General features: G+C 68.6%; 50 protein-coding genes, 1 tRNA gene and 1 riboswitch. Of the genes, 26 read left to right on the top strand and 25 right to left on the bottom strand.

The window, feature by feature from the left end; all coding sequences use genetic code 11:
* Positions 1-128 precede the first annotated feature (128 nt).
* The 4 genes from AB0I73_RS19820 to AB0I73_RS19805 form a co-directional block, all read right to left on the bottom strand.
* The gene (locus AB0I73_RS19820; RefSeq protein ID WP_363039033.1) at positions 129-620 is read right to left on the bottom strand and encodes a hypothetical protein; all 492 of its coding nucleotides are present in this window, start codon (positions 618-620) and stop codon (positions 129-131) included.
* A gap of 123 nt (positions 621-743) precedes the next feature.
* Positions 744-2,006, bottom strand: a complete 1,263-nt coding sequence (locus AB0I73_RS19815) for an MFS transporter (RefSeq protein WP_363039031.1) — start codon at positions 2,004-2,006, stop codon at positions 744-746.
* Positions 2,007-2,084: 78 nt separating this feature from the next.
* Positions 2,085-3,167 carry an inositol-3-phosphate synthase gene (locus AB0I73_RS19810; protein WP_109376567.1) on the bottom strand — a complete coding sequence of 361 codons (1,083 nt, stop codon included), beginning with the start codon at positions 3,165-3,167 and terminating at the stop codon, positions 2,085-2,087.
* Positions 3,168-3,210: 43 nt separating this feature from the next.
* Positions 3,211-3,894 (bottom strand): PadR family transcriptional regulator, encoded by a 684-nt coding sequence (locus tag AB0I73_RS19805; protein WP_363039029.1) that lies wholly within the window; start codon positions 3,892-3,894, stop codon positions 3,211-3,213.
* A gap of 398 nt (positions 3,895-4,292) precedes the next feature.
* On the opposite strand from AB0I73_RS19805, the gene AB0I73_RS19800 reads away from it, so the two are divergent.
* Together AB0I73_RS19800 and AB0I73_RS19795 are read left to right on the top strand one after the other, a co-directional pair.
* A complete protein-coding gene (locus AB0I73_RS19800; RefSeq protein ID WP_363039027.1) occupies positions 4,293-6,992 on the top strand; it encodes a transglycosylase domain-containing protein in 2,700 nt (899 codons plus the stop codon).
* A 98-nt stretch (positions 6,993-7,090) separates the two neighbouring features.
* Entirely contained in the window at positions 7,091-8,599 is a 1,509-nt protein-coding gene (locus AB0I73_RS19795; protein ID WP_363039025.1) for a glycosyltransferase 87 family protein, read from the top strand.
* Between the two features lie 150 nt (positions 8,600-8,749).
* On the opposite strand, the gene AB0I73_RS19790 is transcribed toward AB0I73_RS19795, so the two are convergent.
* The 3 genes from AB0I73_RS19790 to AB0I73_RS19780 form a co-directional block, all read right to left on the bottom strand.
* Complete coding sequence (locus AB0I73_RS19790) at positions 8,750-9,781, bottom strand: alanine racemase (protein ID WP_363039023.1); 1,032 nt, start codon at positions 9,779-9,781, stop codon at positions 8,750-8,752.
* A 97-nt stretch (positions 9,782-9,878) separates the two neighbouring features.
* Positions 9,879-11,000: a peptidoglycan bridge formation glycyltransferase FemA/FemB family protein gene (locus tag AB0I73_RS19785; protein WP_363039021.1), complete on the bottom strand. Its 1,122-nt coding sequence runs from the start codon at positions 10,998-11,000 to the stop codon at positions 9,879-9,881.
* A 163-nt stretch (positions 11,001-11,163) separates the two neighbouring features.
* Entirely contained in the window at positions 11,164-11,478 is a 315-nt protein-coding gene (locus tag AB0I73_RS19780) for a hypothetical protein (protein WP_109376679.1), read from the bottom strand.
* A gap of 317 nt (positions 11,479-11,795) precedes the next feature.
* On the opposite strand from AB0I73_RS19780, the gene rpsF reads away from it, so the two are divergent.
* The 4 genes from rpsF (at position 11,796) to rplI (ending at position 13,490) form a co-directional block, all read left to right on the top strand.
* Positions 11,796-12,086, top strand: coding sequence for a 30S ribosomal protein S6 (gene rpsF, locus AB0I73_RS19775; RefSeq protein WP_062188887.1), 291 nt, complete (start codon positions 11,796-11,798; stop codon positions 12,084-12,086).
* A gap of 77 nt (positions 12,087-12,163) precedes the next feature.
* A complete protein-coding gene (locus AB0I73_RS19770; protein ID WP_109376562.1) occupies positions 12,164-12,745 on the top strand; it encodes a single-stranded DNA-binding protein in 582 nt (193 codons plus the stop codon).
* Between the two features lie 43 nt (positions 12,746-12,788).
* Positions 12,789-13,025 (top strand): 30S ribosomal protein S18, encoded by a 237-nt coding sequence (rpsR, locus tag AB0I73_RS19765; protein ID WP_003949403.1) that lies wholly within the window; start codon positions 12,789-12,791, stop codon positions 13,023-13,025.
* A gap of 18 nt (positions 13,026-13,043) precedes the next feature.
* Entirely contained in the window at positions 13,044-13,490 is a 447-nt protein-coding gene (gene rplI / locus AB0I73_RS19760) for a 50S ribosomal protein L9 (RefSeq protein ID WP_109376561.1), read from the top strand.
* Positions 13,491-13,587: 97 nt separating this feature from the next.
* Here rplI and AB0I73_RS19755 read toward each other — a convergent pair whose 3' ends face one another.
* Complete coding sequence (locus AB0I73_RS19755) at positions 13,588-14,925, bottom strand: MATE family efflux transporter (RefSeq protein WP_363039018.1); 1,338 nt, start codon at positions 14,923-14,925, stop codon at positions 13,588-13,590.
* Positions 14,926-15,383: 458 nt separating this feature from the next.
* Here AB0I73_RS19755 and dnaB point away from each other — a divergent pair, with 458 nt between their 5' ends.
* Together dnaB and AB0I73_RS19745 are read left to right on the top strand one after the other, a co-directional pair.
* Positions 15,384-16,862, top strand: coding sequence for a replicative DNA helicase (dnaB, locus tag AB0I73_RS19750; protein WP_363039016.1), 1,479 nt, complete (start codon positions 15,384-15,386; stop codon positions 16,860-16,862).
* 24 nt (positions 16,863-16,886) lie between these two features.
* Positions 16,887-18,272 carry a serine hydrolase domain-containing protein gene (locus tag AB0I73_RS19745; protein ID WP_363039014.1) on the top strand — a complete coding sequence of 462 codons (1,386 nt, stop codon included), beginning with the start codon at positions 16,887-16,889 and terminating at the stop codon, positions 18,270-18,272.
* A gap of 63 nt (positions 18,273-18,335) precedes the next feature.
* Here AB0I73_RS19745 and AB0I73_RS19740 read toward each other — a convergent pair whose 3' ends face one another.
* Both AB0I73_RS19740 and AB0I73_RS19735 read right to left on the bottom strand, forming a co-directional pair.
* Positions 18,336-18,788, bottom strand: a complete 453-nt coding sequence (locus AB0I73_RS19740) for a GNAT family N-acetyltransferase (RefSeq protein ID WP_363039012.1) — start codon at positions 18,786-18,788, stop codon at positions 18,336-18,338.
* A 38-nt stretch (positions 18,789-18,826) separates the two neighbouring features.
* Positions 18,827-19,303, bottom strand: coding sequence for a MarR family transcriptional regulator (locus AB0I73_RS19735; RefSeq protein WP_363039010.1), 477 nt, complete (start codon positions 19,301-19,303; stop codon positions 18,827-18,829).
* A gap of 142 nt (positions 19,304-19,445) precedes the next feature.
* On the opposite strand from AB0I73_RS19735, the gene AB0I73_RS19730 reads away from it, so the two are divergent.
* Both AB0I73_RS19730 and AB0I73_RS19725 read left to right on the top strand, forming a co-directional pair.
* Positions 19,446-20,654: an MFS transporter gene (locus AB0I73_RS19730; RefSeq protein WP_363039008.1), complete on the top strand. Its 1,209-nt coding sequence runs from the start codon at positions 19,446-19,448 to the stop codon at positions 20,652-20,654.
* Between the two features lie 134 nt (positions 20,655-20,788).
* On the top strand, positions 20,789-21,211 hold the full coding sequence (locus AB0I73_RS19725; protein ID WP_363039006.1) for a heme-binding protein: 423 nt from the start codon (positions 20,789-20,791) through the stop codon (positions 21,209-21,211).
* A gap of 68 nt (positions 21,212-21,279) precedes the next feature.
* Here the strand turns inward: AB0I73_RS19725 and AB0I73_RS19720 are convergent, their stop codons facing one another.
* The 6 genes from AB0I73_RS19720 to AB0I73_RS19695 form a co-directional block, all read right to left on the bottom strand.
* Positions 21,280-22,149 (bottom strand): GNAT family N-acetyltransferase, encoded by an 870-nt coding sequence (locus tag AB0I73_RS19720; protein ID WP_363039004.1) that lies wholly within the window; start codon positions 22,147-22,149, stop codon positions 21,280-21,282.
* Positions 22,150-22,244: 95 nt separating this feature from the next.
* Positions 22,245-22,727 carry an NUDIX hydrolase gene (locus AB0I73_RS19715; protein WP_109376553.1) on the bottom strand — a complete coding sequence of 161 codons (483 nt, stop codon included), beginning with the start codon at positions 22,725-22,727 and terminating at the stop codon, positions 22,245-22,247.
* Between the two features lie 87 nt (positions 22,728-22,814).
* Positions 22,815-23,720: a LysR family transcriptional regulator gene (locus tag AB0I73_RS19710; protein WP_363039002.1), complete on the bottom strand. Its 906-nt coding sequence runs from the start codon at positions 23,718-23,720 to the stop codon at positions 22,815-22,817.
* A gap of 223 nt (positions 23,721-23,943) precedes the next feature.
* Positions 23,944-25,116 carry a cystathionine gamma-lyase gene (locus AB0I73_RS19705; RefSeq protein WP_363039000.1) on the bottom strand — a complete coding sequence of 391 codons (1,173 nt, stop codon included), beginning with the start codon at positions 25,114-25,116 and terminating at the stop codon, positions 23,944-23,946.
* A complete protein-coding gene (locus tag AB0I73_RS19700) occupies positions 25,113-25,604 on the bottom strand; it encodes a low molecular weight protein-tyrosine-phosphatase (protein ID WP_363038998.1) in 492 nt (163 codons plus the stop codon). Before AB0I73_RS19700 ends, AB0I73_RS19705 begins: the two co-directional genes overlap by 4 nt.
* A gap of 5 nt (positions 25,605-25,609) precedes the next feature.
* The gene (locus AB0I73_RS19695) at positions 25,610-25,987 is read right to left on the bottom strand and encodes a phage holin family protein (protein WP_363038996.1); all 378 of its coding nucleotides are present in this window, start codon (positions 25,985-25,987) and stop codon (positions 25,610-25,612) included.
* Between the two features lie 58 nt (positions 25,988-26,045).
* Here AB0I73_RS19695 and AB0I73_RS19690 point away from each other — a divergent pair, with 58 nt between their 5' ends.
* From AB0I73_RS19690 to AB0I73_RS19675, 4 genes are all read left to right on the top strand, one after another.
* Entirely contained in the window at positions 26,046-26,363 is a 318-nt protein-coding gene (locus AB0I73_RS19690; RefSeq protein WP_363038994.1) for a cupin domain-containing protein, read from the top strand.
* Positions 26,364-26,512: 149 nt separating this feature from the next.
* Positions 26,513-26,725: a DUF5326 family protein gene (locus tag AB0I73_RS19685; protein WP_363038992.1), complete on the top strand. Its 213-nt coding sequence runs from the start codon at positions 26,513-26,515 to the stop codon at positions 26,723-26,725.
* 302 nt (positions 26,726-27,027) lie between these two features.
* Positions 27,028-27,753 (top strand): IclR family transcriptional regulator C-terminal domain-containing protein, encoded by a 726-nt coding sequence (locus AB0I73_RS19680; protein WP_363039041.1) that lies wholly within the window; start codon positions 27,028-27,030, stop codon positions 27,751-27,753.
* 98 nt (positions 27,754-27,851) lie between these two features.
* Positions 27,852-28,286: an SsgA family sporulation/cell division regulator gene (locus AB0I73_RS19675; protein ID WP_363038990.1), complete on the top strand. Its 435-nt coding sequence runs from the start codon at positions 27,852-27,854 to the stop codon at positions 28,284-28,286.
* Between the two features lie 175 nt (positions 28,287-28,461).
* Here the strand turns inward: AB0I73_RS19675 and AB0I73_RS19670 are convergent, their stop codons facing one another.
* Positions 28,462-30,138, bottom strand: a complete 1,677-nt coding sequence (locus AB0I73_RS19670; RefSeq protein WP_363038989.1) for a YibE/F family protein — start codon at positions 30,136-30,138, stop codon at positions 28,462-28,464.
* Between the two features lie 72 nt (positions 30,139-30,210).
* Positions 30,211-30,401, top strand: a riboswitch (TPP riboswitch).
* Here AB0I73_RS19670 and thiC point away from each other — a divergent pair.
* Together thiC and AB0I73_RS19660 are read left to right on the top strand one after the other, a co-directional pair.
* Positions 30,394-32,208: a phosphomethylpyrimidine synthase ThiC gene (gene thiC / locus AB0I73_RS19665; protein ID WP_363038987.1), complete on the top strand. Its 1,815-nt coding sequence runs from the start codon at positions 30,394-30,396 to the stop codon at positions 32,206-32,208. (Overlaps the previous riboswitch by 8 nt.)
* Positions 32,209-32,346: 138 nt before the next feature.
* Positions 32,347-33,762: a VWA domain-containing protein gene (locus AB0I73_RS19660; RefSeq protein WP_363038985.1), complete on the top strand. Its 1,416-nt coding sequence runs from the start codon at positions 32,347-32,349 to the stop codon at positions 33,760-33,762.
* Positions 33,763-33,937: 175 nt separating this feature from the next.
* Here AB0I73_RS19660 and AB0I73_RS19655 read toward each other — a convergent pair whose 3' ends face one another.
* The 3 genes from AB0I73_RS19655 to AB0I73_RS19645 all read right to left on the bottom strand — a co-directional run bounded on the left by AB0I73_RS19655 (position 33,938) and on the right by AB0I73_RS19645 (position 37,525).
* On the bottom strand, positions 33,938-34,807 hold the full coding sequence (locus AB0I73_RS19655; RefSeq protein WP_363038983.1) for a hypothetical protein: 870 nt from the start codon (positions 34,805-34,807) through the stop codon (positions 33,938-33,940).
* A gap of 183 nt (positions 34,808-34,990) precedes the next feature.
* Positions 34,991-36,085, bottom strand: coding sequence for a metallophosphoesterase (locus tag AB0I73_RS19650; protein ID WP_363039039.1), 1,095 nt, complete (start codon positions 36,083-36,085; stop codon positions 34,991-34,993).
* A 333-nt stretch (positions 36,086-36,418) separates the two neighbouring features.
* Entirely contained in the window at positions 36,419-37,525 is a 1,107-nt protein-coding gene (locus AB0I73_RS19645; RefSeq protein ID WP_363038981.1) for a LacI family DNA-binding transcriptional regulator, read from the bottom strand.
* Between the two features lie 477 nt (positions 37,526-38,002).
* On the opposite strand from AB0I73_RS19645, the gene hisC reads away from it, so the two are divergent.
* The 5 genes from hisC to AB0I73_RS19620 all read left to right on the top strand — a co-directional run bounded on the left by hisC (position 38,003) and on the right by AB0I73_RS19620 (position 46,735).
* Positions 38,003-39,082 carry a histidinol-phosphate transaminase gene (gene hisC / locus AB0I73_RS19640; RefSeq protein ID WP_363038979.1) on the top strand — a complete coding sequence of 360 codons (1,080 nt, stop codon included), beginning with the start codon at positions 38,003-38,005 and terminating at the stop codon, positions 39,080-39,082.
* A 331-nt stretch (positions 39,083-39,413) separates the two neighbouring features.
* Positions 39,414-40,919: a cytochrome ubiquinol oxidase subunit I gene (locus AB0I73_RS19635; protein ID WP_363038978.1), complete on the top strand. Its 1,506-nt coding sequence runs from the start codon at positions 39,414-39,416 to the stop codon at positions 40,917-40,919.
* A gap of 18 nt (positions 40,920-40,937) precedes the next feature.
* A complete protein-coding gene (cydB, locus tag AB0I73_RS19630) occupies positions 40,938-41,942 on the top strand; it encodes a cytochrome d ubiquinol oxidase subunit II (RefSeq protein ID WP_363038976.1) in 1,005 nt (334 codons plus the stop codon).
* Positions 41,943-41,954: 12 nt separating this feature from the next.
* Positions 41,955-45,497: a thiol reductant ABC exporter subunit CydD gene (gene cydD, locus AB0I73_RS19625; protein WP_363038974.1), complete on the top strand. Its 3,543-nt coding sequence runs from the start codon at positions 41,955-41,957 to the stop codon at positions 45,495-45,497.
* A 179-nt stretch (positions 45,498-45,676) separates the two neighbouring features.
* The gene (locus tag AB0I73_RS19620) at positions 45,677-46,735 is read left to right on the top strand and encodes a peptidoglycan DD-metalloendopeptidase family protein (RefSeq protein WP_363038972.1); all 1,059 of its coding nucleotides are present in this window, start codon (positions 45,677-45,679) and stop codon (positions 46,733-46,735) included.
* Between the two features lie 15 nt (positions 46,736-46,750).
* Here the strand turns inward: AB0I73_RS19620 and AB0I73_RS19615 are convergent, their stop codons facing one another.
* From AB0I73_RS19615 to AB0I73_RS19595, 5 genes are all read right to left on the bottom strand, one after another.
* On the bottom strand, positions 46,751-47,677 hold the full coding sequence (locus AB0I73_RS19615; RefSeq protein WP_363039037.1) for an HAD family hydrolase: 927 nt from the start codon (positions 47,675-47,677) through the stop codon (positions 46,751-46,753).
* 126 nt (positions 47,678-47,803) lie between these two features.
* Positions 47,804-48,700 carry an LLM class flavin-dependent oxidoreductase gene (locus tag AB0I73_RS19610; protein WP_363038970.1) on the bottom strand — a complete coding sequence of 299 codons (897 nt, stop codon included), beginning with the start codon at positions 48,698-48,700 and terminating at the stop codon, positions 47,804-47,806.
* 10 nt (positions 48,701-48,710) lie between these two features.
* Positions 48,711-49,583, bottom strand: a complete 873-nt coding sequence (locus AB0I73_RS19605; protein WP_363038968.1) for a DUF72 domain-containing protein — start codon at positions 49,581-49,583, stop codon at positions 48,711-48,713.
* Positions 49,584-49,824: 241 nt separating this feature from the next.
* Positions 49,825-50,283 carry a hypothetical protein gene (locus AB0I73_RS19600; protein ID WP_363038966.1) on the bottom strand — a complete coding sequence of 153 codons (459 nt, stop codon included), beginning with the start codon at positions 50,281-50,283 and terminating at the stop codon, positions 49,825-49,827.
* A gap of 82 nt (positions 50,284-50,365) precedes the next feature.
* Entirely contained in the window at positions 50,366-50,914 is a 549-nt protein-coding gene (locus tag AB0I73_RS19595; protein WP_363038964.1) for an RNA 2'-phosphotransferase, read from the bottom strand.
* Positions 50,915-51,214: 300 nt separating this feature from the next.
* Between AB0I73_RS19595 and AB0I73_RS19590 the strand changes: the two genes are divergently transcribed.
* From AB0I73_RS19590 to AB0I73_RS19570, 5 genes are all read left to right on the top strand, one after another.
* On the top strand, positions 51,215-52,210 hold the full coding sequence (locus AB0I73_RS19590; protein ID WP_109376530.1) for an ABC transporter ATP-binding protein: 996 nt from the start codon (positions 51,215-51,217) through the stop codon (positions 52,208-52,210).
* Positions 52,200-53,117, top strand: coding sequence for an ABC transporter permease (locus tag AB0I73_RS19585; RefSeq protein WP_363038962.1), 918 nt, complete (start codon positions 52,200-52,202; stop codon positions 53,115-53,117). Before AB0I73_RS19590 ends, AB0I73_RS19585 begins: the two co-directional genes overlap by 11 nt.
* Entirely contained in the window at positions 53,114-54,025 is a 912-nt protein-coding gene (locus AB0I73_RS19580; RefSeq protein WP_279335041.1) for an ABC transporter ATP-binding protein, read from the top strand. Before AB0I73_RS19585 ends, AB0I73_RS19580 begins: the two co-directional genes overlap by 4 nt.
* A gap of 13 nt (positions 54,026-54,038) precedes the next feature.
* A complete protein-coding gene (locus AB0I73_RS19575) occupies positions 54,039-54,758 on the top strand; it encodes an ABC transporter permease subunit (protein ID WP_363038960.1) in 720 nt (239 codons plus the stop codon).
* A 304-nt stretch (positions 54,759-55,062) separates the two neighbouring features.
* Positions 55,063-55,152 (top strand) — tRNA-OTHER (locus tag AB0I73_RS19570).
* Position 55,153: the final 1 nt, after the last annotated feature.

The following is a 55,153-nucleotide window of genomic DNA, read 5'->3' as shown; positions in this document are numbered from 1 at the left end:
GTACGACAACCCCGTCTATGTGGCCATGCATCTGGAAGTCAAGATGGAACCTGAGGACTTCCTGAAGTCCACGCGCTTGATGGCAACGAAGTAAACACCGCCCCCCCCACGTGGCTTGAGTGGAGGTGTTACTTCACTTCCTTGAGGCAGAGGACCACGTTGTGGCTGCTGCTGCCCGTCTGGTAGTACGAGATCGTCGCTTCTTCGACGGCCTCGCACTTGCTGTCGTCACTGGTGTTGTCGAACTTTTCGACGACCTTGTACTGAGCATCGCTTGAAGAGCAGTCGACCGTCTTGAGGTCCGGACTTACCTGTGTGCCCTCGTTGTGCATGCAGCTGCCCACGGACGTGGTCTCTGCGTCCGTCTGTCCGAAGAACCACTTGCCCACGGCTATGAGGACCGCGATGACGATGAAGCCGACGATGCGCAGCAGCTTCTTGCTGAAACGTCCGGCAGGAGCCGGCGGAGGAACCGGGACGCCCTGCGTGGGGAAGCCGGGCTGACCGGCCTGCTGGGGGAAACCACCCTGGGGCGGGTGCGGAGCCTGGTCCTGGGGCTGGCCGTGGGGCTGCTGCTGACCCTGGGCGAACGGGTTGCCCTGAGGCGGCGGAGTGGTCACTTGGAGGTCCCCCTGGAACGTGAGTGCGTGGCGTGAAAAGCGCGTTGATAAGACGCACGTAAGGTATCGGGTGCCACTGACAACGCCATGCCGTGCTGGAGCTCTGTGGCATTGATGTGACACTTACCGGCGCTCAAAACGACTGATAGCCACAGCTACTGCTCCGTAGATAACGGCGATCGTTACCACCAGTGGGACCGACCGGCCGTCCGGTGGCAGCATCAGGGCGGCCACCGCGGCGGCACCGACGAAAGCCACGTTGAACAGGACGTCGTAGAGGGCAAAGATCCGGCCTCGGAAACCGTCCTCGACGGAGGCCTGGACGATGGTGTCCGTGGCGATCTTCGCGCCCTGGGTGGTCAGCCCCAGGACGAACGCCCCGATCAGCAGGGGGCCGGTGGCGAAGGGTAGTCCGAGCGCGGGCTCCAGGACCGCCGCGGCTGCCGAGCACAGCATGATCCATCGGCCGGGTCCGAACCGCCCTGCGGCCCAAGGGGTCACGACGGCCGCAACGAAGAAGCCGGCGCCGGACACACCCAACGCCAGTCCCAGAAGGGCGAGTCCCTCGGCCGTGGTCTCGGTCAGGGCGTACCGGCACAGCATCAGCAGCATGACGAGCATGGCGCCGTAGCAGAACCGCATCAGGGACATCGCGGTGAGCGCCCAGGCCGCCTCCCTGCGGGGGGATGCGGCAAGGTGGCGCAGACCTGCCATCAGATCGCGAGCGGTGCCGGTGAGCGCCGTGGCGAGCCGTGGATGGACCAGCGCCCGGTCAGGACCGAGCAGTTCCCTCGCGATGCGCAGCGATGCCAGGGCCGCGCACAGGTACAGCGCCGCGCCCACGAGCACCACGGCGGCGTCGGAGTCGGCGACGACCAGGCGTACGACGAAGGCCAGACCGGCGCCCGCGGTCGCGGCGAGCGTGCCGACCGTCGGCGAGAGGGAATTGGCGACGATCAGCCGTTCGGAGTCCACCACGCGCGGCAGGGCGGCGGACAGGCCGGCGAGGACGAAGCGGTTGACGGCGGTGACACACAGGGCTGAGACGTAGAGAAGCCAGTCCGGGACCTGGCCGAGGATCAGGACGGCGGTCACCGAGGCCATCAGCGCGCGCAGCAGGTTGCCGTACAGGAAGACTTGACGGCGGCGCCAGCGGTCCAGCAGGACACCGGCGAAAGGGCCGACCAGGGAGTAGGGGAGCAGCAGGACCGCCATCGCGGAGGCGACGGCCACGGCGGACGTCTGTTTCTCCGGCGAGAAGACCACGTAGGCGGCGAGGGCGACCTGGTAGACACCGTCGGCGCCCTGAGAGAGCAGCCGGACGGCGAGCAGGCGTCTGAAGCCCTGGAAACGCAGCAGGACGCGCAGGTCACGGACGACGGCCATGAGCCACAGCCTCACATACGGGGAGGATCCCCGGGTCACACGACCCGGGGATCCTCAACTGCCCACAGTGGGGAGGTTCTAGCGCTCGACCTCGCCCTGGATGAACTTCTCGACCTTGGCGCGGGCGTCGTCGTCGAAGTACTGCACCGGAGGGGACTTCATGAAGTACGACGAAGCCGACAGGATCGGGCCACCGATGCCGCGGTCCTTGGCGATCTTCGCGGCGCGCAGGGCGTCGATGATGACACCCGCGGAGTTCGGGGAGTCCCAGACCTCGAGCTTGTACTCCAGGTTCAGCGGGACATCGCCGAAGGCACGGCCCTCGAGGCGCACGTAGGCCCACTTGCGGTCGTCCAGCCAGGCGACGTAGTCGGACGGGCCGATGTGCACGTTGTTCTCGCCGAGGTCCCGGTCGGGGATCTGGGAGGTGACGGCCTGCGTCTTGGAGATCTTCTTGGACTCCAGGCGCTCGCGCTCGAGCATGTTCTTGAAGTCCATGTTGCCGCCGACGTTCAGCTGCATCGTGCGGTCCAGGACGACGCCGCGGTCCTCGAACAGCTTGGCCATGACGCGGTGCGTGATGGTGGCGCCGACCTGGGACTTGATGTCGTCACCGACGATCGGCACGCCGGCCTCGGTGAACTTGTCCGCCCACTCCTTGGTGCCGGCGATGAACACCGGGAGGGCGTTGACGAAGGCGACCTTGGCGTCGATGGCGCACTGGGCGTAGAACTTCGCCGCGTCCTCGGAGCCGACGGGCAGGTAGCAGACCAGGACGTCGACCTGCTTGTCCTTGAGGACCTGGACGACGTCGACCGGCTCCTCCGCGGACTCCTCGATGGTGGCCTGGTAGTACTTGCCGAGACCGTCGAGGGTGTGACCGCGCTGGACCGTCACGCCGGTGCTGGGGACGTCGCAGATCTTGATGGTGTTGTTCTCGGAGGCGCCGATGGCGTCAGCGAGGTCGAGGCCGACCTTCTTGGCGTCCACGTCGAAAGCGGCGACGAACTCGACGTCGCGGACGTGGTAGTCGCCGAACTGGACGTGCATCAGGCCCGGCACCTTGGACGCCGGGTCGGCGTCCTTGTAGTACTCGACTCCCTGCACCAGCGATGCGGCACAGTTGCCCACGCCGACGACGGCTACGCGAACCGAACCCATTCCGGTTGCTCCCTGTGTATACGAGTGAGGCCCTGAGGGGGACTCACGTGACGGTGTCGTCGGGCGAATCCGGCCGGGGGTGGTCCCCGGACCGGGGCAGGTCGCCCGACGTTCCAGATGTGGTGTCCTGTCGAGGGGTCGCCCCGGAGGCGGGACCCTTGAGGTCTCGCCCGGCCCGCTCGCTCTCGATGAGCTCGTTCAGCCAGCGCACTTCCCGTTCCACGGACTCCATTCCGTGACGCTGGAGCTCGAGCGTGTAGTCGTCGAGACGCTCCCGGGTCCGGGCCAGTGAGACCCGCATTTTCTCCAGGCGCTCCTCCAGCCGGCTGCGGCGGCCTTCCAGCACACGCATGCGTACGTCGCGTGACGTCTGCCCGAAGAAGGCGAACCGCGCGGCGAAGGTCTCGTCCTCGTACGCGTCGGGGCCCGTCTGGGAGAGCAGCTGTTCGAAGTGCTCCTTACCATCGGCCGTCAACCGGTAGACGATCTTGGCGCGACGACCCGTGAGGGGAGCGGCGAGGGCGTCCTCTGTGGTGTTCCCCGGTTCCTCGATCAACCAGCCGTTGGCGACCAGCGTCTTGAGGCAGGGGTAGAGCGTCCCGTAGCTGAAGGCACGGAACACACCCAGTGACGTATTGAGTCGTTTGCGCAGCTCATAGCCGTGCATCGGGGACTCGCGGAGCAGTCCGAGTACGGCGAACTCGAGGATCCCGGAACGCCGGCTCATCGTCGCCTCCTCTCTGCCGCGGTCGTGCCGTGACGGCCTCGTGTCTGGCTCATCGCCGTCTTTATGCCGAGCTGATGTATCGACTCGATACATCACGACGATAGAACGGTGGTCCGGCTGGGGCAAGGGGGAGGGTGGTGAACGGGATCACATCCCCGATTCGATCCGAGCAAGTTGCCTGATTTGAGCCGAACTTCTGCGCTCGGCAGGTTTTGACGATGCGTAGTCTGTGCGCCATGCACAACACACCGGGAACCGAGTGACGCCTGGGGGCGTCCTCGTCCCCGGTGCAGTACGGGATGAATGCGGAACCCACCGCATCCGTACTTCGGGGGGACCGGAAACCAGCTGCCGTTTCCAGGCGCGTGAGACGCGCCTGCCCGAGGAGTAGTCGTTCGATGAGCGAGCACCGTCGCAAACCACCGCAGCCGCAGGGTGGCGGACGTGCCGCGGCCCGACGCGGCCAGTCAGGCTCGTCCTCCGGCCGCCGCGCGGCGCCGCGCGGCGCCACCGGGTCTCCGTCCGATTCCTATGGGTCGGACTCCCGCGACTCGGGTGGTGAGGGACCCAGTTATGGAAGCCGCGCCGAAGCACGACGTGCGGCACAGAGAGGCGGGGGCCGCCGGGCCGGTTCCACCGGGCCCGGCCGGGGCCGGGCGGCGCCTCCCGACAAGAAGCGGATCGTCGACTATCCGCGCCACGACAAGTACGGCTGGCGCCGCTGGATGCCGTCCTGGAGGCTCGTCACCGGTCTGTGCATCGCGTTCTTCGGCAGCATGGTGGCTGCCGCGGGGATCGGGTACGCGATGGTGGACGTACCCGACATCGCCAAGACCGCCACGGCGCAGAACAACGTCTACTACTGGGCCGACGGCTCACAGATGGTCGCCACGGGTGGTGAGCGCAACCGCCAGATCATCAATCTCGAAGAGATCCCCATGGCGATGCAGGACGCGGTCATCTCCCAGGAGAACAAGACGTTCTACGAGGACAGCGGCATCGACCCCAAGGGCATCGCCCGAGCTGTGCTCAACATGGCCAGTGGTGGCAACACGCAGGGTGGATCCACGATCACCCAGCAGTACGTCAAGAACGCCAGGCTGGACGACCCGTCGCAGACGTTCTCCCGCAAGTTCAAGGAAATCTTCATCTCGATCAAGGTGGGTGCCACCGAGGAGAAGCGCGACATTCTCGCGGGCTACCTGAACTCCGCGTACTACGGACGGGGGGCCTACGGGATCCAGGCTGCGGCCCAAGCCTACTTCGACAAGAAGGCGGTGGATCTCAACGAGGGCGAGTGCGCCTTCCTGTCGGCGGTCCTCAAGGGGGCCACCTATTACGACCCGGCCGGCGCGACCTCCATCGATCCGGTCAACGCCACTCGCCAGAAGAACGAGAAGCGCGCCCGGCTTCAGATGCAGGACACGCTGGACAAGATGGTCGAGTACAAGCGTCTGGATCCCGAGGTCAGGGCCAAGTACACCAAGCTGCCCGAGGTGCAGAACCCCCGGTCGAACACCGCGCTGAGCGGGCAGATCGGTTACCTCGTGGACCTCGCCAAGGCGTACATCGTCAACAACAGCGAGGAAACCGGCATCACCGCCGACATGCTGGAGCAGGGCGGCTACTCGATCTACACGACCTTCGACAAGAAGAAGGTCAAGGCACTCGAGGAGTCGGTCCAGAAGGTCTACAAGAAGAACATCAAGCCCGAGGAGCGCCCGGAGACGGACACCCACGTCCAGTTCGGCGGGGCCACGGTGGACCCGGCGACCGGCGCGATCGTGGCCATCTACGGCGGTACCGACGCGACCAAGCACTTCACCAACAACGCCGACTCGACCGGTGCCCAGGTCGGCTCGACGTTCAAGCCGTACGTGCTGGCCGCCGCCATGAAGTGGGGCGTCCGGGACCCCGACGGGGACCCGGTACAGGCCCAGGACGAGCGGACGCAGGTGTCCGAGAAGAGCCTGTACAGCGGCAAGAACAGGCTCAAGATCAAGGAGTACGACGGGGCGATCTGGCAGAACGAGAAGGGCGAGCAGTGGGAGCAGGTCAATGACGGCGACCGGACGTACGGCACCGCGCCCGACTACAAGATCGATCTCCGTGAGGCGATGCGGGAGTCGGTGAACTCCTCCTTCGTCCAGCTCGGCGTGGATGTCGGCCTGGACAAGGTGAAGGAATCCGCTGTGGAATCCGGGCTTCTGGAGAGCAGCCTTGCCGGAACGAACTATCCGTCGTTCTCCCTCGGTACCTCCAACCCCAGCGCGATCCGAATGGCGGGTTCGTACGCCACCTTCGCGGCCAGTGGCGAGCAGCGTGAGCCGTTCTCCGTCAAGAAGGTGACGAGCAAGGACGGCACGGTCTACACCCACAAGACCGAGACCAAGCGGGCGTTCACCGCTTTGGTCGCGGACAACGTCACGGACGTCCTGAAGACCGTCGTCGAGGAGGGAACCGGCACCAACGCCCAGCTCGAGGGCCGCGAGGTGGCCGGCAAGACCGGTACCACGGACGGCAACAAGTCCGCCTGGTTCGTCGGCTACACCCCGCAGTTGTCCACCGCGATCAGCATGTTCCGGTACCCCGACGACGAGACCGTCAAGAACCGCCAGTTCCTGGAGATGTTCGGCACGGGCGACCAGAAGAAGATCCACGGTGCCTCGTTCCCGTCCGAGATCTGGGCGGACTACATGGAGGACGCGCTGAAGGGCCAGAAGTCGGTGCCTTTCCCGACGCCGGAGCCCATCGGTGAGATCGTCAACGACACTCCGTCGCCGACTCCCACTCCCTCGCCCAGCGAGTCCGAGGAGGAGACTCCGTCACCGTCTCCGTCGACTTCGGAGCCGGAGCCGGAGCCCAGCACCCCCACGCCGAGTGAGACCAATACCTGTGGGCCGTTCGGCTTCCGTTGCAATGAGGAGGACGACACGGGTGGTACCGGCCCGGGTGGCGCGGACGCCGGTGGGACGGACGGTGGGGTGACCAGCTCACCGTCGGCCTCGGAATCGGAAGAGGAAGGCAACAACCGCGGCAATAGCAACGGAAACGGCAACGGAAACAACGGTGGTCTCTTCGGAGGCCCGGCCGGGTAACCGTCCGCTTGCCCGACTTGGGTGTTTCACGTGAAACGAGGGCCGCCGTACCCCACGGGTACGGCGGCCCTCGGCGTAGTACCGGCACGTACGGCAGGATGTGCGGCATGCCCAGTGGAGAATCGACGCAAGCGAGCGTCCACGAGCCGGAGCCGGTGGTACCGACCCGGGAGGACAAGGTCGCCGAGGCCGGCAGTGAGCTGATCGGTGGTCCGCTCGGGCGGCATGCTCTCCTCGGGGCGTCCTGGTGGAGTCCGGTCCGGGTGATCGTGCTCGTGGCGATCGGTTTGTTCACCCTCGGTCTGGTACAGAAGGCGCCCTGCTACAACGGCGCGTGGTTCTTCGGCGCCGGTTCCCAGTACACGCACGCGTGCTACTCGGACATCCCGCACCTCTACCAGGGGCGGGGCTTCGCCGACGGCCTCGTGCCGTACTTCGACCAGCTCCCCGGCGACATGCAGTACCTCGAGTACCCGGTGTTGACCGGTGTGTTCATGGAGGTCGCCTCCTGGCTCACACCCGGCAGCGGCAGCATCCAGGACCAGGAGCAGTGGTACTGGATGGTCAACGCCGGGATGCTCATGGTGTGTGCGGCCGTCATCGCCGTCTGTGTGACCCGCACGCACACCCGGCGGCCTTGGGACGGTCTCCTGGTCGCTCTGGCGCCCGCCTTCGCCCTGACCGCGACGATCAACTGGGACCTGCTGGCGGTCGCCCTGACGGCCGCAGCGATGCTCATGTGGTCGCGTGGCCGTCCCCTTGCCTTCGGGGTCCTCCTGGGGCTTGCCACGGCCGCCAAGCTCTACCCCGTGCTCCTCCTGGGGCCGCTGCTGGTGCTGTGCTGGCGCGCCGGCCGCTGGAGGGAGTACGGAACCGCCCTGGGCGGTGCGGTTGTCGCCTGGGCCGTGGTGAACGGGCCAGTGATGTTCTTCGCCTTTGACGGCTGGTCGAAGTTCTACACGTTCAGCCAGGAGCGGGGCGTCGACTTCGGCTCCTTCTGGCTGATCATCGCCCACAACTCGTCCGACCCGCTGAGCACGGACACCGTGAACACACTCGCCACAGCGCTGATGATGCTGTGCTGCGTGGGTATTGCCGCACTCGCCCTCATGGCTCCCCGCCGACCGCGCTTCGCGCAGCTCGCCTTCCTGGTCGTCGCGGCGTTCATCCTCACCAACAAGGTCTACTCACCCCAGTACGTCCTGTGGTTGGTGCCCTTGGCCGCCCTGGCCAGGCCGAAGTGGCGGGACTTCCTGATCTGGCAGGCCTGCGAGGTGGCCTACTTCCTCGGCATCTGGATGTACCTCGCGTACACGACCAGCGGGGACGACCACAAGGGACTGCCCGCCGACGGTTATCACTGGGCCATCGGCCTGCATCTGCTCGGGACGCTCTACCTGTGCGTCATGATCGTGCGTGACATCCTGCTGCCCGAGCGGGACCCGGTGCGCCGCTCCGGTGACGACGATCCTTCAGGAGGGGTGCTCGACCGAGCCGAGGACGTCTTCGTGCTCGGCCCCGCCGCCCGACCCGTACGGCATGTCGCACACTTCGAGGGGCCACGGGTCAAGTGGGGCGGGGCAGGCGCCACCAGCGGTTCACTCTGAGCGAACGGCTGGTGGGCGGTCGCCCTGGAGGCGGGCGAGAGGCACGAGAAAGGCCGTGTACGGGATTACCGTGCACGGCCTTCCTCGCTGTTTGGGCGCCTGCTCAGACGCCTCTCCCGCGTTCTGCGCTCCTCGTCCCCACGCCGCCGCTCAGCGGTCGAGCATTCGGTCGAACTGAGTGGTGGTGTGCCGCAGATGGGCCACCAGTTCCTCGCCGACCTGAGGTTCCGGTGCCTCCGCGGGCACGAACAGGATCGACACCTGCATGTGCGGCGGCTCGGCGAACCAGCGCTGCTTGCCGCCCCAGACGAACGGAGAGAGGTTCCGGTTCACCGTGGCGAGTCCGGCGCGGGCAACGCCCTTGGCGCGCGGCATGACACCGTGCAGAGCCTTGGGGGCCTCCAGACCCACCCCGTGCGACGTACCGCCCGCCACGACCACCAGGAAGCCGTCGGACGCGGCCTTCTGCTGGCGGTAGCCGAACCTCTCCCCCTTGGCGATGCGCGTGACGTCCAGGACGGCACCGCGGTACTCGGTGGCCTCGTGGTCCCCCAGCCACAGCCGTGTACCGATACGGGCGCGGAAACGGGTCTGCGGGAACTGCTGCTGCAGCCGGACCAGTTCCTCGGCCTTGAGATGACTGACGAACATCGTGTGCAGGGGGAGACGGGCGGCCCGCAGACGGTCCATCCAGCCGATGACCTCCTCGACGGCGTCCGATCCGTCGGTGCGGTCCAGCGGCAGGTGGATGGCGAAGCCTTCCAGCCGGACGTTCTCTATGGCGGAGTGCAGCTGGGGCAGATCCTGCTCGCTGACGCCGTGCCGCTTCATCGAGGACATCACTTCGATGACCACCCGGGCGCCGACCAGACCGTACACACCGTCGACCGACGAAACCGAGCGGATCACCCGGTCGGGCAGCGGGACGGGTTCCTCGCCGCGCCGGTACGGCGTCAGCACCAGCAGGTCGCCGCCGAACCAGTCCTTGATCCGGGCGGCCTCGTACGTCGTGCCGACGGCGAGGACGTCCGAGCCCAGCCGGGTGGCCTCCTCGGCCAGCCGCTCGTGACCGAAGCCATAGCCGTTGCCCTTGCAGACCGGGACGAGCCCCGGGAACTGCTGCTGCACGTGCTTGTGGTGCGCCCGCCAGCGCGCGGTGTCGACGTAGAGCGTGAGCGCCATGGCCGGACCTGGAACCTTTCTGGTGACTGCGGTGTATCAGAGGCAGGGGATCAGAGACAGGGGAACTGATGGGTCGAACAGTGCGACGGGTGCGGGATCAGCGGCGCGACATGTACATATCGAGAGCCTTGTGGAGCAGCTTGTTCAGCGGGAAGTCCCACTCGCCGAGGTACTCGGCGGCCTGACCGCCCGTTCCCACCTTGAACTGGATCAGGCCGAAGAGGTGATCCGTCTCGTCCAGCGAGTCGGAGATGCCGCGCAGGTCGTAGACGGTGGCGCCGAGCGCGTAGGCGTCGCGCAGCATCCGCCACTGCATCGCGTTCGAGGGCCGGACCTCACGGCCGATGTTGTCGGAGGCGCCGTAGGAGTACCAGACGTGGCCACCGACGATCAACATCGTGGCCGCCGACAGGTTCACGCCGTTGTGCCGGGCGAAGTACAGCCGCATGCGGTTGGGGTCCTCGGCGTTGAGGGCGGTCCACATGCGCTGGAAGTACGACAGCGGGCGCGGCCGGAAGCGGTCGCGCACGGCGGTGATCTCGTACAGCCGCTGCCACTCGGGCAGGTCGTCGTAGCCGCCCTGGACGACTTCGACGCCGGCCTTCTCGGCCTTCTTGATGTTGCGGCGCCACAACTGGTTGAAGTTCTTGTGGACCTCTTCCAGGGACCGGTTCGCCAGCGGCACCTGGTAGACGTAGCGGGGCTGGACGTCGCCGAAGCCGGCCCCGCCGTCCTCGCCCTGCTGCCATCCCATGCGGCGCAGCTTGTCGGCTACCTCGAAGGCACGGGGCTCGATGAAGTCGGCTTCCAGGTCACGCAGACGCTTCACGTCCGGGTCCTGGATACCCTTCTTGATGGTCGCCGCCTCCCAGCGCCGGATGACCACCGGCGGGCCCATCTTCACCGAGAACGCGCCCTGCTGCTTCAGGTGCGCGAGCATCGGCTCGATCCACTCCTGAAGATTTGGCGCGAACCAGTTGATGACCGGGCCCTCGGGCAGATAGGCCAGGTAGCGCTTGATCTTGGGCAGTTGCCGGTAGAGGACGAGGCCGGCGCCGACCATCTCACCGGTCCGGTCGTCGAACCAGCCGAGGTTCTCCGCGCGCCACTCCGCCTTGACGTCCGACCAGGCCGGGACCTGCATGTGACTCGCCGACGGCAGGCTCTGGATGTACGCCAGATGCTGCTCTCGGCTGATGGTCCTCAGGGTCAGGGTCATTCGGGGCGCTCCTCGGGCTGGTGTGTCCCCATGGGATCAGGGGCTCCGGCTCTCGCGCGAAGCCTACTGCGCCTTGGGGCCGACCCGGTTGGGCGCACGGGCCTTCGCCCCGGCCGGTCGTCGGCCGGGGCGCTCCACGGTGTTCAGGAGGGGGTGCCCGGAGTCAGTCGAGGAGCCCGCCGAAGAGGCCGCCGTGGGCCATGCCCAGGAAGAAGCCGACGGCCGATGCGCCCAGGCCCACGATGAGACCGAAGCGCGCCCGTGTCGTCTGCGAGACCCACTGGCCGTACGCACCGGTGAGGATTCCCACCAGGCCGGTCCAGGAGCTGAGCAGGTGCAGCTGCTGGAACATCGCTGTGACGAAGGATGTGATGCCCAGCACCAGGGTCACCGCGAGCAGGGTGTCCTGGAGTGGGTGGGGCTTTCCGTCCGTGGCGAAAAGGCCTCCGGCGGTGTTGGGTCGCAATGCCTGTGCCATGGGCACCTCCTGCGGAAGGCGGCGCATCGTAGCGCCGTACACACCCGATGTGTACAGACTGACGGGCTTCCGGGCCGGATTTCAACCGGAAGCCACTGTGCAGGTACTGTGTACCGTCTGCACCGGTGTCTGTCCGGACAGATCCAGTCAGGATCAGGGCAGGACCACGGTCCGCCCCGGTCGGCCTGGGGAAACCGTCGCCCGACATCGATTGTCAGTGGCGGCTGTTCTACTGACGGGCATCGTTGCGCAACGCATCACGACCCTCCTGCCACGGAACGACCGTGGCCGCTGAGTCCAAAGGAGGTGGGTTCCACATGCGTCACTACGAGGTGATGGTCATCCTCGACCCCGATCTCGAGGAGCGTGCTGTCTCCCCGCTGATCGAGAACTTCCTTTCCGTCGTCCGTGACGGCGGCGGAAAGGTCGAGAAGGTCGACACCTGGGGCCGTCGTCGTCTCTCGTACGAGATCAAGAAGAAGCCCGAGGGCATCTACTCGGTCATCGACCTGCAGGCCGAGCCTGCGGTCGTCAAGGAGCTCGACCGCCAGATGAACCTGAACGAGTCGGTCCTCCGGACCAAGGTCCTCCGTCCCGAGAACCACTGAGCGTTTCCGCTCAGCCGATCTCGGGATCCGAGTAGCAGTAACAGCAGCCAGCAGCAAACCCGCCGAGAGGTTCCCCCATGGCAGGCGAGACCGTCATCACGGTCGTCGGCAACCTTGTCGATGACCCCGAGCTGCGCTTCACCCCGTCCGGTGCGGCCGTCGCGAAGTTCCGTGTCGCGTCGACTCCCCGCACCTTCGACCGCCAGACGAACGAGTGGAAGGACGGCGAGAGCCTGTTCCTGACCTGCTCGGTCTGGCGTCAGGCGGCGGAGAACGTCGCCGAGTCGCTCCAGCGAGGCATGCGCGTCGTCGTGCAGGGCCGACTGAAGCAGCGGTCCTACGAGGACCGTGAGGGCGTCAAGCGCACGGTCTACGAACTGGACGTCGAGGAAGTCGGCGCCAGCCTGCGCAACGCCACGGCCAAGATCACCAAGACCACCGGCCGTGGTGGGCAGGGTGGTTACGGCGGAGGCGGCCAGCAGGGCGGTGGCTGGGGCGGAGGCCCCGGCGGCGGCCAGCAGGGCGGCAACGCCCCGGCCGACGATCCCTGGGCGACCGGCGCTCCCGCCGGTGGCAACCAGGGCGGTGGCCAGGGTGGCGGTGGCTGGGGCGGAGGCTCCGGCGGCGGTGGCGGCTACTCGGACGAGCCCCCCTTCTAGGCGGGGCCGCACCCACACTTCTTGATCACACAGGAGATACATCATGGCGAAGCCGCCTGTGCGCAAGCCGAAGAAGAAGGTCTGCGCATTCTGCAAGGACAAGGTCACGTACGTGGACTACAAGGACACGAACATGCTGCGGAAGTTCATTTCCGACCGCGGCAAGATCCGTGCCCGCCGCGTGACCGGCAACTGCACGCAGCACCAGCGTGACGTCGCCACGGCCGTCAAGAACAGCCGTGAGATGGCGCTGCTGCCCTACACCTCCACCGCGCGATAAGGGAAGGGTGACCGACTCATGAAGATCATCCTCACCCACGAGGTCTCCGGCCTCGGTGCCGCGGGCGACGTCGTCGACGTCAAGGACGGTTACGCTCGCAACTACCTGGTTCCGCGGAAGCTCGCGATCCGCTGGACCAAGGGTGGCGAGAAGGACGTCGAGCAGATCCGTCGTGCTCGCAAGATCCACGAGATCCAGACCATCGAGCAGGCCAACCAGGTGAAGGCCCAGCTCGAGGGCGTCAAGGTCCGCCTCGCGGTCCGCTCCGGCAACGCCGGTCGTCTCTTCGGTTCCGTCACCCCGGCCGACATCGCTTCCGCGATCAAGGCTGCCGGCGGTCCCCAGGTCGACAAGCGCCGCATCGAGCTGGGCACGGCGATCAAGACCCTGGGCGCCCACGAGACGTACGTGCGTCTGCACCCCGAGGTCGCCGCCAAGGTCGACATCGAGGTCGTCTCGGAGTAAGTACTGCTCACTGGAGCAGTGAGGTGGGGGCCGCACCCTTCGGGGTGCGGCCCCCACCGCCGTTTCCCGTGAAACATGGCGTTCCGCGGGAAACGTGTCAGCGCGTGGCGCCGGTGACGACCCATTGGCCCGAACGGGTACGGACCCACAAGGTCAGCAACCGAATGGTCATCATGAGCGTCATCGCGCCCCAGAGCGCGGTGAGACCACCCCCGAACACGGGGACCAGCAGGGCGACCGGGGTGAAGACCGCCAGGGTGATGAGCATCGCCCAGGCCAGGTACGGCCCGTCGCCCGCGCCCATCAGTACTCCGTCCAGAACGAAGACGATGCCGGAGATCGGCTGGGACAGGGCGACGATCGCCAGAGCGGGCAGTGCCGCTTCGGTGACCGTGGGATCGCCGGTGAACAGGGGCAGGAAAATCGGCCGGGAGAGCATCACGAGCACGCCGAGAACGGCTCCGACGCCGATGCCCCACTCCACCATGCGACGGCATACCTCACGGGCGCCCTGCGCGTCGCCGGCTCCCAGACAGCGGCCGATGATGGCCTGTCCGGCGATCGCGATGGCATCCAGTGCGAAGGCGAGCAGACTCCACAGGGAGAGGATGATCTGGTGAGCCGCGATGTCGGAGTCGCCGAGTCGGGCGGCGACGGCGGTCGTGATCATGAGGATGGCCCTGAGTGAGAGAGTGCGCACCAGCAGTGGTGCGCCGGCCTGGGCAGAGGCCCTGATCCCCGCGATGTCCGGGCGCAGTGAGGCGCCGTGTCGGCGTGCCCCTCTGAGCACCACGATCAGATAGACGGCGGCCATGCCGCACTGGGCGATGACCGTGCCCCAGGCGGAGCCCGCGATACCGAGGCCGGCGCCGTAGACCAGCCCGACGTTGAGGATGCCGTTGGCGACGAAGCCGGCGACGGCGACGTAGAGAGGCGTCTTCGTGTCCTGCAGTCCGCGCAGGACACCGGTCGCGGCGAGCACGATCAGCATGGCCGGTATGCCGAGGGCGGAGATGCGCAGATAGGTGATCGCGTAGGGGGCCGCTGTGTCCGAGGCGCCGAAGAGGTTGATCAGGGCCGGTGCCGTGGGCAGGACGACAGCGATGACGGCGACACCGAGGAACAGGGCGAGCCAGATCCCGTCCATGCCCTGACGGATGGCGGCAGGAAGATCGCCGGCGCCGACGCGCCGGGCGACGGCGGCGGTGGTGGCGTAGGCCAGGAAGACAAAGACGCTCACGGCGGTCACCAGAAGGGCCGACGCGATGCCGAGACCGGCGAGCTGTGCGGTGCCGAGATGGCCGACGATGGCGCTGTCGGCCAGGACGAAAAGGGGCTCGGCGACAAGTGCGCCGAAAGCCGGGACGGCCAGCATGACGATCTCACGGTCGTGCTGCCGTCGGACGGCGCGGGGGCGCGCGGGGGCCTGTGTCATGCGCACCAATCTAATCGTCCACAGGTAAGAGATGCAAAGCTCTATAGACCCTTACTTGATGGCGCGGGGTGTGTGCATGTGCACAGCGATCGAAGGGATCTTGGCCCGTCTGGGAAAGTTTTTCTTCTACACAGGCAGTGGACTATGAAACCCCAGCTCAGGGTGCTTGTTGCAGTGCCAGGGGTTCCTTGTTCACAGGGCTGTCCACCGGGTCGTGCACAGGTTTGGCGGACTTCTCCACAGCATTGACCCAGTTATCCACAGGGCCTGTGGATAACCAGATTGGCTGACGGTGCAGACGGGCCTACGGTGGTCCGGCGCCCGCTCCGTCCGCCGGTTTTCGAATGGCTGCAAATCCGGCGCGCGACAACCGGAGTCGGGCGTCCTATTTGTTGGCGCCGTGCCGTAGAAAGAGGGCCACGGCTAGGTCCGCTCGGCGGACGGGAGGAGGTGGCTCGGTGAGCATTTCCGAGCCCTTGGACGACCCGTGGGCCGACAGCGGCCCCAGTGATCGTCTGCCTGCCTCCCGCCGCCGTGACGACGGAGGCAGGGGCCGCGAGGGTCAGCACGACCGCGGCCGGGACTCCGGAACGTGGGACGGCGGAAGCGCCGCGTTCGAACGGGTGCCACCGCAGGACCTGGAGGCCGAGCAGTCCGTTCTGGGCGGCATGCTGCTGTCCAAGGACGCCATCGCGGATGTCGTCGAGATCCTCAAGGGCCACGATTTCTACAAACCGGCTCACGAAACCGTCTACACGGCCATCCTCGACGTATATGCGAAGGGGGAGCCGGCCGACCCCATCACGATTGCCGCTGAGCTGACCAAGCGCGGGGAGATCAACAAGGTCGGCGGGGCCTCGTACCTGCACACCCTCGTCCAGACGGTGCCCACGGCGGCCAACGCGGCGTACTACGCGGAGATCGTGCACGAGCGCGCCGTGCTGCGCCGCCTGGTCGAAGCCGGCACCCGCATCACTCAGATGGGATACGCGGCCGACGACGACGTCGACGAGATCGTCAACCGTGCGCAGGCCGAGATCTACGCCGTCACCGAGCAGCGCACGAGTGAGGACTACCTGCCGCTCGGCGACATCATGGAGGGCGCGCTCGACGAGATCGAGGCGATCGGCTCGCGCAGCGGTGAGATGACCGGTGTGCCCACGGGGTTCACGGACTTCGACTCGCTCACCAATGGGCTGCACCCCGGGCAGATGATCGTCATTGCCGCGCGTCCCGCGATGGGCAAGTCGACGCTCGCGCTGGACTTCGCCCGCGCGGCGTCGATCAGGCACAACCTGCCGAGTGTCGTCTTCTCACTCGAGATGGGGCGCAACGAGATCGCGATGCGCCTGCTGTCCGCCGAGGCCAGGGTCGCCCTGCACCACATGCGGTCCGGCACGATGACCGATGAGGACTGGACCCGCCTGGCGCGCCGGATGCCGGACGTATCCGCGGCGCCGCTCTACATCGACGACTCCCCGAACTTGTCGATGATGGAGATCCGTGCCAAGTGCCGTCGGCTGAAGCAGCGCAACGACCTGAGACTGGTCGTCATCGACTACCTTCAGCTGATGCAGTCCGGTGGCTCCAAGCGAGCGGAGAGCCGTCAGCAGGAGGTATCGGACATGTCCCGTAACCTCAAGCTGCTCGCCAAGGAACTGGAACTACCGGTCATCGCACTCTCCCAGCTCAACCGTGGTCCCGAGCAGCGCACCGACAAGAAGCCGATGGTCTCCGACCTGCGAGAGTCCGGTTCCATCGAGCAGGACGCCGACATGGTCATCCTGTTGCACCGTGAGGACGCGTACGAGAAGGAGTCCCCGCGTGCGGGCGAGGCCGACCTGATCGTGGCCAAGCACCGAAACGGCCCGACGGCGACGATCACGGTCGCCTTCCAGGGGCATTACTCGCGCTTCGTGGACATGGCGCAGACCTGATCGGATTCCTGCTGAACTGAGGGCATGACGACACCTCAGGAAGAACTGCTGGCCGGCACGCGTCGGGCGTTGTTGCGCCGGATCGCCGTCGCCCAGGCCGAAGAGCGGGCCCCGTCTCTCGTCGCGACCGTGGTGCGGGACGGAGAAGCGGTGTGGACGGGCGCGCGGACGTCGTTGGAGGGGCACGCGCCGGACGGGGACACGCAGTACCGGATCGGTTCCCTCACCAAGACCTTCACCGCCGTTCTGGTGCTCCGGCTGCGTGACGAGGGGGCGATCGACCTCGACGAGCCGTTGGAGAAGTACCTGCCGGGTACGGGCGTGGGGGAGGCGACCATTGCCGAACTGCTCGCGCACACCGGCGGTCTGGCGGCTGAGACGCCGGGCCCCTGGTGGGAGCGCACTCCTGGCTCCCTGCGGCCCGACCTCGCCGACGTACTGGGCGAGCACCCCCTGGTCCACCCGGTCGGTAGGCGGTTCCACTACTCGAACCCCGGATACGCGCTGCTCGGCGCGCTCGTGGAGAAGGTGCGCGGTGCTTCATGGGAGGCCGTTCTCCGACGTGAAGTCCTCGAACCCCTGAGCCTGCATCGGACGGGTGTGCGTCCGCAGGTGCCGTACGCGGACGGCTGGGCAGTGCATCCGTGGGCCGACGTGGTGCAGCGTGAGCCCGCCGAGGACCTCGGACGGATGGCGCCCGCCGGGCAACTCTGGTCCACCACGAACGACTTGGCGCGCTTTGCCGCGTTTCTGGCCCATGGCGACGAACGGGTGCTGGATATCGGGTCGTTGCGAGAGATGAGGAGGCCGGCGGCGCCGGCGGAGGCGGCGGACGTGGCGAGTGGCTATGCGTACGGCCTGGGAATGGAGGTGCGTCACCGGGACGGGCAGGCCCTCATCGGGCACACCGGATCACTGCCCGGTTTCCTCGCCTGTCTTGTGATGAGCGTGGAGGACGACGTGGCCGCAGTGGTCCTGGCCAACTGCACGTCCGGACCCCTGCTGTTCCCGGTCGCCGCCGATCTCGTTCGGATCGTTGCCGAGGCGGAACCCCGTATCCCCGCGCCTTGGAGGCCGTTGCGGGAGGCGGACTCCGCTGTGCTGGAGTTGGTGGGGCAGTGGTACTGGGGGACGCTCGGCTTTGCCCTGCGGCTGTCTGCCGACGGACTGGTCTCGCTGGAGCCGCTGTCCGGCAAGGGCCGTAGCTCGAGTTTCCGATCGAACGGCGACGGCACCTGGACAGGACTGGAGGGTTACTACGCCGGAGAGCTCCTGAAGCCCGTACGACGGCCGGACGGATCGGTGAGCCATCTGGACCTCGGGTCCTTCGTGTTCAGCCGTCGACCGTATGACGAGGAAGCTTTCGTGCCGGGCGGAGTGGATCCCGAGGGATGGCGGGGGGTCGGATAGGGCCCGATGGCACGGCAACTTGCCCAGGGGGCTGTTTCACGTGAAACAGCCCCCTGCCTGCCTTCACAGTGCGAGCTTGAAACCCACGTGGGAAGCCGAGAAGCCGAGCCGCTCGTAGAAGCGGTGGGCGTCGGTGCGGGTGTTGTCGGAGGTCAGCTGGACCAACTGACAGCCCTGGCGGCGGGACTCGTCGATGGCCCACTCGATGAGCCGGGTCCCGAGGCCGCTGCCGCGCTCGTCGCTGTGGATGCGGACGCCTTCGATGATCGACCTCGTGGAACCGCGCCGGGACAGCCCGGGGACGATCGTGAGTTGGAGCGTGCCGACGACACGGTCCTGGCGGACCGCGACGACCAGATGCTGGTTCGGATCGGCGCTGAGCCGCTCCAGAGCGGCCAGGTACGGGCGGTGGTCGTCCGGCGACTCACGCTGTGCGCCCAAGGGGTCGTCCGCAAGCATGTCGACGATCGCCGGGATGTCGTCGGTGGCCACGGGGCGTATCTCAAGATCTCCCATGGCCGCACCCTACGCAGACATGTGCCGAGGAGGTTGCCTCATGCAGGTACCGATACCGACACCGATGTCTTCAGTGTCTCCACTGCGCGGACCAGCGGGGCCAGATCGGGGTTCTTCGCCGCCGCGTCGAGAGCCTCGCGCAGCGCGGAGTCATTGGTGGGCCGTGCCTCCTCCAGAAGCAGGAGACCGGCCTGCGTGACATTGGTGTAGATGCCGCGCCGGTCCGTGGGGCACAGGTAGCGCTCCAGCAGGCCGCGGTTCTCGAGCCGGGTGACCAGGCGGGTGGTGGCGCTCTGGCTGAGTACGACCGCCTCGGCCACCTGCTTCATCTGGAGATGCCCCCCGACGCCGTCGTGCTGTCGGCTCAGGACGTCCAGCAGGGAGTACTCCCGCACGCTCAGATCGTGCTGAGCCTGGAGGGCCCGCTCGATATGGGCCTCGATTCTCCCGTGCAGCAGCGAGAGCGCGCACCAGCCCTGAGTGAGGGCGGTCAGTGCGGGGTCCGTGGCGGTCATGGACGTTCCCTCCGTTCAGGTGCTGCTGAGGCCAGGGTAAAGCAAGGGCGAAATAGACCGCGTTTGCAACTATACCGCGCATGCAACTATTGTCCTTGCCTGTAAAGCGCATGCGCAACTAGTTGAAAGGTCTGTTTCCCTCATGCCTCTCGCGCTCCTCGCCCTCGCGATCGGGGCCTTCGGGATCGGAACGACGGAGTTCGTGATCATGGGTTTGCTGCCCGAGGTCGCAGGTGACTTCGGCGTCTCCATTCCCACCGCCGGCCATCTGGTGACCGGCTACGCCCTGGGTGTCATGTTCGGTGCCCCGCTGATGACCGTGCTCGGCACCAAGGTCTCCCGCAAGCGGATGCTGATGCTGCTGATGGGCCTGTTCATCGCCGGGAACCTGCTCTCGGCTCTGGCCCCCGTCTTCGGCGCCATGCTGCTCGGGCGGGTGATCGCCTCGCTGGCCCACGGTGCCTTCTTCGGTATCGGCTCCGTGGTCGCGGCCGACCTGGTCGCCCCCGACAAGAAGGCCGGAGCCATCGCCATGATGTTCACCGGACTGACCGTCGCCAATGTCGTCGGTGTTCCCCTGGGCACTCTCGTCGGCCAGTCCGCCGGCTGGCGCGTCACGTTCGGGATCGTCGCCGCGCTCGGTGCCGTCGGTCTGGTCGGCATAGCCAAGCTCGTTCCCGACCTTCCCCGGCCAGAGGGCGTACGGCTGCGTGACGAACTGGCCGCGTTCAAGAACGTACAGGTCCTGCTGGCCATGGCGATGACCGTCCTGGGCTTCGGCGGTGTCTTCGCGGCCATCACCTACATCGCGCCGATGATGACGCACGTCGCCGGCTTCGCCGACGGATCCGTCACCTGGCTGCTGGTCCTCTTCGGCCTCGGCATGGTCGGGGGCAACCTCATCGGCGGCAAGTACGCGGATCGCGCTCTGATGCCCATGTTGTACGTGTCCCTGGGCGCTCTCGCCGTCGTCCTGGCACTCTTCACACTGACCGCGCACCACAAGATCCTGGCGGCCGTCACGATCGTCCTGATCGGCGGTCTGGGATTCGCCACCGTCCCGCCCCTGCAGAAACGGGTTCTCGACCAGGCTCACGGCGCCCCCACCCTGGCCTCGGCCATGAACATCGGCGCCTTCAACCTCGGCAACGCCCTGGCCGCATGGCTCGGCGGTCTCGTGATCGCGGCAGGGCTCGGTTACACCGCTCCCAACTGGGTCGGCGCCGTCCTTGCGGCGGGTGCCCTGGTGCTGGCCTTCGTGTCCGCCGCCCTCGGCCACCGGGACAAGGCCTCCAGCGCCCGGGTCGCAGGCTCGGCGCCCACCACACAGCGGACCTCGGTCCCCCATTGATCTGAACGCCGGTGAGAGCGAGCCCGGGGCCGTCCTCACCCCGTCTTCGGCCGCCACCGGCCGACTTCTTCATCACGACCACCGACGTCACCGCTATCACCCGGCATCGCCCGTACACCAAGGAGTACTTGCTCATGAGCACCACCACCGCTGTCGCCCCGCTCACCACCGCCGACGCCGAAGCCCTGGTCACGGCCGCACACCAGGCTGCCGAGGCCGCCGGGGTCACGGTCAGCGTGACCGTCCTGGACGCAGGAGGGCATCTGCTCGCTTTCCGGCGGGACGACCGCGCCGTGCTGATCTCCGGTGAGACCAGCACCCGCAAGGCGTACACCGCACTTCAGCTGGACGCGCCCACCGCGGACCTCGTCGAGACCGTGCGACCGGGAGGGCTCTTCCATACCCTGCCCACCGCGCTGGACCGACCGCTGCTGTTCATCGCCGGTGGTGTGCCCGTCCGGCGCGGTGGCCGTCTGATCGGTGCGGTCGGCGTCGGCGGTGGTGCACCGGAGCAGGACCACTCCTTCGCCACGGCTGCCGTGGACGCCCTCGCCTGACGGACGGTCCCCACAAAGCACGCCGGTTCCCGAAACCTCCGGGAACCGGCGTCGTCGTGTCCGGAGCCTCAGCCGGCCGCGACCGTCACGGGGGCGAACCTTCGGGTCCAGTCCCCGGGCATCTCCGTGATCCCGTACGTCATGACCGCGTTGAAGGCGATGGACGCCAGACCACGGCCCTTCGCCCAGGCCAGCAGCTCTCCATGCCGTACATCGATGTCCGTCCGCAGCGGTCGGTCGGTGTGAGCGGCGAGGGAAGCGAGGAGTGTCATGGCTGTAGGGGTGTCGCGGGCGATCAGCGGGCCCACGACATGGGTGTCCATGTTGGGCCACGCAGCCGCGTAACCGATGATCCGGCCGTCCTCCTCGGCCACGCGCACCTGGTCGGCGAATGAGGGCAGTCGGGTGACGATGTGCGTACGGTCCGCCCCGAACACCTCCTCGTCGAGCCGGAGGAGGGCGGGCAGGTCCGCGGCGGTGGCGGTGCGGGTGAAGGCCCCTGGAACCTCTGCCCCGCTCGGGACGAAGTGCCCGCGGAGCATCTCCGCCCGGCCGACGACCTGGAAGCCGAGCTCCTCGTAGAGGGGGAGGCCGTTCGGTGTCGCGTGCAGTGTCAGGGGCGTGGCGCTCATCGCCGCCATGACGTGGCGCATCAGGCGGCGTCCGATGCCCTGGCGGGCATGCCGTTCGGCGACCAGAACCATACCGATGGCTCCGAGCGCGGGACGCTCCTGAGGGCCGTACTCGGTGACGACACAGGCGGCGCCCAGACCGCCCTCGGGATCGTCGATCCCATAGCCCTTCCCCGCGGAGAGAAGGAGCCCCCACTTGTGTTCTTCACGCGGCCACCCGCGATCCTCGGACAGGTCGGCGCAGGCCGAGAGATCGCGGGGGGTGAGGCGACGGATGGGCAGAGAAGCAAGGAAGAGGGTCGGCACGCAGGTCAGGCTGTCCGACGGAGGCTGCTGGTGTCCACCTGTTTCCGAGATCTCCGGGAAGCCCACGAGCCGGTGTCCTTCGCGTGATGCCCTCGTCATCCCAGGTCGGGAGCGTGCATGGCGCGTACGCCCTCGATGTTGCCGTCCAGGTAGTGCCGTAGTGACAACGGGACGAGATGGACGGAGGCGATGCCCACGCGGGTGAACGGCACGCGGACGATCTGGTACTCGCCGGTGGGCTCGTCGACCTCCGGGCCGTGTCGCAACGACGGATCCATGGACTCCAGACGGCACACGAAGAAATGCTGCACCTTCACACCGGTGGCGCCACCGTCCTCGCCGATGTGCTCCACCGTGTCGACGAAGCAGGGCACCACGTCGGTGATCTTGGCGCCGAGTTCCTCGTACACCTCTCGGTGCAGAGCGTCGACGACGGTCGGGTCCTCCGGCTCGACTCCTCCACCGGGGGTGACCCAGTAGGGATCCACGCCGGGCTTGGTTCGCTTGATCAGGATCAAGTGGTCACCGTCCAGCAGGACGGCACGGGCGGTGCGCTTGACCACGGGGCGGACGGTCATGGAGGAAATGTGGCCCAGCTTGTTCCACGTGAAACATCGCGACACGCCACCGGCCGGTTTTCCCGGATGAGCCGCGCGGCCGAAGGATCAGCACCAGTCGGCGGCTGTCTGCTGCAACCACTCATGAGCGCGCGCGACATGCGGCATCGCCAGCGTGCCGTTTCGGACCACCAGGAAGTACGTGCGCAGCGGTGGCACGGCGGGCTCGTGCAACGCGATCACCTCTCCGCGTTCGAGTGCGGCCGTGCACAGGTACCGGGGCAGTACGGCCAGCCCGGCACCCGCGGCGACGCAGGCCAGCACCGCGCGTAGATCCGGAACGATGACGGTACCCGGGGTACCAGGGCGGGAATCGAAGACAGAGGCCCAGTAGCGGGAGACGAGGGGCAGTGACTCGTGCACCTCGATCACCGGGATCTGTCCCAGCGCGGATCCCCCGGTGTGGTGGAGCCTGTCGGAGTCGGCTTGCCGAGCCCAGCGGGGCGCGGCGACCAGGACGTGCTCCTCGTCGCAGAGCGCGGTCGCCGAGAGTAGCGTGCCACGCGGCCGGACCGTGCTGATGGCCAGATCATGTCGCCCCGCGGCCAGCCCTTCCAACGTCTCCTCGGCGGTCCCGAAGGAGGTGCGTAAGGCGAAGCTGTGGCCGTTCTCGCGAGCCAGCGCGGTGAGCGCGGGCACCGCCCGCTCAGCAGTGAATTCGAGAGGCCCTGCCAGGTGCAGTGTCCGCGAGGAGGAGTCCTCCTCGAGTCCGGTCTCGGTGATCTCCACCAGAGCGTCGAGATGCGGCGCTGCCTTGTGGGCGAGTTCGTCCCCGATGGTCGTCGGTGTCACACCGCGGGCCTGCCGCAGGAACAGGGGCCGACCCAGCTGTCGTTCCAGGGTCCGTATCTGTGAGGTCACGGCCGGCTGGGAGAGGCCGAGCAGGGCGGCGGCCCGGGTGAAGGAGCCGGCTCGGTGCACGGTCACGAAGGTCCGCAACAAGGCCAGGTCCACAGCACGCCCTCCTCTTCGTCAGCCCCGTTGCCACCTTGGCTCAACTATAAATATGTCGATAGGTCGCTGTCGCTACGGTGATTGGACACTGACACTGAGTCAACTAGCCTTGGTCGCGCGGTTCTTCGCGCGCAGAACCGAGGGCGGTCCGAGCCACGAGGGGGGAGGCTCGGACCGCCCGTCGTCCCCAGCAGGACGCCTGTCACCTGCCCGGACGGCTCGGTCAGGCGGCTGCTTCGTCCAGTGCGTGCAGCACGTCCGCCACCAGGTCGGCCGGATCCTCGGCTCCGACGGAGAAACGGACGAAGCCCTCCGGAACCGCGTCCCCGCCCCAGCGACCGCGTCGCTCGGCCGTGGACCGCACGCCGCCGAAGCTGGTCGCGGCGTCCACGAGCCGCAGCGCCTCGAGGAAACGGTCCGCACGCGCGCGTGTGGGCAGCGCGAAGGACACCACGCACCCGAAGCGCCGCATCTGCTGCGAGGCGATCCGGTGCGAGGGGTCGTCCGGCAGCCCCGGATAGCGCAGCCCCGTCACCTCGGGCCGTTCCCGCAGGGCCCGGGCGAGCGTCAGGGCGGTGGCGTTCTGCCGGTCGACCCGCAACTGGAGTGTGGCGATCGAGCGGTGCGCGAGCCATGCCTCCATGGGGCCGGGGATGGCGCCGACGATCTTGCGCCAGCGGCGCACGGCGGCCATCGCCTCGGCGTCGCGGCCGACGACGTACCCCAGGAGGATGTCCCCGTGGCCGGTGAGCTGTTTGGTTCCGCTGGCCACGGAGAAGTCGGCACCGAGCTCCAGCGGACGCTGGCCGAGCGGTGTCGCGAGGGTGTTGTCGACGGCGACCAGCGCGCCGTGCGCGCGTGCTGCTTCCGCGAGTCGCCGCACGTCGCACACGTCGAGCCCAGGGTTCGACGGCGTCTCGATCCACAGCAGCCGCGCGCCGTCGAGGACATCGAGCTGGGCGTCGCCGCCGGTCGGTGCGGTACGCACCTCGACGCCGTACGCCTCCAGCTGGGTGCGCACCAGGGGCAGTACCTGATAGCCGTCGTCCGGCAGGACGACCGTGTCCCCGGTGCGCAGCTGCGAGAAGAGCACCGAGGAGATCGCGGCCATGCCCGAGGCGAACACCAGGGTCTCGGTGCCGTCCTGCCCCGGTGCCTCCAGATCCCCGATGGCCTGCTCCAGCAGCGTCCAGGTGGGGTTCTCGTCCCGGCCGTAGGTGTAGGGGCCGGAGGGGTCGCCGGGCAGGTGGAAATGGGCGGCGAAGACGGGGCCGGGCAGGGTCGGTTCGTGCTTGACCGGCTCGGGCAGTCCGGCCCGCACCGCGCGTGTGCCCTCACCGGGGAAGGGCCTCTTCGGGCCCGTCCCGTGGCCGCCGTCCGTCGTGGAATCGCTCATGCCGCTCGTCCTTCCGTCTGCTCGCGTACCGCGGTGAGCAGCCCGGTACTCGCTGCCTCCACCATCTCAAGACATGCGACGAAGCCGTCCGCACCTCCGTAGTACGGGTCCGGTACGTCGAGATCGTCGCCCGCCCCGGGGTCGTACGAGCGCAGCAGGCGAACCTTGTCCGCGTCCTGTGGGGTGGGTGCCAGGCGGCGCAGTGCTTCGAGGTGGCCCGTGTCGAGCGCGACGACGAGATCGAGACGGGCGAACCACGACGGGGCGAACCGCCGGGCCGTGTGGCCCGCGGCGTAGCCGTTCTCCTCCAGGACGGCCACCGCGCGGGGATCGGCGCCGTCGCCCTCGTGCCAGCCGTGGGTGCCGGCGCTGTCCACCTCGACCGTGCCGTCGAGGCCGGCCTCCACGACACGCGCGCGGAAGACGGACTCGGCCATCGGGGAACGGCAGATATTGCCGGTGCAGACGAAACAGACGCGGTACGTCATGGTGCTCAGTCCCCGTCGGGCAGAACGACGTTGAGGGCCCAGGAGACGACCGAGATGATCAGACCGCCCAGTACGGCCGTCCAGAAGCCCTCCACATGGAAGCTCAGGTCGAACTGGCCGGCCAGCCAGGAGGTGAGCAGCAGCATCAGCGCGTTCACCACCAGTGTGAACAACCCGAGCGTCAGGATGAGCAACGGGAGGCTCAGGAGCTGCACGATCGGCTTGACCAGGAAGTTCACCACGCCGAAGATCAACGCGACGAGTATGAGGGTGCCGATCTCCTTGCCCGTGCTGTCACCTGTGAGGGTGATCTTGTCGATCAGCCACACCGCCACCGCGAGGGCGGCGGCGTTGGCGATCGTCTTGACTACGAAATTCTTCATGTGTCTGATCGTGGCAGACAGGACCGGACATGAGCAGTGAGGCAGGGGCGGACAGGATATGAAGGCATTCCGGCTGGACGAACTGGAGGCCGAACGCGCCGCCAACGAGGGCGCGTACCTTCAGTTCCTGCGGGAGCGGAACATGTCGGTCGGTCTGTACGCCCTGGACGCGGGCGGGCAGGATCCGCAGCAGCCGCACAACCAGGACGAGGTGTACTTCGTCGTCAGCGGCAGGGCGGCGATCACTGTCGGCATGGAGACCACGCAGGTGGCACGCGGCAGCGTGGTGTACGTGCCGGCGGGGGTCGCGCACAAGTTCCACCACATCAGTGAGGACCTGCGGGTCCTGGTGGTGTTCTCTCCCCCCGAGAGCTGAGCCGCGGTCTCGGGGTTCCCTAGGGGATCGGTCAGGGGAGGACAAGGGATCCGAGGCCCCCGGTGGGGCTCCCGGCGACCTAGCATCGAGTGCAGGACATCATTCACGCGACCCGGCACAAGGCGGGCGGAGAGGTAAGGACGAAGGCGATGCGAGAGATCTTCACGGGACTGCCGTGGTGGGTGAAGTGGATCGCGGTGCCGGTCATCGCCCTGGTCGTGTTCGGGGGGTTGATAGCGAGCGTGGTCGGCTTCGTGATCGCCCTGCTCTTCAAGGTGCTGGTCTTCGCTGCACTGGTCGGCGGAGTCATCTACGTCGTACGGAAGTTCACGTCGAGTTCGTCGTCGCGCGGCGACTGGTGAGCCCCACGGGGAGCCGGTGAAGCGGTAACGGGCGACACCGGTTCCCTCGGGCGGGGGAAGTTTCCCGGACGGACCGTCCGCGTGCGGTGACAGACGGTTAGAGTCCGGAACGCCATGCGGGGACAATCCCCGCGAGCGGCGTACACCCCCACCCGTGTTCCCCCGCACGGGCTGCCCCCTCGCTTCGGGAGTGACCCTTGGCCACGGCCGACACCGTCACCGCACATCTGCCTGCTGTTCCCTGCCAGCCCCGTGCGCGGGCGGTCTCCGAACCGGCGCCCACCGCCACCCTCATCGGCTCCGTGCAGCGCGCGATGCGTCTGCTGGAATCCGTCGCCGGGCATGAGTACGGAGCCCCGGCCAAACAGTTGGCCCGCGAGACCGGACTGGCCCTTCCCACGACGTACCACCTGCTGCGCACCCTTGTGCACGAGGGCTATCTGCGCCGTGACAAAGGGCTGTTCTTCCTCGGCGACGCAGCCGAGAGGCTGAGCAGCAGCGGGGCCCCGCAGAAACGTCGCAGCACGGTCGTCGACGCGCTCGCGCGGTGGCGTGACGCGATCAGGGCTCCCGTGTACTACGCGGTGTACCGCGAGGGCGAGATCGACCTCGTGTGCGTCTCCGACACTCCCGGCAATCCCGCGGTCCAGGAATGGGCGGACTTCCGGGCGACCGGCCACGCGCACGCCATCGGGCAGTGCCTGCTGTCCCAGCTCGACGAGGCCGCCCGCCGCGACCACCTCGACCGCTTCCCCGTGCAACCCGTCACGCCGTACACCGTGCGCGACGCACACGGTCTTCTCCGGCGCCTGGAGCGGACCCGGCGCATGGAACCGGTGATCGAGCGCCAGGAATACGCCCTGGGCACGGTGTGCGCGGCCGTCCCGATCACGGCCGGCACCACGGCTGCGACGATCGCCGTCTCCCTGCCCGCGCATCAGGCCCACCGGTTGCTCCCCGCCGCGCAACAACTGCAGACGGAAGCGGGCCGTCTGCTCGGGCCGTTGGGGCTCTCTATCACCATCTGAAAACTCACTCCTTGTGATTCACCGTGTACGTTGAGCAAGATTCCCCCAGTGTCAGGGGTCCATTCCCGGCTGGTCCGCGGCTAATGACGGGGTAGGCGATGCGCGAGTCCGTACAGGCAGAGGTCATGATGAGCTTTCTCGTGTCGGAGGAGTTGTCCTTCCGCATCCCGGTGGAGCTTCGCTATGACACCTGTGATCCCTACGCCGTGCGGCTGACCTTCCATCTTCCCGGGGACGCGCCTGTGACCTGGGCGTTCGGCAGAGAGCTGCTGATCGACGGCGTCGGTAGACCATGCGGCGAGGGTGACGTGCGGGTGTCACCGGTCGAGCCCGGCGTCCTGGGCGAGGTGCTGATCCGGCTTCAGGTCGGTGGCGACCACGCGCTGTTCCGTTCGTCGACGGCGCCGCTCGTGGCCTTTCTCGACCGCACCGACAAGCTGGTGCCGCTGGGCCAGGAGGGAGCGCTCGCCGATTTCGACGCCCATCTCGACGACGCACTGGACCGCATCCTGGCGGAGCAGGGCGCCGGGTAAAGGGTTCCGCCACTCGGACAGCCGGTGGCGGAACCGTTCATCGTGTTCCGTCACATCGGTGCAGGAACGCTTTTGCGCCGATGGACGAGCCACTCCGGTGGGCCGGTCGTTCGGAGGCGGGCCGCAGCCGGTCATGTGTCGGCAGCAGGCTCTCCGGCGCCGCGCCGTAACGGGGTCACCGCTTCCGGCGCCTGCCCCTCCCGCCCCGCGCCGGAACCGCCCGGACGCTCTCCCCGGGTGTCTGCGCCGCCGTACGGTCGGCCGAGACCACCAGGGCGGCCAGAGCCGTGGTGACCGGCACCGCGGCCACCAGACCGATCGAGCCGACCAGCGTACGCACGATCTCCTCCGCGACCAGCTCGCTGTTGGCGACCGTCCCCACACTGCTCTGCGCGATGGAGAACAGCAGCAGCAACGGCAACGCGGCGCCCGCGTAGGCGAGAACGAGAGTGTTGACCACGGACGCGATGTGATCGCGGCCGATACGGATGCCCGCGCGGTACAGTCCCCGCCAGCCCATCGACGGGTTGGCCTCGTGCAGTTCCCAGACGGCCGATGTCTGGGTGACCGTCACATCGTCGAGCACACCGAGCGACCCGATGATGACGCCGGCCAGCAACAGACCGCTCATGTCGATCTCGGGGTACAGGCCGTGGATCAGTCCGGTGTTGTCGTCGGTGTTGCCGGTCAGCACGGCCCAGTCGATGAAGACCGAGCCCAGAACGCCGATCAGCAGCAGCGAGACCAGAGTGCCCAGCACCGCCACGGATGTGCGCGCCGACAGTCCGTGACAGAGATACAGGGCCTGCAGCATGATGGCGCTCGCCCCCACCACCGCCACGACCAGCGGGTTCGATCCCTGCAGAATGGCGGGCAGGATGAAGAAGTTCAGCACCAGGAAGCTGACCGTCAGCGCGATCAGTGCCATCACACCGCGCAGCCGCCCGACGGCCACGACGGCGACCGCGAAGATGCCGGCGAGCAGGGCCAAGGGGAGACGCCGGTTCACGTCGGCGACCGAGTACTGCAGGTCCTTCGGAGCAGAAGGTTCGTAGGCGACCACGACCTCCTGACCCTCGCTCAGCTGACGGGACTGGTCCGGCTGCACGATCTCGGTGAACGTGCGGCCCTGGTCCTTGCCGCTGTCGACCCGGATCGTCGCCCTCTTGCACGTGCCGTTCGCCTGCTGCTGCGCGGAGGAGCCCTCGGCCGTCGAGGTGTCGCCGGTCGGGACGCCTCCGGAAGCGTTGACGGAGGAACAGCTCACCTCGACCACCTTGGTGACCGTGGCCTCCTGCGTCTGCCGGTCGAAACCGACGCCGGTGCGCTCATGTCCCGGTGCGCCGCCCGGCCACAGCACGACGAGGCCGACCAGCACCGCCGCGGTGAACGGGATGAGGACCGCCGCGATGACCTTGCGCAGGTGCTTCGAGACGGGGGCCGCGGGGCCGTGACTGTGACTGTGCCCGTGCGAGTGGCCGTGTCCGCCGCCGGAGTCCGGATCGTGCCCGTGTCCGTCGTCGACCGGAGGGGGGCCACCGTGGCCGCCGCTGTGGCCGTCCCCGCCCGGGCCACGGTCGTGGTGGCCGCCGCCCGGCTCCGGGCCCCGGCCGTGACCTTGAACCCGCGCTTGTCCCGCCCCCTGCCCCCGCGGCCCCTGCTCCTGGCTCGGGTGGCCGGCTCCGGGCCCGCGCCCGAACCAGTCTCCGGAACCGGAGCCGTCTCCCTGGCTGTCCTCACGGCCCGTGCTGTTGCCGGCCGTGGGCCCTCTGCCACGGCCGCCGCCGTTTCGGGCGCCGGAGCCGGGGGGTGGTTCGGGCGGTGGGTACGGGGGATGTTGCGTCGAGGTCACCGCCCGATCATCGCAAGAACAACGAGGGCCCTCTGTTCACCGCGCCACAATTGACGCTAGCGTGGGGGCACCTTTTGTACACGCGGGAGCTCGGAGCACCGGGCTGAGAGGACGCTGACCTCCGTCCCAGCGACGTTTCACATGAAACATCACTGCTGTCCGAGTGGTGTTCCCCACGGAACGCCGACCGACGGAAACCGCTGCGTCGACCGCTGAACCTGTTACCGGGTAATGCCGGCGTAGGGAGTAGGTCTCATGACCAACAAGGACGCACGCACGCCTGCCTCCACGCAGAACCCGACGGAGACGTCGGAGCAGGAGGAGGCCGGGAAGTCCATCGGATGGCACAAGGCGTACATCGAGGGCACGCGCCCCGGTCTGCGGGTGCCGGTCCGTCAGGTGCACCTCACCAACGGCCAGTCGGTCACGCTGTACGACACCTCGGGCCCGTACACCGACCCCCTGGTCGATACCGATGTACGCAGGGGGCTGGCGCCGCTGCGGGGGAACTGGATCACCGCGCGCGGCGACACCGAGGAGTACGCGGGCCGTCCCGTCCGTCCCGAGGACGACGGGATCAAGCACACCTCGCCGCGCGGCGGCCTGCGCAACCTCGACGCGGTGTTCCCGGGTCGGCCCCGTCAGCCGCGCCGCGGCCGCGCGGGCGGGGCGGTCACGCAGCTGGCGTACGCACGTCGCGGCGAGATCACACCCGAGATGGAGTACGTGGCCATCCGAGAGAACGTGTCGCCGCAGGTCGTGCGTGAGGAGATCGCGGCGGGCCGCGCGGTGCTGCCCGCCAACGTCAACCATCCGGAGACCGAGCCGATGATCATCGGCAAGCGGTTCCTGGTGAAGGTCAACGCCAACATCGGGAACTCCGCGGTGACCTCCTCCATCGAGGAGGAGGTGGAGAAGATGACCTGGGCGACCCGCTGGGGCGCCGACACGGTCATGGACCTGTCCACCGGCCGCAATATCCACACCACCCGGGAGTGGGTGCTGCGCAATTCCCCCGTCCCCATCGGCACCGTGCCGCTCTACCAGGCGCTGGAGAAGGTCGACGGCAGGGCCGAGGAGCTGACCTGGGAGATCTACAAGGACACGGTCGTCGAGCAGGCCGAGCAGGGCGTGGACTACATGACGGTTCATGCCGGCGTACGGCTGGCGTACGTGCCGCTGACCGCCAACCGCAAGACGGGCATCGTCTCGCGCGGTGGCTCGATCATGGCGGCGTGGTGTCTGGCGCACCACAAGGAGTCGTTCCTGTACGAGAACTTCGAGGAACTCTGCGAGATCCTCGCGACCTACGACGTCACGTACTCGCTCGGCGACGGACTCCGGCCGGGGTCGATCGCGGACGCCAACGACCAGGCCCAGTTCGCCGAGTTGCGCACACTCGGGGAACTCAACCGGATCGCGAAGCGTTTGAATGTGCAGACCATGATCGAGGGGCCGGGACACGTCCCGATGCACAAGATCAAGGAGAACATCGACCTTCAGCAGGAGATCTGCGATGAAGCCCCGTTCTATACGCTCGGCCCGCTGACGACGGACGTCGCGCCCGCGTACGACCACATCACCTCCGGTATCGGTGCCGCAATGATCGCCTGGTGGGGTACCGCCATGCTCTGTTACGTCACACCCAAGGAGCATCTCGGCCTGCCCAACCGTGATGACGTCAAGACCGGCGTCATCACCTACAAGATCGCCGCCCATGCCGCCGACCTGGCCAAGGGACATCCGAGCGCGCAGGAGTGGGACGACGCGCTGTCCGACGCGCGCTTCGAGTTCCGTTGGGAGGACCAGTTCAACCTCGCCCTCGACCCGGACACGGCACGGGAGTTCCACGACGAGACCCTTCCGGCAGAGCCCGCCAAGACCGCGCACTTCTGCTCGATGTGCGGGCCGAAGTTCTGTTCCATGAAGATCAGCCAGAGCATCACGGAGCGGTTCGGCGGTGCCTCGCCGGAGGGCGCCTCGGCCGAGGAGATCGCCGAGGGGATGCTGCAGAAGTCGAAGGAGTTCGCGGAGGCGGGCAACCGCGTGTACCTGCCGCTGACTGACTGACTGACTGACTGACTGAACTGACTGAACTGACTGAACTGACTGAACTGACTGAATCGAACTGGGTGAACGGGAGAGGGGCGGGTCGTTCGGGCCCGCCCCTCTCGCCGCTCACGGGGACGGATCGGCAGACTGTATGCCATGACAGCGCAATCAATGAGCAAGGGGTCCAACCTTCCCGTCGATGCCCCGGTGGTGCGCGTCGAGCTTGCTTGGACCGCCGGGGCCGGTGTGCCCGACATCGACGCTTCGGCTCTCCTGCTCGCGGCGGCCGGACGGGTGCGGGACGACGGCGATTTCGTCTTCTACAACCAGCCGCGGCACGCCTCCAACGCTGTGACACATCGGGGGAAGCGGAGCACCGCCGGTGCCACGACCGACACGGTCGAGGTCGACCTGCGCCTGCTGGAACCGGCCGTCGAGCGGATCGCGCTGTGCGCGTCGTCCGACGGCGGGACCTTCGGCCAGGTCCCGGGGCTGGTGCTCAGGCTGCTCGACGCCGGGGCGGAGACCGAAATCGCCCGGTTCGACATGGTGGCCGACACGGAGACCGCGTTCATCGGCGGCGAGCTGTACCGGCGCCAGGGGAAGTGGAAGTTCCGCGCGGTGGGCCAGGGGTACGCCTCCGGGCTCGCGGGGCTGGCCACTGACTTCGGTATCACCGTGGACGACGCTCCTCCGGCGGCCCCCGCCGCCGTGCCTCCGGTCGTCGCGTCCCCCGTCACGCCTGTCGTCTCCGCTCCGATGCCTCCTGCTCCGGTGCCTCCGGTCCCGGCCGTTCCCCCGGCCGCTCCGCGCCTCACCAAGGGAGAGGAGCGGCTGCCCGTGGACATGCGCAAGCGGCTGTCGCTGCGCAAGGAGCAGGTGGCCGTCAGCCTGCGCAAGCACGGGGCCGCCGAGGTCACCGCGCGCGTCATCCTCGTACTGGACGCCTCCGGATCCATGGCACCCCAGTACTCCAAGGGAGTCGTGGCGGACGTCGTCGAACGCATGGCCGCGGTCGCCGCGCAGTTGGACGACGACGGCGAGATGCAGGCCTGGACGTTCGCCTCGCATCCGGCACGGCTGCCGGACCTGCGGCTGGGCGAACTGCCCGACTGGCTCCGGCTGCACGTGCGGGTGGGGGAGATGAGCCTCTTCCGGCGCGGGCGGAAGAAGGGGCTGGACCCGAGCCAGGTCGACATGCGGGAGGTCGGCATCCAGAACGAGGAACAGAAGGTCATCGCCGAGGTCCGCTCGTTCGTCGGGAGCAATCCCGCGGCGGCCCCGACGCTCGTGCTGTTCTTCTCCGACGGCGGGGTCTACCGGAACACCGAGATCGAGCGTGAGCTCCGCGAAGCGGTGGAGGAACCCGTCTTCTGGCAGTTTGTGGGGCTCGGACGGTCGAACTACGGCGTGTTGGAACGATTCGACACGTTGCCCGGACGCCGCGTCGACAACGTCGGGTTCTTCGCCGTCGACGACATCAGCACCGTGCCGGACCCGGAGTTGTACGACCGTCTGCTGTCCGAGTTCCCGCTGTGGATCACAGCTGCGAGCCGGGCGGGCATTCTATGACCAGGGGCACGATCTGACCTGAGCATGACCTGACCTGGGCATGGACTGACCCAGACATGACGTGACCCGTGCACCCGGCACACGCCCCCCGTCGCGGAGCCTCTCGAGAGGGCTCCGCCGGTGAGGGAGCGCCGGCCGACGACTACGGAATCGGGCCGGTACTTCGGCCGTTCGCCTACTCAGGCTGGTGTTCCGGCCCCCCGAAGTCCGGGCTGCTGTAGTCCGGACTCGAGTAGCTCGGCCGCGGGCCACGGCTCGGGCCTTCCCCGGGGCTGGTGAATCCCGGCCGGTGGTAGCCGAGGTTCGGGATACGGCCGGTCGGTTCGGACGGTGCCGCGTAGCGCAGTGCGGCTGCCGTGCCGGGATCGGTGAGAGCGTCTCGCAGGAACGGCATGATCCCCCGCTCCAGCAGTGCCTCGTGCCAGGCATCCCTGGCCAGGGCCAACTCCTTGTCGACTTCCACGTACGGCCCGCTCCGGGCCGAGGGCTTGTTGCGCAGCGCGGTGAGGAGCAGGCCCACGGCGGCGACCAGGATGGCGACCGCGGTCACGGCGCCGAACGTCCAGCCCGTGGTGAGCATGGTCCGGGTGAAGGCCGCGCTGAGGTCGAGCATGCGCAGGATGTAGCCGACGAGCAGGAAGAGCACGGCCGCCGTTCCGGCCAGGACGGGTGCCAGAACGGCGATGACGGCGACCGCACCCGCGCCGGCGGTCTCGGTGACCTCCCCCACGGCGGCGGCGAGCCCCGCTGTGCCGGGTTCCGGCTCGGAGGAGCCCGACTCGCGCACGGCCGGGGCGGCCGACGCCGGTGGCCGGCGCAGTTCCTCGCGGACCTTGATGTAGTGCTGGTACTCGGTCGCCGCGGCCGCCGTGATGATCGCGGTGGCATTGAGCGCCATGGTGCGCAGTTGTTCGGAGTTGAGCCGCTGACCGACGGCGGTCAGTTCCGGGCGGTGTGGTGCGGAGCGCAGCACCTCATCGAGGATCCGCTCGTATTCCTGGCGGTCCTCGGTCAACAGGTGCTGCGGAACGCTGTTCATGTGCATCCCCCGATGCTCCGTAGGGCTTGTGGCTCGGCATGCTGACGAGCCGCTGGGCAGAAACGGAGGGGAGCCTGCTACGGATAAGCCGATGGTAGAGCGCTGACGGTGCGCCGTGACAGGGGGTTTACCGAAATTGGCCGTTGTCCGGTGCGGTCCCGGGCCGGTGGCGCCTGGCCCGGGACCCGCTCACTTGGCGAGTGGCAGCTTCTGGACCAGCAGTTTTCCGGCCATCGTCACGCCGCCGTCCATCGCGATGGCCAGTCCCTCGGCGTAGACGTGCGGACCCTCGACGACGGGACCGCTGTCGTCCCCGCCGTCCTCGGAGCCGACTTCGCCCAGCAGGTACGGAATGGGGCTGTGGCCGTGAACGACCCGGGTGCCACCGTACGTATTCAGCAGGGAGCGCACCGCTTCGGCGCCGCCCTCGTCGCGGAAGGAGAACCGTTTGGTGAACTTGCGGAACAGGTCCCAGACCTCGTCGGCGTCGTTGCGGGTGATCGTCTCGCGGACGGTGTCGTTGACCTCTTCGATGGAGTGGCCGTAGTCGAGGTAGGCGGTGGTGTCGGAATGCAGCAGGAGGTGGTCGTCGACGGCCTCGACGGCGTCCAGGCGGGCCATCCACTGCAGGTGGTGGTCCTGGAGCCGGTCCATGTCGGTTTTCTGCCCGCCGTTGAGGAGCCAGGCCGCCTGGAAGGTGGCGGTGCCCGCGCCGGATTTGACGGGGGTGTCGCCGAACCGCTTGGCGCCGAGCAGCAGCAGTTCGTGATTGCCCATCAGGGCCTTGCAGTAGCCGCCGGCCGCGGCGGCCTCGGCGGACAGCCGCATCACGAGGTCGATGACGCCGATGCCGTCCGGTCCCCGGTCGGTGAAGTCGCCGAGGAACCACAGCCGTGCGGGGCCGGCGCACCACTGGCCCGCGGAGTCGATGAGACCCTGCTCCTGGAGGGCGGCGACCAATTCGTCGAGGTACCCGTGGACGTCACCGACCACGTACAGCGGGCCGGGCCCGGTGGGGGGCGGCGGGGCGGAGACGGACGCGGGGTCGACGATCACCTGCACAGTGTCACCCCGATTGATGACCGGAAGGTCCCGACGCGTGGGTGTGTATCCATCCGGGAGGCTCTCCGGGGGCGGCGGGGCCGCCGCATCGCCGGGGTGCATGCTGTGGGCGTACGGACCGGTCTCGTGGATGTACGCGGGCACCCGGAAGTCGCGCACCGTCGGTGTGCGCTCCGCCCCGGGTCCCTGACCGGCCCCCTGAGTCATCGACCCCTCCACCATCAAGCCGCAACTGCACCGCGTCGGACTGCCTGGTCGCAGCGGCCCGCGGTGTCGTGGGCCCATCATAGGAACGCGGATCGTGCCATGTGATGACCCAGGGGTGGTGAATCGGAGCAAGACTCCAGCTCGCCGCGGTTTTCGCCCCATTTGGTCAGGGCTTCGCCCGCAGCGCGGCCACCCGGCCGCGTCGGCTCCTCCCGGGATCGCGCACGTCCGTCTCAGGGCAGCCGGCCCACTTCCGTAAGCAGCGGCTCCCGGAGGGGGAGCCGTCCCTTCCCCCTCCGGGAGCCGGGCCCGGTCGCTCTTTCCGGGGGCCTGTGGTTTTTCTGCCGGTCAGGCCGGCGACCGCGGCGGGCTGACCGTCGTGCGTGGTGGTCGGCGCTGCGACGAGGTGCGCACGATCAGCTCGGTGGGTATCACCTGCGCCACCGTGTGTTCCGGGTCGACCCCTTCGATGGCGTCGATGAGCAGCTGGACCACAGCCGTGCCGATGCGTCGTGGTTTGAGCGAGAGTGTGGTGACGGGCGGCTCGGTGTTGGCGTAGACGGTGGACTCGCTGCAGCAGACGAGCAGCAGGTCCTCCGGGACGCGCAGACCGTAGCGGCGCGCGGCGGCGAGCAGATCGGTGCCGTTGGGGTCGAACAGGCCGTAGACGGCGTCGGGACGGTCGGGGCGGGCGAGCAGCCGGTCGGCGGCGACGGCGCCGGCGCACGGATCGTGTGCCGGGTAGGACTCGTACACCGGGTCCTGGCCGACGCGCTCGCACCAGTGCAGATACGCGGTGGTCGACAGGTGGGTGTAGGTGTCGGTCGTGGTCCCGGTCAGCAGGCCGATGCGGCGGGCGCCCGCGGCGGCCAGGTGGTCGAGGATGCCGAGGACCGCGGCCTCGTGGTCGTTGTCCACCCAGGCCGTGACCGGGAGCGAACCGGCCGGACGGCCGTCGGAGACGACCGGTAAACCCTGCCGGACCAGTTCACTGACGACCGGATCCTGGTCCGAGGGATCGATGACGACCGTGCCGTCCAGGGCGACGTTGGACCACACGTCGTGTCGGGAGGTCGCGGGAAGGATCACGAGGGCGTAGCCGCGGGCGAGCGCGGCGGAGGTGGCGGCGCGCGCCATCTCGGCGAAGTACGCGAACTCGGTGAAGGTGAAAGGTTCTTCCCCGTACGTCGTCACGGTCAGGCCGATGAGTCCCGACTTGCCGGTACGGAGCGTACGGGCGGCGGCCGAGGGCCGGTAGCCCAGTCTGTCGGCGACCTCGCGGACGTGGCGCCGGGTGGCGTCCGGGAGCCTGCCCTTGCCGTTGAGGGCATCGGAGACGGTCGTGATGGAGACTCCGGCGGCGGCGGCCACGTCCCTGATGCCCGCTCGACCCGGTTTGCTGCCTCGGCGTGAGGTTTCCGCGCGGCTCACCTGGTGCTTCCCTGCTGCTGTCATGGCGAGCCGATAGTAGGGCTCATGCGGTGAGGTAGGGCGGACGCATATGCATGCGTTGACAGGCACGTTTCTGCATGATCATTAAAGGGTAAGTTCCTTGGAAAACAAGGATGTTGAATGTTCCAATGCCAAGACCTGGCGTGTCGGCCCATGCGGGCCTGCCGAGGGGGTGAGGTTGCGAAGAGGTCTCAACTCACCTGCACGGGGGACGCGCGCCACGGCGCGAGCCACCGGCGCGTAGATATATGTGCGGCGCGCCCCCGGCTCGGACGCCCTTTGTGCGCCTTCACGCAGCGATGCCCCTGTTGCTGAGGGGACGGATGGCGCGGAGGCGGCTTCCGTTGCCGCTGCGCGTGCCCACGCGGCAGCGCCCCTCCGCAGCGGCTTCTCTACTCTGCCGCGTCGAATCCTCATAAGGTGAGCAGTATTGGATGTCGGCGGCGGTCATGGGCCGCCGGTCTTCGGAGGAGGACTGCGGTGAGCGAGACCAGCCCCAAGCTGCGCGCCGAGCTGGAGGGTATTCCTACCTACAAACCGGGCAAACCGGCGGCGACCGATGGTCCGGTGGCCTACAAGTTGTCCTCCAACGAGAACCCTTATCCACCGCTGCCGGGGGTGATGGAGGCCATCGCCTCCGCGGCGTCCTCCTTCAACCGCTACCCCGACATGGCCTGCACGGCCCTGATGGCGGAGCTGGCCGAGCGCTTCGCCGTCCCGGTCTCCCACCTGGCCACCGGCACCGGCTCGGTCGGCATCGCCCAGCAGCTGCTGCAGGCCACCTCGGGCCCCGGCGACGAGGTGATCTATGGCTGGCGCTCGTTCGAGGCGTACCCGATCATCACCAGGATCAGCGGTGCCACCCCTGTGCAGGTGCCCCTGACCCCGGGCGATGTGCACGATCTCGACGCGATGGCCGAGGCGGTCACCGATCGGACCCGGCTCATCTTCGTCTGCAACCCCAACAACCCGACCGGCACGGTGGTCCGGCGGGCCGAACTGGAGCGCTTCCTCGACCGGGTGCCCCGCGATGTCCTGGTGGTGCTCGACGAGGCCTACCGTGAGTTCATCCGTGACCCCGAGGTGCCGGACGGCGTGGAGATCTACCGGGAGCGGTCCAATGTCTGTGTGCTGCGGACCTTCTCCAAGGCCTACGGGCTGGCCGGGCTGCGCGTGGGTTTCGCGATCGCCCATGAGCCGGTGGCCGCGGCGCTGCGCAAGACGGCGGTGCCGTTCGGTGTGAGCCAGGTCGCGCAGGACGCGGCGATCGCCTCGCTGCGTGCCGAGGACGAGCTCATCGGCCGGGTCGGTTCGCTGGTGTGTGAGCGCAACCGGGTCATGGACGCGCTGCGTGCTCAGGGCTGGAAGGTCCCCGAGAGCCAGGCCAACTTCGTGTGGCTGCGGCTGGGGGAGCGCACGGCGGCGTTCGCGCAGGCGTGCGAGCAGGCGGGCGTGGTGGTCAGGCCGTTCCCTGGGGAGGGGGCGCGAGTGACGGTCGGCGAGACCGAGGCCAACGACATCTTCCTGAAGGTGACGGAGGCCTTCCGCAGGGAGCTGTAGCCGCCCGGGGCCTCGGACCGCCCCAGTCCCGCAACCGGAGCAGCCGGCCGACGGTTCAGCCGTCGGTCGGCTGTTGACGTTCCTCCCTCTGGCAGCGTGTCGCTTTCATGTCGTCCTTGTCACCCCTGCCGCCCCTGTCGTCCCTGTCACCCCGAAGCGATCCCCAAGGGGTTGACGTCACAGGGGACCCCCCTTCCGGATGCGAAAAGCAGTAGGTCATAATTGCTTGTGAATGTGAACGCGTTCACAAGCGCGTCCTGTTTCTTCCGGGATGTGGGGGACGAACGGGATCAAGCGGCCGCTGTGACGCAGCGATGTAAGGAGCGACGACGTGGACCTGGCTCTGGCGCCGGAGACCCTGGCGCGATGGCAGTTCGGTATCACCACCGTCTACCACTTCCTCTTCGTTCCCCTGACGATCTCGCTGGCCGCCCTCACCGCGGGGCTGCAGACCGCCTGGGTGCGCACCGGGAGGGAGAAGTACCTCAAGGCGACGAAGTTCTGGGGCAAGCTCTTCCTGATCAACATCGCGATGGGTGTGGTCACCGGCATCGTGCAGGAGTTCCAGTTCGGCATGAACTGGTCCGACTACTCGAGGTTCGTCGGTGACGTCTTCGGCGCCCCGCTCGCCTTCGAGGCCCTGCTCGCCTTCTTCTTCGAGTCCACCTTCATCGGCTTGTGGATCTTCGGTTGGGACAAGTTGCCCAAGAAGATCCACCTGGCCTGCATCTGGATGGTCTCGCTCGGCACCCTGCTGTCAGCCTGGTTCATCCTCGCGGCCAACTCCTGGATGCAGCACCCGGTCGGCTACCGGATCAACGAGGAGAAGGGCCGCGCCGAGCTCACCGACTTCTGGCTGGTGCTCACCCAGAACACCACGCTCAACCAGGTCTTCCACAGTTTCTCGGCAGCCTTCCTGACGGGCGGCGCCTTCGTGGTGGGCATCGCGGCCTTCCACCTGATGCGCAAGAAGCACATACCCGTGATGCGGACGTCGCTCCGGCTCGGCCTGGTCACCATGGCGGTCGGCGGGCTGCTCACCGCGGTCAGCGGGGACACCCTCGGCAAGGTCATGTACGAGCAGCAGCCGATGAAGATGGCCGCCGCGGAGGCGCTGTGGGACGGCGAGGGCCCGGCACCGTTCTCCGTGTTCGCGTACGGAGACGTCGACAAGGGACACAACAAGGTCGCGCTGGAGATCCCCGGGCTGCTGTCCTTCCTCGCCCACGGTGACTTCGAGTCGCACGTGCCCGGAATCAACGACACCAACGAGGCCATGCAGGAGGAGTTCGGGCCCGGTGACTACCGGCCCATCGTCCCCGTCGCCTACTGGAGCTTCCGATGGATGATCGGCTTCGGCATGGCGTCCCTGTCGCTCGCCCTGCTGGGACTCTGGCTCACGCGGAAGAGGTTCCTGCTGCCGGCCGCCCTGCGCACCGGGGAGGACGAGGTCCCGCATCTGGTGCTGCTGAAGAAGCCGCTCGGGGCACGGCTCACCCGGCTGTACTGGCGCCTGGCGCTCTGGACGATGGCGTTCCCGCTGATCGCCAACGCCTGGGGATGGATCTTCACAGAGATGGGCCGGCAGCCCTGGGTCGTCTACGGCCTGATGCAGACCCGCCACGCGGTCTCCCCCGGTGTGTCCCAGGCCGAGGTCATCACCTCGATGAGTGTCTTCACCCTGCTCTACGCCGTCCTGGCCGTCATCGAGGTCAAGCTGCTCGCCAAGTACGTCAAGGCAGGTCCGCCCGAGCTCACCGAGGCCGACCTCAACCCGCCCACGAAGATCGGCGGCGATCCCCGTGACGCCGACAAGCCGATGGCCTTCTCGTACTAGGCCGAGGGAGCCACAGTCATGGAACTGCACAACGTCTGGTTCGTTCTGATCGCCGTCCTGTGGATCGGCTACTTCTTCCTGGAGGGCTTCGACTTCGGGATCGGGATCCTCACCCGGCTGCTCGCCCGCGACCGCGCCGAGAAGCGGGTGCTGATCAACACCATCGGCCCTGTCTGGGACGGCAACGAGGTGTGGCTGCTCACGGCCGGCGGCGCGACCTTCGCCGCCTTCCCCGAGTGGTACGCCACGCTCTTCTCCGGCTTCTACCTGCCGCTGCTGGTCATTCTGGTCTGCCTGATCGTCCGGGGTGTCGCCTTCGAGTACCGGGCGAAGCGGCCGGAGGAGCGCTGGCAGCGCAACTGGGAGACGGCGATCTTCTGGACCTCGCTCGTCCCCGCCTTCCTCTGGGGCGTGGCGTTCGGGAACATCGTGCGCGGAGTGAAGATCGACTCCGGGTTCGAGTACGTGGGCAACGTCTGGGACCTGCTCAACCCGTACGCCCTGCTGGGCGGCCTGGTCACGCTGACGCTCTTCACCTTCCACGGTGCGGTGTTCGCGTCGCTCAAGACCGTCGGTGAGATCCGGGGACGGGCGCGGCAGCTGGCGCAGCGCGTGGGGCTGGTCACGGCCGTACTGGCACTGGTCTTCCTGCTGTGGACGCAGGCCGACGGCGGTGACGGCGCGAGTCTGGTTGCGCTGGTGGTCACGGTCGCCGCGCTGGTCGGCGCCCTGGTGGCGAACCGGGCGGGGCGCGAGGGGTGGTCGTTCACCCTGTCCGGTGTCACCATTGTGGCCGCCGTGGCGATGCTCTTCCTGACGCTCTTCCCGAACGTCATGCCGTCCACGCTGAACGCGGACTGGAGCCTCACCGTCACCAACGCCTCCTCCGGCCCCTACACCCTGAAGATCATGACTTGGCTCGCGGTGATCGCCACGCCGTTCGTCATGCTCTACCAGGGCTGGACGTACTGGGTCTTCCGCAAGCGGATCGGCACCCAGCACATCGCCGATCCCGTGCACTGAGGTGTGTTTCACGTGAAACCAATCGACCCGCGACTGCTCCGCTACGCCCGTGCCACGCGACTCTTCCTGGTGGCGGTCGTCACCCTGGGCGTCGTCGGCGCGGGGCTGGTGATCGCTCAGGCCATGCTCATCGCCGAGGTGGTGGTGGGTGCCTTCCAACACGGCCTGGACCTGACCGAACTCGGCACTCCCGTGGTGCTCCTGGCCTGTGTCGCGGTCGGCCGTGCCCTGGTCGGCTGGCTCACCGAGCTGGCCGCGCACCGGGCGAGCGCGGCGGTCAAGTCGGAGCTGCGGGGCCGGCTGCTGGAGCGGGCCACGGCGCTCGGCCCGGGATGGCTGACCGGGCAGCGGACCGGTTCGCTGGTCGCCCTGGCGACCCGTGGGGTCGACGCCCTCGACGGTTACTTCTCGCGCTATCTGCCCCAGCTGGGGCTCGCTGCGGTCGTTCCGGTGGCGGTGCTGGCACGGATCGTCACCGAGGACTGGGTCTCGGCGGCGATCATCGTCGTCACCCTGCCGCTCATCCCGGTCTTCATGATGCTGATCGGCTGGGTCACCCAGTCCCGGATGGACCGGCAGTGGGAGCTGCTGTCCCGGCTGTCCGGCCACTTCCTGGACGTCGTCGCCGGCCTGCCGACGCTGAAGGTGTTCGGGCGGGCCAAGGCGCAGGCGGAGTCGATCCGACGGATCACCGCCGAATACCGCCGGGCGACCATGCGGACCCTGCGGATCGCCTTCATCTCCTCCTTCGCGCTGGAACTTCTCGCCACCCTCTCGGTGGCGCTGGTCGCCGTGACAACCGGCATGCGGCTCGTGTACGGCGAAATGGACCTGTACACCGGCCTGGTCATCCTGATCCTCGCGCCCGAGGCGTATCTGCCGCTGCGGCAGGTCGGTACGCAGTACCACGCCGCGGCGGAGGGACTGGCCGCCGCCGAGGAGATCTTCTCGGTCCTGGAAACACCCGTTCCGACGCCGGGGACCGGCGCGGTGCCGTCGGGTGCCCTGTCCTTCGAGGGCGTGACCGTCCGCTATCCCGGACGGGCGGTGGACGCGTTGTCGAACGTGTCCTTCTCCGTCGAGCCGGGGGAGACGGTCGCGCTCGTCGGGCCGAGCGGGGCCGGCAAGTCGACGTTGCTGAACGTGGTGCTGGGCTTCGTGCGGCCGACCGAGGGGCGAGTGCGGATCGGGGGAGCCGATCTCGCCGGTGTCGATCCGGCACAGTGGCACAGTCGGGTGGCCTGGGTGCCGCAGCGACCGCACCTGTACGCCGGGACGATCGCCGAGAACGTACGCCTGGCCCGGCCCGAAGCGGATGACGACGCCGTTCGCCGTGCCCTGCGGGACGCGGGCGCCCTGGAATTCGTGGACGCGCTGCCCGAGGGCGCCGACACCGCGCTGGGCGAGGACGGGGTGGGACTGTCCGCAGGGCAGCGGCAACGGCTCGCGCTGGCCCGCGCCTTCCTCGCGGACCGGCCCATGCTGCTGCTCGACGAGCCGACGGCCGCGCTGGACGGGGCCACCGAGGCCGAGGTCGTGGCAGCGGTACGGCGGCTGGCGGCCGGTCGGACCGTGCTGCTGGTGGCGCACCGGCCGGCTCTGCTGGCGGTGGCGGACCGAGTGGTGCGTGTGACGGAACCCGCTCCCGGTGACCGGGCGCGGCCCGGACCGGCGGACCACGTCGGCATCGACCGGGAGCCTCTGCTCACCGAACTCACCCCCGGTGCCACTCCCGCCTCCGCCGAAGACTCGACGCGGTCCGGATCGGAGGGCGTCCCGGCAGAGGCTGCCGCGGAGACCGGCGCGCGCGGGGTGCTGGCCCGCGTCCGCGCGATGTCCGGAGCCCGACGAGGGCGACTCACGTTCGCGCTGCTGCTCGGCAGTGTCGCGCTGGGCAGCGCCGTGGGCCTCATGGCGACGTCCGGATACCTCATCTCCCGGGCCTCGCAGCAGCCGCCCGTGCTCTATCTGATGATCGCCGTGACGGCGACGCGGGCCTTCGGCCTCGCACGGGCCGTGTTCCGGTACGCCGAGCGACTCGTGTCGCACGATGCGGTGCTGCGGATGCTGGCCGACACCAGGGTCGCCGTGTACCGGCGGCTGGAGCGGCTGGCACCTGCCGGACTGCGAGGGACACGCCGGGGCGATCTGCTCTCCCGGCTGGTCGCCGATGTGGACGAACTGCAGGACTACTGGCTGCGCTGGCTGCTTCCGACGGGTGCGGCGGTGGTCGTCTCGGCTCTGTCCGTCGGTTTCACGGCCTGGCTGCTCCCCGAGGCCGGAGCCGTGCTCGCGGCCGGGCTGCTCGCGGCGGGAGCCGGTGTACCGGCGATCACGGGTGCCGTGGCCCGGCGTGCGGAGCGCCGACTGGCTCCCGCCCGCGGAGTCCTCGCGACCCGCGTCACCGACCTGCTTACCGGAACCGCGGAGCTGACGGTCGCGGGCGCCCTGCCCACGCGGACCACAGAGACACGACGGGCCGACGGAGTGCTCACCCGGATCGCCTCGCGCGCGGCCACCGCCACCGCCCTCGGAGACGGACTCACCGCACTGATCTCGGGCCTGACCGTCACGGCCGCGGCTCTCGTCGGCGTGCAGGCGGTGGCCGCCGGCCGACTGGACGGCGTGGCGCTGGCCGTTGTCGTCCTCACCCCGCTGGCGGCCTTCGAGGCCGTCCTCGGACTGCCGCTCGCCGTGCAGTACCGGCAGCGCGTGCGCAAGAGCGCCGAACGCGTGTACGAGGTACTGGACGCCCCGGTGCCCGTACAGGAGCCGGAACGGCCCCGGCAGGCGCCCGCGTCGCCGTTCCCGCTCGTGGTCAAGGGGCTCGAGGCCCGGCACGCCGGGCAGGAACGGGACGCGCTCGCCGGGCTGGACCTGAGGCTGGAGCAGGGCCGCAGGATCGCGGTGGTCGGCCCGTCCGGCTCCGGCAAGACGACGCTCGCACAGGTGCTGTTGCGGCTCCTGGACCCGGGGGCGGGCTCGTACACGCTGGCCGGTGTGGACGCGTACGCCCTGGACGGCGACGACGTGCGACGGCTGGTCGGACTGTGCGCGCAGGACGCCCACCTCTTCGACAGCTCGGTGCGTGAGAACCTGCTGCTCGCGAAGCGGGACGCCACCGAGGGCGAACTGCGCGACGCGCTCGCCCGCGCCAGGCTGCTGGAGTGGGCCGACAGTCTGCCCGACGGCCTGGACACCCTCGTCGGCGAGCACGGGGCACGGCTCTCCGGGGGCCAGCGGCAACGCCTGGCGCTGGCCAGGGCGTTGCTCGCGGACTTCCCCGTGCTGGTGCTGGACGAGCCCGCGGAGCACCTCGACCTGCCGACCGCGGACGCGCTCACCGCCGATCTGCTGGCCGCCACCGAGGGCCGTACGACACTGCTCATCACCCACCGGCTGGCCGGACTGGCGGCGGTGGACGAGGTGATCGTGCTGGACGAGGGACGCGTGGTGCAGCGCGGAGCATACGGGGAACTGGCCGCTGCGGCCGGGCCGTTGCGGCGGATGCTGCGGCGCGAGACCGAGTCGGACCGGCTGGCGGTGGTGAACTGACCGGGACGCGGAGTCCGGGACGCCACACGCGTGACCACGGGGGGCACGCGTGACAAGGCGTCAACCCCGACCGGATGGGCCCCTTTTCGGCGGTATCGCTGGTCCATCCGGGTCGCACGCTCCCCCAGGCGTACGACATGAACAGGACCGGGTGCCCGAGCGGCGCAAGGATCGCTGTCATGCGCCTCACCCGCCGTCATCCGCTGTTCGTCGCCGTGCCGCTGTGCGCGCTCGCCGTGCTCGCCGCCCGGCCCCTCGATGGCGAGGTGCCCCAGGCCCCCGGTCATGGCTCGGAATCCGGTATCAGCGCACAGGTGGTGCGGCTTTACGAGGAAGCGGCTGCGGCGACCCTGAAGTACGAGGCGGGCAGGCGCGAGGCCGACCGGCAGCGGGCCGAGGCACAGCGGCTGGAGAAGCTGCTCGACCGGGAACGGGAGGAGTCCGCTGTCCTGCGCGGGGATCTGGGCCGGATCGCGCGGTCCCAGTACCGCACCGGCGGTGGGGTGCCGCTGACCGCGCACATCCTCCTCGCGGACGATCCCGAGGAGATGATGCGAGGCCAGCGAGCCCTGTGGAAGGCGCATGTGGCCCTCGACCACGCGATCGAGAAGAACGCACGGGCCGAAGCACGGATCGCCCGTGACGAGGCGAAGGCGGCGGGAGCGTGGAAAGCGCTGGAAAAGCGGAACAAGGAACTCGCCGACCTGAAGAACGGCATCGAGCAGAAACTCGAGACGGCGCGGTGGCAGCTGCAGGGACAGGCGGACGCCTCGGTCACGGCCGGCTCCTGCCGTGGTGCGGTGCGGCTCGACCAGCCGGATTCCCGGTTCACCGATTCCTGGGTGTCACCGGTGGAGACCTACGTGCTGTCCGCGTCCTACGGGAGTGGCGGCGCACTCTGGGCGAACCGGCACACCGGGCAGGACTTCGCGGTGCCGATCGGCACGCCGGTGCGGTCCGTGGGCGCGGGCAGGGTGGTGAAGGTGTCCTGCGGAGGGGCCTTCGGCATCGAGATCGTGGTCCAGCACACGGGCGGCTACTACACGCAGTACGCCCATCTGGCCGCCGTCGCCGTCGACCAGGGCGACCGTGTCTCGCCAGGGCAGTGGATCGGCCAGTCCGGGACCAGCGGCAACTCCACCGGACCACACCTGCATTTCGAGGTGCGGGTCACACCGGAGATGGGCTCGGCGGTGGATCCGGTGTCGTGGCTGGCACAACGAGGCCTGACCCTCTGAGCGGGCCCCCGACGCTCAGGAGTGTTCCGCAAGCAGTTGTTCGATCACCACGGCCACTCCGTCCTCGTTGTTGGCGACCGTCTGCCCCGAGGCGGCGGCGAGGACGTCCGGGTGAGCATTGCTCATCGCATAGGAACGGCCCGCCCAGGTGAGCATCTCGATGTCGTTGGGCATGTCCCCGAACGCCACGACCTGCTCGTGTGAGATTCCGCGCTCGGCGCAGCACAGGGCGAGCGTGCTCGCCTTGGACACGTCGGGACCGCTGATCTCCAGCAGGGCGCTCGGGCTGGAGCGGGTGACGTTGGCACGGGCGCCGATGGCCAGCCGTGCCAGGGTGAGGAAGGCGTCGGGGTCGAGTTCGGGGTGGTGGGCGAGGATCTTGAGCACCGGTTCGTCGGCGGCGGGGGCGTCCGGCGCCAGTAGTTCCTCGGCCGGGGCCAGGAGGTCCGGGGCCTCCATGTGCAGCTTCGGGTACGTCGGCTCCTGGTTGAAGCCGTAGGTCTGCTCGACGGCGTACACGGTGCCCGGTGCGGCGTCGCGCAGCAGCCGCACCGCGTCCAGTGCGTTCTGCCGGGCGAGCTCCCGCACCTTCACGAAGCGGTGGGCGCCGGGGCCGCCGTGCAGGTCGACGACGGCGGCGCCGTTGCCGCAGATGGCGAGCCCGTGGCCGTGGACATGGTCGCTGACGACGTCCATCCAGCGGGCCGGGCGGCCGGTGACGAAGAAAACCTCGATGCCCGCCTCCTCGGCGGCGGCCAGTGCGGCGACCGTGCGGGGGGACACCGACTTGTCGTCGCGCAGCAGGGTGCCGTCGAGGTCGGTGGCGATGAGCCGCGGTGGGGCGACGAGGCTGTCTTCCTGCTCGAGCGAGGTCGAGAACTGGGGAGAGCCCGGAGTCGCGGGCTGTCGGATCGCTGAGGTCACCCGGTCATTGTCCCGTATGCGTCCGCACGGCCGTGCGGCACTCCGCGCATATGAGTGGTTACCGCTCTTCGGCGCTCCCCGGAGTGCGCGATGAAGCGGTTGCCGTGGGGGCACGGGCATCGTCCCGCCCGGTCGGGCTCCTGCTCAGGACAGCTGAGCCGGCGCCTCCATGGCGATCCGCTCGAAGACCTTCTGGTCCGCCGCGAAGTCCGAGTCCGGGATGGGCCAGTGGAGCACGATCTCGGTGAATCCCAGCTCCGTGTGGCGGCCCGCGAAGTCGACGAACGCGTCCAGGGACTCCAGCGGACGACCCCGGTCCGGGGTGAATCCCGTGAGCAGGATCTTGTCCAGTTCGGCCACGTCCCGTCCGCGCTCGGCGCAGGCGTCGGCCAGCTTCTCCACCTGACCGCGCATGGCGTGAACCGACTGTTCGGGTGTGCCGCTCTCGTACAGCTTCGGGTCGCCCGTGGTCACCCACGCCTGCCCGTGCCGTGCGGCGAGCCGCAGTCCGCGCGGTCCGGTGGCGGCCACGGCGAACGGCAACCGGGGCCGCTGCACACAACCCGGGATGCCGCGGGCCTCGTGCGCCGCGTAGAAGTCGCCCTGGTACGACACGGAGTTTTCGGTGAGCAGCCGGTCGAGCAGGGGAACGAACTCCGCGAAGCGGTCGGCCCGCTCGCGCGGTGTCCACGGCTCCTGGCCGAGCGCGGTGGCGTCGAAACCGGTTCCGCCCGCGCCGATACCGAGGGTGACGCGCCCGCCGGAGATGTCGTCGAGGGAGATCAGCTCCTTGGCGAGGGTCACCGGGTGCCGGAAGTTCGGCGAGGTGACGAGTGTGCCGAGCCGGAGCCGTTCGGTGGCCGCCGCGGCGGCGGTGAGCGTGGGGACCGCGCCGAACCAGGGGCCGTCCCGGAAGGTCCGCCAGGACAGGTGGTCGTAGGTGTAGGCGGCGTGGAAGCCCAGCTCCTCGGCGCGCCGCCACTTGTCGCGGCCCCCCTCGTGCCAGCGGTCGATCGGCAGAATCACAGTGCTCAGTCGCATGGGGACGACCCTACGAGAGACCGAGCAGGTGCCGCATCGACTGCGCGGCGCGGACGGCGGCGTCACCGCAGCAGTTGTTGAACAGGACGTGGACCTCCCGCGCCTGCTCGGCCATCTCGCGGACGCGCGGTGTCCACTCGGAGAGTTCTTCGGGCGTGTACGAGTGGCGGAACCTCTCTTTCTTGGTGCCGGTTCCCCACGCGCTGTTGCGACCGTGGAAGCGCACCAGGGCGAGTTCCGGGGTGGTGACCCGTACGACAGGTGGCACGGAAGCGGGAAGCGTCTGCACCATGTCCACGGCCACAGCGGTCGTGTCCAGCTCCGTCAGCAGGGCGGTCGTCGCATCGACCTGCTCCTCGCGCCACCAGCCGGGGTGTCGGAACTCCATGGCCATCGGCCATCCCGCGGCGCGCTCGCGGCACCGGCGCAGGAATTCCACCGCCGGCCTCCCCGGTACGAGTCGGTGCGGGAACTGGAAAACCAGTGTCCCCAGACGACCGGACGTGCGCAGTGGTTCGAGGGCCGCGCTGTACCGATCCCACACATCGTCGAGCAGTCCGGGGTCGATGCCTGCCCGCCCACGCTGCCGTGCGAGGGCCGGGCGCAGTTCGGCGGGCAGCGCTTCCGGCCGTGTCGGATGTCCGGTGAGCAGGGAGAACGCCTTCACGTCGAACCGGAAGCCCTCAGGGGTGCGGTCGGTCCACAGAACGCTGTTACGGGCGCTGGGCAGCCCGTAATAGGTGGAGTCCACCTCTGCCACCGGGAACTGTGTGGCGTAGTGCCGCAGTCTGCCCTCCGCGTCGCGGTGGCCTGTCGGATACCAGCCGCTGGACACCAGCGCCTTGTCCGTCCACGAGCAGGTTCCGACCCGGATCTCTCCCATCCCGCCTGTCTTCCCCGCAGGCGGCGACGGATTCGTTCGGCACGTGGGGCCGTCCGCCCGGCGGTCCGCAACGGGTCCCGGTGGTTCCGCCGGAGCCGCCGGTCAGGATCGGGAGCGCAGCGAACCACGGCCCGTTCCGGCAGGATCACGGTGCGCAGGCGCAGGTTCATGCCTTCGGGCCCAGAGCCTGCTCGACTCTGAGCACCCCGGTGTTTCACGTGAAACGATCAATGCAAAACGCTCACCGCACGCGCGCGCTCAGCCAGGGTGTGAGGACGATCATCGGGATGAACTCCTTGTGCGTCCGGCCCCCGGGCAGCGGCACCATCAGAAAGTGACCCGGCGGGAAGCGGCGCCCTCTGACGTAGGCGAGACCGCCGAAGACGGAGTGAAGGAAGGCCGGGACCTCGTCGCGGGGGATGTCGGGGCACTCCACGCCCTCCACGTCGATCAGCGCGTCGTCCTCGGGATAGAGCCGCACACTGACCCTGGGCAGGCCGCCGAACTCGACGTAGGCCTCATGGGGGAGGGAGCCGTCCGGGTCGGTAGTGACTCCCACGCCCGCCGCGGTGCGGCGTGACGTCTGGTCGGCGCCTACGTCATGAGTGACCTCGATCTCGCGTTCGTACCTTTCGGCGAGCGCCCGAAGGGCGGTGACGGCGGCCTCGGTGGTGGGCAGATGGTCCATACCGTTGATCATGCGGCGTCGTCGGCCGTCGGGAAAGTGCGGCAGCACCACCCATGAGGAACTCGCGGGTGGCGGGGCCGGGGGAACCGCCGTGTCAGTGGCTCTCGGAGAACCGCAGATACCGAGCGGGTACGGCGGCGGTCAGCCATACGCCGTTCGCGCTCACCCGGAAGACGTGGCCGTCGCGGTGCATGGCTGCCGCGTCCACGGAGAGCACCACCGGGCGGCCCCTGCGGGCGCCGACGCGGGCCGCCGTCGCGCGGTCGGCGGAGAGGTGCACGTCGTGCCGGTCCATGGGCAGAAGGCCCTCGGCGCGGATGGTGGCCAAGTGGCGGCCGACGGTGCCGTGGAAGAGATACGGCGGTGGGACGGCCGACGGCAGTCCCAGGTCGATCTCGACGCTGTGACCCTGGCTGGCGCGGATCCGGGTGCCCTCGATCGCGAAGCGCTGTTTGTCGTTGGCGGCGACCACGTGCTCCAGTTCCGCCCGGGTGAACCGGAAACCGTGCGCGGTCGCCGCGGCGATCAGCGCCTCGATCTCGACCCAGCCGGCCTCGTCGAGGGCGAGCCCGATCTCCTCGGGCGTATGGCGCAGATGCCTGGCGAGGTACTTCGACACCTTCACGGTGCGTCCTTCATCCATCCGTCCAGCCTGCCGGAAGAGATGTGCATCACGCGATCAATTTCGCCCAGGATGTTTGATCCACAGTCAGGTGCGGTTATCCACAGCGGAATTGGGTTCCCCTGTGGACAACCGCTTCGGAGTTCCACCAGTCTTCTCAGAAGGACGGCTTCACCCGGGTGATCCGGCGCACCGCCCACGTCCCGTACCACTCCCGGTGAAGGACCCCCTACGGGCCCGTACGACTCCAGGGGGACTCCAAGACGGCTCTCCGGTCTGACGACTCACGTGGCGCGGGCCACTAACGTCGGGGACGTGACTGTGATCGCGACCGAAAGCCTGAGCAAGCGGTTCCCCAGGGTGACCGCGCTTGACCGGCTCTCCATGGATGTCGGGCCCGGTGTGACCGGACTCGTCGGAGCCAACGGAGCCGGCAAGTCCACACTGATCAAGATCCTTCTGGGTCTGTCCCCCGCCACGGAGGGCCGCGCAGAAGTGCTCGGCCTCGACGTCGCGACCGAGGGCGCCGCCATCCGCGAGCGGGTGGGCTACATGCCGGAGCACGACTGCCTGCCGCCGGACGTCTCGGCCACCGAGTTCGTCGTCCACATGGCCCGCATGTCCGGCCTGCCTCCCACCGCCGCGCGGGAGCGCACCGCGGACACCCTGCGCCATGTCGGCCTGTACGAGGAGCGCTACCGCCCCATGGGCGGCTACTCCACCGGCATGAAGCAGCGCGTGAAGCTCGCACAGGCCCTGGTGCACGACCCGGAACTGGTCTTCCTGGACGAGCCGACCAACGGTCTCGACCCCGTCGGCCGCGACGAGATGCTCGGCCTGATCCGCCGGATCCACACCGACTTCGGCATCTCGGTCCTGGTCACCTCCCACCTGCTGGGCGAACTCGAGCGCACCTGCGACCACGTGGTCGTCGTCGACGGCGGCAAGCTGCTGCGCTCCAGCTCCACCACGGACTTCACCCAGATCACGACGACCCTTGCGATCGAGGTCACCGACACCGACGAGCACCCGGACGGCACCCGCGCGGTGCGTGACGCGCTCCACACGCGCGGGGTGACTGTCCAGGACGGCAGCGGACTGCCGGGCGCCGGCCACATCCTCCTGCTCACGACACAGGGTGAGGAGACCTACGACCTGGTGCGGGACGTGATCGCCGACCTCGGGCTCGGCCTGGTGCGCATGGAACAGCGCCGCCACCACATCTCCGAGGTCTTCAAGAACGACACCGACACCGCGGCCGGTCCCGACACCGGCAACGGCGAGCAGCGGAAGGAGGCGGTCGGCCATGGCGGTTGAGCAGCCCCTGCGGACACCCGCACCGACGTCGGGTGACCAGACCCGAATCCACAACATCGGTTACCGCTCCTACGACGGCCCCCGCCTCGGCCGCTCCTACGCCAGGCTCTCGCTGTTCTCGCAGTCCCTGCGCGGCTCCTACGGCCTCGGCCGCTCGGTGAAGTCCAAGGTGCTGCCGATGCTGCTGTTCGTGGTGATGTGCGTGCCCGCCGCCATCATGGTGGCCGTCGCCGTGGCCACCAAGGCGAAGGAACTGCCCGTCGACTACACGCGCTACGCGATCATCATGCAGGCCGTCATCAGCCTGTACGTCGCCTCGCAGGCGCCCCAGTCCGTCTCGCGCGACCTGCGCTTCAAGACCGTGCCGCTGTACTTCTCGCGGCCCATCGAGACCGCCGACTACGTACGCGCCAAGTTCGCGGCCCTGGCCACGGCCCTGTTCATCCTGACCGCCACTCCCCTGCTGGTGCTCTATGTGGGTGCGCTGCTGGCCGAACTCGACTTCACCGACCAGACCAAGGGATTCGCACAAGGACTCGTCTCCGTGGCACTGCTCTCGCTGCTCTTCGCCGGTATCGGCCTGGTCATCGCCGCGGTCACCCCGCGCCGCGGCTTCGGCATCGCCGCCGTGATCGCCGTCCTGACCATCTCCTACGGAGCGGTCTCCACCCTCCAGGCGATCGCCGAGTTCCAGGGCAGTTCCGGGGCGATCGCCTGGATCGGGCTGTTCTCGCCGGTCACCCTCATCGGCGGGGTGCAGTCCGCCTTCCTCGGCGCGGTCTCCACCTTCCCGGGCGGAGTGGGCCCGACGAACGGTGAGGGCGTGGTGTACGTCCTCTTCACCCTCGGCCTGATCGCGGCCTGCTACGGCCTCCTGACGCGCCGCTACCGGAAGGTGGGCCTGTGACCACGCTCTCCATCGACCATGTCTCCCGCTGGTTCGGCAACGTGGTCGCCGTCAACGACATCACCATGACCGTCGGCCCCGGCGTCACCGGCCTGCTCGGCCCCAACGGCGCCGGAAAGTCCACCCTCATCAACATGATGGCCGGCTTCCTCGCTCCCTCCACCGGCACCGTCACCCTCGACGGGCAGGCGGTGTGGCGCAACGAGAAGATCTACCGGCACATCGGCATCGTCCCCGAGCGCGAGGCGATGTACGACTTCCTCACCGGCCGCGAGTTCGTCCTCGCCAACGCCGAACTGCACGGACTGGGCGCCAAGGAGGCTCAGCGGGCACTGGCGACGGTCGAGATGGAGTACGCACAGGACCGCAAGATCGCCACGTACTCCAAGGGCATGCGACAGCGCGTGAAGATGGCCTCCGCGCTGGTCCACGAGCCGTCCCTGCTCCTGCTGGACGAGCCGTTCAACGGAATGGACCCGCGCCAGCGCATGCAGCTGATGGACCTGCTGCGGCGCATGGGCGACGAGGGCCGCACCGTGCTGTTCTCCTCCCACATCCTCGAGGAGGTCGAGCAGCTCGCCTGGCACATCGAGGTCGTCGTCGCCGGCCGGCACGCGGCCAGCGGTGACTTCCGCAAGATCCGCCGGCTGATGACGGACCGCCCGCACCGTTACCTGGTGCGCTCCAGTGACGACCGCGCCCTCGCGGCCGCGCTGATCGCGGACCCGTCCACGTCCGGCATCGAGGTCGACCACGGCGAGGGCGTGCTGCGGATCCAGGCCGTCGACTTCGGCCGCTTCACGTCCCTGCTGCCCAGGGTCGCGAAGGAACACGGCATCCGCCTGCTCACGGTCTCGCCGTCCGACGAGTCCCTCGAGTCCGTCTTCTCGTATCTCGTCGCGGCGTAGGAGGCCGAACACCATGTACGACCCCACAGTCGCCCGGCTCACCTACCGGGCCCTGCTCGGCCGTCGCCGGGCCCTCATCCTGGGCGCCCTGCCGCTGCTGCTGATCGCGATCTCCCTGGCGGTGCGCGCCCTCGCGGGTGCCGACGACCAGACCGCGGCCGACATCCTCGGCGGGCTGGCGCTCGCCACCATGGTGCCGATCATCGGTGTCATCGCGGGTACCGGTGCGATCGGCCCCGAGATCGACGACGGCTCGGTGGTCTACCTGCTGTCCAAGCCGATCAAACGGCCCACGATCATCTACACCAAGCTGATCGTGGCGATCGCCGTGACGATGGTCTTCTCGGCGGTGCCCACCCTGGTCGCGGGCTTCATCCTGAACGACAACGGCCAGCAGATCGCCGTCGCCTACACGGTGGCCGCGCTGGTCGCCTCCATCGCGTACGCGGCGCTCTTCCTGCTGCTCGGCACGGTATCCCGGCACGCGGTGGTGTTCGGCCTGGTCTACGCGCTGGTCTGGGAGGCCCTGTTCGGTTCCCTGGTGCCCGGTGCCCGCACGCTGAGCATCCAGCAGTGGTCGCTGGCGGTGGCCCAGAAGGTCGCCGGCGGTGACCTGGTCACCTCGGACGTCGGTCTGACGACCGCGACGATCCTGCTGGTCGTCGTCACCGTGCTGGCCACCTGGTACGCCGGGCAGAAGCTGCGCACGCTCACGCTCGCAGGCGAGGAGTGAGGGCTTTCGGCCGAGCGGCGGGCGGCGGCCGGGCAGGCGCCGCCCGCCGCGTTCAAATTCGGTGGCGCCGGACCCCCTCGGCGGGCAGAGTGGTGGTGTCCGCATCGCCGGGAAGGTCCGGCGCCGTCTGCTGGGAGAGGAGCGGGGCGATGTCCATGCACGGCAGTACGTCCGGCTCCCGTCAGGGCAGCCCACGGCGGATTCCGGAGTAGTCCCTACTGCTCCGTCGAGTCCGTCCCGCACGGGGACCTGCCCGGGGCGGCCGCTTCGAGCACGCGCACATCGTCGCGTGGGCCGCCCACCCGGAGGATTGGCCGAGTGGTAAGGCACTGGCTTGGTTCAAGCCATGGTCGGGCCTGGAAAGCCCGCGCACGTTCGATCCGTGCATCCTCCGC

The sequence above is a fragment of the Streptomyces sp. NPDC050388 genome, from assembly GCF_040655635.1.
Taxonomy (GTDB): domain Bacteria; phylum Actinomycetota; class Actinomycetes; order Streptomycetales; family Streptomycetaceae; genus Streptomyces.
The sequence above is the reverse complement of the archived record's forward strand: the minus strand, read 5'-3'. Positions and strand labels throughout refer to the sequence as shown.

Excerpts from the sequence above, each read along its gene's own strand:
- AB0I73_RS19815 (WP_363039031.1), bottom strand. The coding sequence starts at position 2,006 with ATGGCCGTCGTCCGTGACCTGCGCGTCCTGCTGCGTTTCCAGGGCTTC.
- AB0I73_RS19810 (WP_109376567.1), bottom strand. The coding sequence starts at position 3,167 with ATGGGTTCGGTTCGCGTAGCCGTCGTCGGCGTGGGCAACTGTGCCGCA.
- AB0I73_RS19805 (WP_363039029.1), bottom strand. The coding sequence starts at position 3,894 with ATGAGCCGGCGTTCCGGGATCCTCGAGTTCGCCGTACTCGGACTGCTC.
- AB0I73_RS19800 (WP_363039027.1), top strand. The coding sequence starts at position 4,293 with ATGAGCGAGCACCGTCGCAAACCACCGCAGCCGCAGGGTGGCGGACGT.
- AB0I73_RS19795 (WP_363039025.1), top strand. The coding sequence starts at position 7,091 with ATGTGCGGCATGCCCAGTGGAGAATCGACGCAAGCGAGCGTCCACGAG.
- AB0I73_RS19790 (WP_363039023.1), bottom strand. The coding sequence starts at position 9,781 with ATGGCGCTCACGCTCTACGTCGACACCGCGCGCTGGCGGGCGCACCAC.
- AB0I73_RS19785 (WP_363039021.1), bottom strand. The coding sequence starts at position 11,000 with ATGACCCTGACCCTGAGGACCATCAGCCGAGAGCAGCATCTGGCGTAC.
- AB0I73_RS19780 (WP_109376679.1), bottom strand. The coding sequence starts at position 11,478 with ATGGCACAGGCATTGCGACCCAACACCGCCGGAGGCCTTTTCGCCACG.
- rpsF (WP_062188887.1), top strand. The coding sequence starts at position 11,796 with ATGCGTCACTACGAGGTGATGGTCATCCTCGACCCCGATCTCGAGGAG.
- AB0I73_RS19770 (WP_109376562.1), top strand. The coding sequence starts at position 12,164 with ATGGCAGGCGAGACCGTCATCACGGTCGTCGGCAACCTTGTCGATGAC.
- rpsR (WP_003949403.1), top strand. The coding sequence starts at position 12,789 with ATGGCGAAGCCGCCTGTGCGCAAGCCGAAGAAGAAGGTCTGCGCATTC.
- rplI (WP_109376561.1), top strand. The coding sequence starts at position 13,044 with ATGAAGATCATCCTCACCCACGAGGTCTCCGGCCTCGGTGCCGCGGGC.
- AB0I73_RS19755 (WP_363039018.1), bottom strand. The coding sequence starts at position 14,925 with ATGACACAGGCCCCCGCGCGCCCCCGCGCCGTCCGACGGCAGCACGAC.
- AB0I73_RS19745 (WP_363039014.1), top strand. The coding sequence starts at position 16,887 with ATGACGACACCTCAGGAAGAACTGCTGGCCGGCACGCGTCGGGCGTTG.
- AB0I73_RS19740 (WP_363039012.1), bottom strand. The coding sequence starts at position 18,788 with ATGGGAGATCTTGAGATACGCCCCGTGGCCACCGACGACATCCCGGCG.
- AB0I73_RS19735 (WP_363039010.1), bottom strand. The coding sequence starts at position 19,303 with ATGACCGCCACGGACCCCGCACTGACCGCCCTCACTCAGGGCTGGTGC.
- AB0I73_RS19730 (WP_363039008.1), top strand. The coding sequence starts at position 19,446 with ATGCCTCTCGCGCTCCTCGCCCTCGCGATCGGGGCCTTCGGGATCGGA.
- AB0I73_RS19725 (WP_363039006.1), top strand. The coding sequence starts at position 20,789 with ATGAGCACCACCACCGCTGTCGCCCCGCTCACCACCGCCGACGCCGAA.
- AB0I73_RS19715 (WP_109376553.1), bottom strand. The coding sequence starts at position 22,727 with ATGACCGTCCGCCCCGTGGTCAAGCGCACCGCCCGTGCCGTCCTGCTG.
- AB0I73_RS19705 (WP_363039000.1), bottom strand. The coding sequence starts at position 25,116 with ATGAGCGATTCCACGACGGACGGCGGCCACGGGACGGGCCCGAAGAGG.
- AB0I73_RS19700 (WP_363038998.1), bottom strand. The coding sequence starts at position 25,604 with ATGACGTACCGCGTCTGTTTCGTCTGCACCGGCAATATCTGCCGTTCC.
- AB0I73_RS19695 (WP_363038996.1), bottom strand. The coding sequence starts at position 25,987 with ATGAAGAATTTCGTAGTCAAGACGATCGCCAACGCCGCCGCCCTCGCG.
- AB0I73_RS19690 (WP_363038994.1), top strand. The coding sequence starts at position 26,046 with ATGAAGGCATTCCGGCTGGACGAACTGGAGGCCGAACGCGCCGCCAAC.
- AB0I73_RS19685 (WP_363038992.1), top strand. The coding sequence starts at position 26,513 with ATGCGAGAGATCTTCACGGGACTGCCGTGGTGGGTGAAGTGGATCGCG.
- AB0I73_RS19675 (WP_363038990.1), top strand. The coding sequence starts at position 27,852 with ATGCGCGAGTCCGTACAGGCAGAGGTCATGATGAGCTTTCTCGTGTCG.
- thiC (WP_363038987.1), top strand. The coding sequence starts at position 30,394 with ATGACCAACAAGGACGCACGCACGCCTGCCTCCACGCAGAACCCGACG.
- AB0I73_RS19660 (WP_363038985.1), top strand. The coding sequence starts at position 32,347 with ATGACAGCGCAATCAATGAGCAAGGGGTCCAACCTTCCCGTCGATGCC.
- AB0I73_RS19655 (WP_363038983.1), bottom strand. The coding sequence starts at position 34,807 with ATGCACATGAACAGCGTTCCGCAGCACCTGTTGACCGAGGACCGCCAG.
- AB0I73_RS19650 (WP_363039039.1), bottom strand. The coding sequence starts at position 36,085 with ATGGTGGAGGGGTCGATGACTCAGGGGGCCGGTCAGGGACCCGGGGCG.
- AB0I73_RS19645 (WP_363038981.1), bottom strand. The coding sequence starts at position 37,525 with ATGACAGCAGCAGGGAAGCACCAGGTGAGCCGCGCGGAAACCTCACGC.
- cydB (WP_363038976.1), top strand. The coding sequence starts at position 40,938 with ATGGAACTGCACAACGTCTGGTTCGTTCTGATCGCCGTCCTGTGGATC.
- AB0I73_RS19620 (WP_363038972.1), top strand. The coding sequence starts at position 45,677 with ATGCGCCTCACCCGCCGTCATCCGCTGTTCGTCGCCGTGCCGCTGTGC.
- AB0I73_RS19610 (WP_363038970.1), bottom strand. The coding sequence starts at position 48,700 with ATGCGACTGAGCACTGTGATTCTGCCGATCGACCGCTGGCACGAGGGG.
- AB0I73_RS19605 (WP_363038968.1), bottom strand. The coding sequence starts at position 49,583 with ATGGGAGAGATCCGGGTCGGAACCTGCTCGTGGACGGACAAGGCGCTG.
- AB0I73_RS19600 (WP_363038966.1), bottom strand. The coding sequence starts at position 50,283 with ATGATCAACGGTATGGACCATCTGCCCACCACCGAGGCCGCCGTCACC.
- AB0I73_RS19595 (WP_363038964.1), bottom strand. The coding sequence starts at position 50,914 with ATGGATGAAGGACGCACCGTGAAGGTGTCGAAGTACCTCGCCAGGCAT.
- AB0I73_RS19585 (WP_363038962.1), top strand. The coding sequence starts at position 52,200 with ATGGCGGTTGAGCAGCCCCTGCGGACACCCGCACCGACGTCGGGTGAC.
- AB0I73_RS19575 (WP_363038960.1), top strand. The coding sequence starts at position 54,039 with ATGTACGACCCCACAGTCGCCCGGCTCACCTACCGGGCCCTGCTCGGC.